This is a genomic window from Streptomyces sp. ML-6 (assembly GCF_030116705.1).
Classification (GTDB): domain Bacteria; phylum Actinomycetota; class Actinomycetes; order Streptomycetales; family Streptomycetaceae; genus Streptomyces.
The window spans coordinates 57,672-113,582 of sequence record NZ_JAOTIK010000003.1; the positions used below are offsets into that span (position 1 = coordinate 57,672).

Genomic DNA, 55,911 nt, shown 5'->3' on the forward strand with positions numbered 1-55,911 from the left:
ACGCGGTAACCGTCGCCCTGGATGCGGGTCCGGTCAACCGCCCAGTAGGCCAGACCTCCTGCCGACGGCTGCCTCTGCGAGCTTCCATGCTGGATGGCCAGCACGCCCCAGGACCGGCACGAGCACCCGACACAGCCGACGGGACGTCACCCAGCGCAACCAGACATGTGGTTGCGTTCCACCCCCGCTCTCAGCCCCTTGCCCACCGACGAGGCCTGCGGCCGGGTGGAAAACCCGGCCACCGATCTGGTCGCCTCCCGGACCGGAAGACCGTCTGAACGTGGAAAATTCCACCCCGTCCTCACCGCCACGGCGGCGGAGCCGTTCCGGCTTTCCGACCGGCCGCTCCCACGTGGAACGGCCGGTCCTCCGCTGATGACCGACCCCTCCATGCGGCACCGCCCGCCTCTCGACAAGCGGCGATAGGCAGCACGGAAGACGCGAGCGGGGTATGACCCAAACGCTGACCCACCCTGGAAAATCCCAGGTCGCAGCGTTCCACCCCCGACTCGGTGCCGGACCTCGCCCCGACGCTCCCCGACCGCGCACCCGCTGCCCCAGCGGCAGAAAGCGACACCGCCGGGCACGCACGCGAGGGCGGGACAGCGAAAAGGGGGTGGGGGTGGAACCCGTGGATTCCACCCCCACCCCCGTGCAGCGTTCCGGGCAGCTCGCCCGCATTCCACGCGGTGGAACGTCACATGCCAGTGGTCCGCTTGATCTGCCCGAGGTACTTCCGCACCGTGCCCTCCCGGTAACCGCAGAGCTCCGCCAGGGCCGGGGCCAGGGCCTTCGCCGAGCGCGCCTGCTCCTCCGGCGGCAACTGCCTGTAGTGGAATTCCACCCGCGCCGGGCCCGTCAGATGAAAGCCGTCCTCCCGCCCGGTCCCCTGCTCCCCCTCGCTCTCACGAGACTCCGGGGCCGGCTCCCCCGCGTCGGGCTCGTCCTCATCCCGGGCCTTCGGCACCCGCACCTGGACGACGCTGCGGCCGCCGCTCTCCCCGCCGGACGCGTGGACGGGGCGCCTCTCCGCCGCCCGCGCCTGGTCCTGCCGACCGGCTCGCGTACCGGGCTGCTCACCCGGCTCACCGGAACTGCCAGGCGGGAGCACCTCGTCGTGGTTCTCTTCCCCCTCGTGGTCGGGGGCTGTCTCGACGGTCTGGTCGGCTGCCGTCGGCTGGGGTGCCGGGGCAGGCCCGGCCACGGCCTGCCGCTCCCGGAACAGAGCGACGTAGGGCCGCAGGTCGTCCGCGGTGACGGGCTGGCCGGTGGCTCCGAGGATGCCGTCGCGCCGGTACACGTACTCGGCAAGGACAGCAGCATCGGGGTGCACACCTTGCTCCTCCGCGCAGGCGAGCCACGCGGTGTAGAAGTAGTGGTCCCACGTGTCCTCGGTCGGCGTCTCCTCCGGGGGAGTGCTGGGCCCGTCTCCGGGCCGGGGCGCGCCGCGCTGCTTCAGGACCTGCAGCAGGGGCTGGAGCTGTTCGTCGGACAAGGGGTCACCGGCTGCGGTGGCGATGCCGTACTGCTCCTGGAGCCAGAGCGCGAGCTGCCGACGCGTGGGCTCGAAGGCGAAGGTGGAGGCCCAGGCCCGGTAGGCGTCGATGAGACGCTCGTCGGCCCTCGCACTGCCCGGCCCCGGTCCGCGTACTTCTTCGTGCGTGTCGTCCGGCGTACGGGAATCCGCGAACACCGGAGTGTCGGGCGAGCCAGCGGTCCCCCGGTGCCCTCCCTTGGCACCGTCCAGGGTGACGGGTCGGTCGTCCTGTTCGTGCTGCGGGGCGGGGGCGGAGGGCAGTTCGGGCTGGGGCTCGCCCGACGTGACCTGGGCCGGTGCGGGTTCAGGGGCCGGGGCCGGGATCGGGGCCGGGGGCAGCAGGGCCGGTTCGATGCCCGCGGCGGCGAGGCCGGCCGGGGCGGTCTCGGCCAGCGGAACCCCGTACTTCGCCAGGCGCAGGGGCATCAGGGCCTCGACGGGCGACTTGCGGCGCCAGTTGCGGCCGAAGCGGGCCTGGAGGCGGGCCTGGTAGATCAGCCGGTCCTGTTCGAGCTTGATGACCTGGTCGTACGAGCGGAGTTCCCACAGTTTCATCCGGCGCCACAGCCGGAACGTGGGGACGGGGGAGAGCAGCCAGCGGGTGAGGCGCACGCCCTCCATGTGCTTGTCGGCCGTGATGTCGGCGATCCGGCCCACGGCGTGCCGGGCGGCCTCGACGGCGACCACGAACAGGACCGGGATGACCGCGTGCATGCCGACGCCGAGCGGGTCGGGCCAGGCCGCGGCACCGTTGAAGGCGATCGTCGCGGCGGTCAGCAGCCAGGCGGTCTGGCGCAGCAGCGGGAACGGGATGCGCAGCCAGGTCAGCAGCAGGTCCAGGGCGAGCAGGACGCAGATGCCCGCGTCGATGCCGATCGGGAAGACCAGCGAGAACTCCCCGAAGCCCTTCTTCTCGGCGAGTTCGCGCACCGCGGCGTACGAGCCCGCGAATCCGATCGCGGCGATGAGCACCGCCCCGGCCATCACTACTGCGACGAGTGCTCGGTGCGCACGGGTCAGCTTCGGTATCGCCCCCGACCCTTCGGCCACGTCAGCCACATCTCCCTACTCACCTGAACAACTGAACAGTCTTCACCCTCCCATGCACACCAGTCTCATCACCCTCTTGTGGCGCTTCGTGTGGCACACCGTGCACCAAATGTGATCGCAGCAGGTAGTTCGGGACGGCAGCAGCTGGAATGCGGCTGCCAGCAAGCCGAAGTCCTTCCTCTGTCAGAAGGTAGAGGTGATGCACGTTTTCACGGCTTCTGGGTCCCATCTCGACTACATGGCCTCTCATGCCGGGATCACCTCGCACCGGCTCCCGCTGAACCGCCCTGATCACCCACTCACCGACCCCCTTCACACGAACAACCGCCCCCGCCCCTGGCCGAAGGCCACCTAGCAGGCGGGGTACGCCGGTTGGCTGGCTGATCGTCCCGATAACTAGGAGAGGACCCCAGCATGGCAGCGAGCGAGACCGTGACCGAGTCGGAGCGCCTGAAGTCGTTGATCGTCAGCACCGCGTCGGCGCTGTGGGAGGACAAGGAGGCGCTGGGCAAGTTCCTCGATACATTCGCTCCTCTCGTGGACAGCATGTCGCAGTCCGAGGCCCGGCCTGCGAAGCCCACGTTCTACGGCATGAAGAGCGCCGAGTTCCAGAGCTGAGCGACGACCGGGCGTGCCATCCTCCGTACGACCGCACACACGGCGGCGACCCCCACCAAGCTGAGGTGGAGGCCGCCGCCATTTTCAGTGGAAACGCTCAGGATGTCTTCGGCAGGGAGCTGTTGAGCCGAGCGACAGCCTTGCCCACAGTCTCCTTGGCCGACGCCAGGATCTTGGCGGCCTCTCCCGCGTCCTCTTCGAGCGCCCTCTTGATACGGGCGGGAGCGAGGGCACGGTGGGCGGCCTCCAGGTGCGTCACGGCACCGCGCAGGTCCTCCAGGGCAGATGCCTGCTGGCTTGCCGTCTGCTGGGGCGTGTTGGCCACGAGCCCCCGGACGAGCGCGGTCAGCTCGTCCTGCGACAGCTCCTTGTCCTCCTTGCGGGGCACCCGCTGGACGATGCCTGTAATCGCCTTGACGGTGACCGTCTTACCGGTGGCGTCCTTGATCGTCTCGTGGACCGCGACGGAGGTCTCGGGACCATAGTCCTTGGTAATCGGGTTGAGGGCGCCAGCCGCCTTCTTGCCGATGCTGAGCGTGTCTGCACGTGCAGACACTTCGTTCGAATTCCCTTCGAACAGTTTGTCTGCACGTGCAGACAGCAGCTCTCCGATCGCGTACGCGGTCATCTCTTCGTAGGCGATCGGGCGGGACTTCTTGAAGACCTCCTCGGCGAAGGCGCCGAAGGTGGCGTGCGTCTTGCGGTAGAGGCGGCGGTTATGGATGTTGGCCATGGCTTTGCCCATGACCCACCAGGCGTCCTCGAACTGCTGGACCCCCCGCATGCAGAGCGCGAGGATCTGTTCCTCCTCGTCGCTGAGGTCCCCCATCGCATCCGGCGTCTCGATGGGCTCCGGGAGGTCAGCGAGCGTCATCATCTTCTCCGGCCGCCCCTGCGCGAAGGGTCGGCGGGCCGGACTGTGACTGTGCCCGTCACCGTCGGCTGCAGCGGGCGTGCCGCCCTGCTGGCCAGGAACGGCGACCGTCGTGCCCGCGGCGGCCCTGCGGGCCTGGCGATCCTTGAAGGGGTTGGACTTGCTCACGGCAGCAGACCCCGCTCTTCCATCTCGGTGACGAGTTCATCGAACACCGAGCCCTTGGCCTGGATGTCGCTGCCTTCGTGAGTGCGCATGTACTTCACCACGGACGGCACCACCGTGGTGAAGACGTTGTAGCCCTCGTCCTCCAGGTACTCCCGCACCTGCTTGATCTCGGTGACGCCGGTCGGGGCCTTGCACAGGAGCACCCAGGTCGCGGGCGGCTGGCTGTCCGGCCGCAGGGGCGCGGTGTCCTGGATGAACTCCTTGGTCGGGAGTTCCTCCATGCGCTCGACGTCGTTCATCGACGGCGGGAGGTTGATGACGGCCAGGTCGGCGAGGCGCAGTACAGAGGCGCCGACGCCCTTGTGGTCCTCGAGGTGGCCCACGTCCACGATGCCGATGCCGTCCTCGAACCCGGCCGGGATCATCTGCGGGACGTTCATGTGGAAGGCCGACGTGGCGGCCTGCTGGACAACGAAGGGATAGGTGCCTGCGGCCTGCCAGCGGCTGAACTGCCGCGAGTCGTCTGCGTCGAAGCCGATCACCTTACGTCCGCGCTCGTGCAGGGCGTGGCTCATCCACGCGGAATTCGTGGTCTTGCCCGTGCTGCGAGGGCTGACATTGGCGATGTAGAACATGGCGTGAGCGTACCGACCTGGAGGTCTGCCGGAACACCTGGCGGCCAGCATGTACTGGTTCGGGTGACCCCCGAAACGCAAAAAGCCCCGCTTCCCGGCACGTGGCCGGGAAGCGGGGCTTCATGGTGGAGCAAGGATCAGGACGTCAGGGCGGTCACGCGTTCACCCCCGCGATGGCGGCCTCCAGGAGCGCCGCGGCGTCGGCCTCGTACGGGTCGGTGAACCGCTGGTGGTCGCTCACGTTGAACGGCCCGAACCTCGCGGAGACGCGGTGTCCGGGGATGAGCGTCGTCTCGCGTCCGTCCAGCGCGACGGAGAGCCGGTCGTAGTCCTGTTGGGCGTGTCGGGTCTGGGTGTACGGGCCGGGGCGCAGCAGGGTGAAGCTGTCTCGGTTGTCGTCGCGTCGGCGGGCCTCGATGTAGAGGGCGTAGTGGGCGGGGTCCATGCCGATGTTGTCGGGCAGGGGCAGGCTGGCGGCGGCGTGGGTGAGCATCGTGTAGGCGGGCTGCCAGAGGCCGAGGATCTCGCTGGTTTTGCAGCGCAGCCAGCCGCGGTTGGTGTAGCCGAGCTGGCGGCCGTGGAGGTAGGCCGCGGCGTGCGGGGTGTCGGGGTGGACCAGGGCGACGGCGATCATGTCGGGGCCGTGGTCGTCGCCGGGCCGGGTGTGCGCGCGCTCCACGAACGGCCCGATCCGCACGGCGATGTCCTGGGCGCCGCCGGGCATCCAGGGCTGCGGGTGCTTGCGGGCGGCGAGCATCGCGCGGAACGCGTCGACGACGGCCTGGTCCTCGCCCCCGAGGACGGTCTCGGGCGGGGTGCCGCAGCGGCGGAAGAAGGGGAGTTTCATCGGGTCTGCTCCTGGAGGGTGGGGTGCGGGGTGGGTCTCGGGGCTGGCGGCCTCACCGGCCCACTGGCCGGACGCGGTGAGCACGGGAACCTGGTCGCGTGTGTCAGGAGTTCGCGGTTGCGTCGTTGTTCTGCGACGGTGAGCGGCCGGGCCTTCGCTTTGCCGTGGTGCCACAGCGGTGAGGTCGGCGGCTCCGGGTAGGCGAGGGCGTGGTCAATGTTGCGGTTGGTGCTGCTCATGGGGCCCTCCGGGGAGGGGGTCAGGCGGGGCCGGGCCCGGTTCGCGCGGCTGCTTCTTCTTGCCTCGGGTGCGGGTTACGGCCGGAAGCCGGGCAGTTGCTGGAACACGTGCTCCAGCAGGTCCGGCGTCGGCTTCCACGGCACGACCTGCCCGCATGCGGGGACGGGCAGGGGCAGTTCCTGGACGTCGTGGAGCACCAGGTGCCAGGCGCCCGGGTGTGCCCACTGTGAGCAGGGCGGCGCTCCTTCGGGGTCCTGGTGGCAGTCGGTGATCCGGGCGATGCCGACGACCGCGCCGGTGACCAGCTCGCGGTCGCGGATCGTGCGGCCGATCAGCGGGACTTGCAGGGCGGGCTGGTCGATGGTCTTGCTGGTGTGCAGCAGCGCCCAGCCGGTCCGCCACCGGACGGGCCGGTTCTCCACCGTCTTGGCGCCGGTGAGGATGCAGGCCGCGTACGGCTGCCGGATGCTGATGCCGCGGATCCAGTCGCCTTCGGGCAGGGGTGTGAGGCTCATGCGGCCTGCCTCCACACGGCTGTGCCCGGCCTGCCAGCCCGGCGGCCGTTGACGGACGGCGTCATGGCGTGCTGCCGCGTCGCGAGGACGGCGCGGCCGGAGTGTTTTCCGTCGTACAGGGCTGCGTCGGCGGCCCGTTGCAACGGGCCCAGGTCGCGGGAGCCGACCGCGTGCGGGGTTGCGGCGCCGACCGAGGCGGCGGCGTCGACGGTGCGGCCGTCGTCCAGGACGACCGGGGTGTGCAGCATGCGGACCAGCTGCGCGAGGCGCTGCTCCAGGCGCCCTGCGGGCAGCTGGGCGACGGCGGCGAACTCGTCGCCTCCGAGGCGGCCGACGGCGCCGTGCGGGCCTGCCCATGCGGTGAGCCGGGCGGCGGTCGCGGCCAGGACGGCGTCCCCGGCCGGGTGGCCGAAGTCGTCGTTCACGGCCTTGAAGTGGTCCTGGTCGACCATGACCACGGCCACGCCGTCACCGTGCCGGGCCAGGATGCGGCGGGCGCGGGCGGTGTAGGCGTCGCGGCGCAGCAGCCCGGTCAGCGGGTCTTTGCGGGTGGCGGCGAGCTGCCTGTGCAGCGCGACCGCGTGCACGGCCCAGCCGGTCAACGGCAGGGCGGCGGTGGTCAGTAGGAGTGCGCGCTGCCCGATTCGGGCCTGCACGCGCAGGACGGAGTCCATACTGAGGATCTCCCTCTCGTCTCGTACGGGGTGGGATGGACCTGGGTCAGGCGGTTGGTTTGGACGCCTTGTCGCCTGTCCCGGGGCGGAACTGCAGCTCGGATCAGTGGCGGGTGCCCTGGTGCAGGGCGTCGGGCGTGGTCGGGAGTTCGGAGACCGGGTGCCCTGCGGCGAAGCCCTCGGCGTGCAGCTGGCCGGGGGTGGGCAGCAGTTGGTGGTGCTCGCGCACGATGGTCAGCGGGACCACCCGGTCACGTCCCGCGTTCCGTGCTTCCACGGTCTCCAGCGGCAGGTCGAACAGGACCGCGATGACGGGGCGTTGCCAGTAGCGGGCGCGGGCGAGCAGCCCGGCCCTGACGTGGGCGAACACGTTGGTGCTGTCCACCAGGACCGGCAGGTTGCGGGAGAGCCGGGCGTCCAGGAGCAGGTTCTGGATCCGGGCGGCGACCGGGGTTGCGGACTGATCCGCCATGCTGTCGGTCGCGGCCAGGCGGTACTCGTCCAGGCACACCCTCCAGCTCGCCGGGTAGCGGCTGGCGAAGGTCGACTTGCCGCAGCCCGGAGGGCCGATCAGGGCGCAGAGGGTGCCGGTGGGGATGTGCAGCGGTTCCATCAGGTATTGGGCCCTTTCGGCTGGTTGGGCGGGATGGGGTGGCGGTCGGACATCGGTCCGGGGTTCGCGGATGGCCGGGCGGTGGCTCTTGGTGGTGCGGGTCTGGCTGTCCGGTCCTCTGCACGGCCCCGGCCCCGGGAAGGGGACGGGGCGGCACAGGGAGCCGCCAGGCGGGTCGGGGCGGTGGATGTGGCTGCGGCGCGGGCGCCTGGCGGGCAGGGCGACCTGCCGTGGTGCCCCCGGGTCAGTCGCCCACCATCTCGCGGTACTCCTGCGTCATGTCCCAGACGATCGGGGAGAGGAGCTGGTCGGCCCGGCGCAGGAAGACAGTGCGGGTGGTCTCGTCGGTGCTGTGGCGGGCCTCGTCGAGGTGGATCGCGGCGGTCTCCAGGTCCTCGTGCCCGTTGATGCCGGCCCTGTCGTAGTTCGAGGCGGCGGCGTCGAGCTGGCTGATGAAGGTGTCGAGGTCAGCGGCCGGGGCCTCTTCCGCGACATACGCGATGTCGTCGGCGTGGCGGCGGATGAGATCTTCGGCGGTGATCACAGTGGTGGCCATCGGGGTTCTCCTTATGGGGTGTGGTGGGTGTGCCGGGCAGCGGTGGCTGCCACGGCGATGAGGACCAGGGCGAGCGTGTGCGGTCAGCTGCTCATCCGGTGACGGCGAGGACAGCGGCGGCCAGGAGCAGGGCGAGCGCGATCAGAATCGTGTCGACTGCCCGCTCCAGCCGCTTGTACTTGGTGTAGGCGCTGGTGGAGAGGGCCTCGATGCGGGCGGGTCGGGTGTCGGCGCTCATGGAGGCCCGGATGGCGGGCGCGTCCATTTGGGCCCAGTACGGGAAGGTTCCGGGTACCGAGGTGCGGCCTCCGAGATTGGGCCGGACGACCAGGAGCAGCAGTACGGCGGCGGCGACCAGGGTGAGGGCGGCGGCACCGCCGGCGATCTGGGCGGGCCGGGGAAGGTCCTTTTCGGCGAGGCTGGCCAGGCCTGCAAGGGCCGCCCCGTCGAAGGCGAGGAGTAAAGAGCCCTTCTGGTCCGTGCGTGCGATCTCCGCCGCGACGTCGGCACAGCCGTTGTCCAGGTTCTTGTTCATCGTGGCGGACTCGGTGCTGGCGGTGGGGTCGGTGCTGGCGGTGGTGTTCATGGGTGGTGGTCTTCTCGGTTCAGGCGAGCGGGTGCTTGGCCGGGGGAGTGGTGTAGGTGCCGGGGGTGGGTTCGTAGCCTTTGTCGCAGGGGTCGTAGACGCCCTGGGTGCGCAGCGGGAGGCAGAATTCGTAGCGGCGCTTACATCGCGGGCAGGTGGTTCTCGCGGCCATTGCGCGGTCCAGTGCCCATTCCTGAGCGAGTGTCGGCACTCTCTTGGGCACTGCGAGGTCGAGGCGGAGCAGGAAGCCGCGGGTGGGGTGGCGGCAGGACCAGTCCGGGCGGGTGGCGCACAGTTTGCAGCGCAGGATCGCGACCGGGCCCTCGTTGTGCCCGGGGCTGAGGTTCCTTGCCCTTAGGTCACGCCGTGTGACCAGTCCGGCGGGCACGGCGCCGCGGTCGTATTCGGGCAGTGCCGTGGTGCTGCGCGGTACCCGGGCGGCTGTGCGGCGCCGCGTCGTGCGGGTTGGGGGCATCACTTGCTCCAGGTGCCGGGGGTCCGGGCGGGCCGGTTCGGGTAGCGGGGTCCGGGGCGCCGGGGTCGGGGCCGGCCGGTCCGGCGGGGCGGGCGGGGGATGGGCACGAGCGGTTCCTCCAGTCGTTGGTGGGCAGTGCTCCGCGCCCGTCGGCGTCGTGCTGGTGCCGGCGGGCGCGGAGTTGTGGTGGGGGTGGGTTCGGTGGCGGGGGCCGGGGTGTTCGCCCTCTGGGCGCGGGTGACGGTGCGTGAGGTTGTATGGGATGTCGGGGTTGTTGGGGGTGGGTCCTGGTGGGCGGCTGTATGGGGTCTGCCGGGCGGGATTCCGGGGGGTCTCCCTGATCCCAGACAACCCATACATGCAGGTCAGGAACCCATACGGGGGCGGCATCCCAGACGGGGTGTCTGGGATGCCGTTGTAGGGGGTGTACGGGGTGCGGTGGTCACCCTCGGTATCTTTCGATGGCGGTGGCGAGGGTGTCGGCGTAGTAGCCGAGGCCGGGTTTGTCGGTGCCGGGGACACGGAGCTGGCCGCCTGCCGGGCGTTCGACGTCGACCTCCCGCAGGATGCTGTTGAGGGCGATCCCGAGCTTCCGCGAGTCCTCGTAGCCGAGGGCCTGGGCGAGCGGTCCTGTGTGCATCCGGCCTCCCGCGGCGAGCACCGCCTTGTGTGCGCGCAGCAGGAGGATGGGCACGCCGTCGGCGCCGGTGGACCTGTCGTCCTCGGTGCCGGGGCCGTCGTGTTCTCTCTCCTCGGCTTCGTCCTCGGGGCCGAATTCGTCGTCCAGGCCCTCGTCGAGGTCTTCGTCCGCGTCGGCCGGAGCGGCCGGTTTCGGTGACGCAGCGTGTCCGGGAGGCGGGGTGCTCAGGTTGCGCATCGCGGCCTCGATCGGGTCGTTCCACTGCCCGCGGAGGCGGCCGGCGGTGGTGCGGATGCGGGTGATGTTCTCGATCAGGGCGAGGAGGTCGGGGCCGTCGAGCCAGAGGGAGCGGATGCGGCGGTAGCGGTCGGCGAGCAGGATGCCCATGCCTCGGATCGCCGGATCGAGCGTGGAGGCGTCCCAGCCGGCCTTGGCCGCGCCCTGGCTCAGCGCCATGTTGGATTCGGTGGTCTCGGTGACCCGCATCGCCCATTTCCAGGTGATGTTGCCGGTGACCAGGCGGGGCAGCACACCGTCGGCGCCCTTGGTGACGACCTGGGTGGCGATGACGAGGATGATGCCGAACGAGAGACCGCGGGCTGCGAGCGAGGAGAGTGCTTCCTTGATCGCCGCGCCGTGTTTGCGGTCGCCGGTGATGGCCGCGGCCTCGTCGATGACCACCAGCTCGAGGCCGCCGAGCTCGGGGATCAGGGCGGGGTCGTCGATCTGCTCCATCCCGTACTGCTTGAGGATCGCGGCACGGCGGTCCAGGTCGGCGACCAGGGCCTCGAGCAGGGCGCGGGTGCGTTTGGCGCCCTTGGTGCCGGGTTCGTCGATGAAGGTCGCGGCCAGGTTCCTCCAGCGGTCCTGGCCGGGGGCTTTACCGTCGACGAGCCGGAGGTTCACCCGCAGGTCCAGCAGGGCACCGGCGATGATGCCGCGCAGGGCCGCGCCCTTGCCGGTGCGGGAGGCCCCGCCAAGTGCCAGGCTGGTGTCCTTCATGACCAGATTGACCAGGGTGCCGAAGGCGTCGAAGGCGACGGGGATGCCGTGCTCCCAGACATCGACCGAGTCCATGCCGACCAGGGGGGAGGTCCGCGGCTCGGTGAACGGGTCCTCCTGGAAGGCGGCGACGGCGATGGTCTTGGCGTTTCCGCCGGCCGAGGCATGGACCGGGTCCATGAAGAACCTGGCCCGGTCCAGACCCATCTCCCCAGCGACCTGCCCAAGCTTGGGCAGGACGGTCTCCACGTTCACCCCATCGCCCTTGGGCAGAACGACGTGCGCGAGCCACCCGCCGGGCACGCGGGTGATCGAGTCGGGCCGGGCAAGGCGGACGGTGCCCTCGGTGATCGCTCCGGCGGCGAGCATCGCCTCGGTGAGCTGGTCGGTCTCCTCGCAGTCCAGCTCTGCCTCGTCGGGCCCGGCAGGGGAGGGGGTGTCGGCCGGTGTCCAGGAGGCGGTGAAGCCCGGAGCACCGGCCGGGTTGGTGAACCCCGGCCCGGCCGGGGAGGCCTGATGGGGGATGAAGGCCGCGCCGGGAGGGCTCGTGGCGGCAGATGAGGACGCGGTGACCGGGGCGGCGGGGGCGGCGTAGTCGAGCTGGGGGACCTCGGGCGGGGCCGCGCGCCAGGTGGTGAACCGTCCCTTCGCCCAGCCGACGGCCACCAGCCCGCTCAGGATGCCGCCCAGGAGTGTGGGGCCGCCGAACTGGAGCATGCCCCACCCGGCGGCCACACCGGCCGCGATGGCCTTCCAGCGGCGGCGGTTTCCCATCCGCTTGCGATGGGTGGCGAGCTCGGCGGCGGTGGGCTCGCGGTGTCCGGTGTAGGGCTGGAGCTCGACCTGCCGGACACACTCGCGCCACGCGGCGGCCTCGCTCCGAAGCTTCTCCGCGTCCTTGCCCAGACGCTGGTGGTCGCCCGGACCGGCACCGTCGGCACTGGCCTCGGCCACCTTCTCGTCGGCCGACTTCTCCAGCGCCTCGGCCTTCTCGGTCAGGCGCTGCGCCTCGCGGGCCTGGTCCTGCTGCCAGGTGGCGTACCGGTCGTTGAGGAGATCGGCGCGGACGTGGGCGTCGGTGACCAGGGTGCTGTCGCTGTTGAACCATCCGGCACGTTCCGCGCCCAGGATGCGCAGGCCCTCGCGGACGGCGGTGGCCTCGCGGAGGGCTGCCGCGCTGAGGAAGGTGGCGGTGCGGGCGGCCAGACTGGGGCGGTCGGCGGCATCGGCGGCAGCGGTGTCGGTGTCGGTGGTACTGGTGGTGGGCTCGTCGTCGACGAATTCGGCGTCGACGATGATCCGGTCGGGCAGGCGGGATGTCACGGTGCTCCTCCAAGGGGCACGGGGCGGGCAGGCAGATGGCCGGGGGCCGGGCGGTGACGGCCGTCCGCACACACGGGCCGCCCCTGGCCGCCGGGGCGAAAGGGGCGGTGCGGGTGGGTGCGGGCGACCGATGGCGCCGGGACACGGCGTTCGGGGGCGGGGTCAGCCGACGGACCCGAGGAGCTGCGATCCGAAGTTGTTGACGGTGGGGATCACGGTGGCGGCCACCGCGCCGCCGAGGACGGCGGACAGGCCGAGCAGGACACCGGCGACGATGCCGCGCTTGGCGAGCTTCTTCTCCTCGGACTTGATGGCCTTCCACAGGCCGAAGACGACGACGGTCAGGAGGAAAAGGAGGATGTTGCCGTCGGCGGTCAGCTCGACCGGGGTGGCGCGGACGCCCCGGGTGGCGTCCCCGCCGGTGATCCCCCACAGCGCAAGGCTGCCGGCGCCGTTGCCGAACAGGGTGATGGCCCCGGCGCCGAAGGCGATCAGGCCGCCGGTGCACATGGAGGCCAGGCCGCCGTAGGCGACGCCACCGGCGAAGGGGATCAGGGTCTTCCAATCCTTTTTCTTGGACTTGAAGTTGGCCTTGAGCCAGTGGGCGGCGAAGTGGGCGGGGATGGCGAGGCCGATGGCCAGGCCGCCGGCGGTCAGGGAGGACGTGGGCAGGTTGAGCACGGTGACCTCCGGTCACATACGCAGGGGAAGAGGGGTTACTGGAAGGGCAGGTGGGCGGTGATCTGGTCGCCGAGGTGATTCACGGCCGGGATGAGGGTGAGGGCGGCCAGGCCCGACACCGCCGCGGTCAGCCCGGCCGCCGAGCCCACCAGCGCACCGGCCGCGATCTGGCGGCGCAGCTGGTTGTCGCAGCAGCGCCAGGCGAGGACGAGGACGGCCAGGAGCACGGTCGTGGCGACGGCGCCGCCGGGGCTCATGCCCGAGGGCGCGGTCTCGGGCAGCAGCCGGCTGCTGCCCGTACCGGCGATCGCGTTGCCGAGGGGGTTGGTGAGGGTGGTGGCGGTGCGGCGGGCGGCCCAGCCGAGCAGACCGCCGGAGCACAGGGCGCTGAGCAGGCCGATCAGCAGGCCGCCGGTGATGGCGGCCGCCGAGGGCGCCTCGCGCCCGGTGCGCCACCACCGGGCGAGCGTGAGCACGAGGACTGCGGCCGCCAGGGCGAAGCCGCCGAGGGACAACTGGGTCGGCGTCACGTTCACGGCAGCACACCCCAGGTCAGCCATGTGAGCACGGGTCCGGATACGGCGATCAGGAAGGTTCCGAGGACTGTTACGGCCCACGGGGTGGCCAGGCGGTCGTAGGCGGCGCGGCAGTCCGGGCCGGGCTCTGGCGGCAGGAGCCAGCAGCTGACCGAGAGGATCAGCAGGTAGAAGGCGGCGGCGACTGCGAGTTCGACCGGCACTGGCACGGTGTGGGCCAGGTACGGCCACCTCACGGCGGCGGCGACGGCGAGGAGGCCGAGCCCCGGCGCGGGGCGCCGCAGACGCTCCGCCCGGTCGGTGAGCCCGCGACGGGTGAGCGTGCGGACAACGCTGGTCAGGTAAGGGACGGCGAGGCCGGCGAGCAACTCTCCCACGGGTACGTTCACCGCAGCACCGCCAGGAGAAAGGTCCGTACGGTCATGACCACACCCCGGTGAAGAGGTAGCCGAAGAGGTGCAGACCGGCCGGGGTGACGAAGCAGGAAGCGACGATGTTGCAGGTCAGGAAGCGGACCGGCCAGGAGCGGCCGCGCTTGCGCAGCTCCAGGATCCCGGCGGCGGCCAGGGCCGCCATCAGCACCCCGGGCTCGTCCCCGAAGACGTGCAGGACCTTGCCCGTCACCGGGAGGAGGAGCAGGCCCGCGACCAAGGCGGACCCGTTCTTCAGCGGGCTGAGCCGGGAGACGCTGAACCGGGGCGGCCGGTCCTGCTGTGCGGGCTGGGCGGGGTAGTAGTGGTGGTGATGCACGGTGGGGGCGGGCGCCGGTGCGGCCACCGCCACGCCCCCGTCGCCACGGGGCGGCGGGGGAGCGGCCGGAGGCCTGGCCGGGGGAGCGGCCGGAGGTCCGGCCGGGGGCGGGGTGGTGCGCCGGGGCGGCGGCAGGAACGGGTCCGGCACGGACGGCGGGGTGGAAGGCGGGGGAGGTGGCGGCGTGGTGCCGTTGTCGGTGCGCTCCGTGGAGAGCTTGACGTCGGTCGGCTCGATCGGCCGGCCATGGGTGGTGTCGGTCATCGCCGGACCTCCGTATCGGCGTCGGTGTGGCCGTGCTGGTCGTGGTGGAGCCAGGCCCGCACCGCCAGCTCGTCCGCGTCGGCGGTGGCCAGGGCGGTGGGCGCGGGGGCGGGGGTGGTGGCGGGACGGAACCCGTCGGGCAGCCGCCGCGGGACCGTGGCGGCCGGCGGGGCGGGCAGGGGACGGCCGGGCAGGCGGGTGACCGTGACCGGGACATCGGCGAGGCGCCGCAGGTGACGCAGGCGGCGGGGACGACGGACATGCAGACAGACAAGCAACACGGGCTCTCCAGAAGGGAGTTGAGGCCCCGAGGGGCCGCCGTACCGGGTGTCGTTGCGGCGGCCCCTCGGGGTGTGTGGAATGGAGGTGGGGCGGGGTGGTCAGCGGGTGCGCCACCAGCCGCCGCGGTCCTGGCGGGCGCGCTCGGAGGCCTCCCACGCCTGGCCCTGCCGGTCCGCCGCCCGCGCGTTGCGGTGGTGGGATTCGCGGCGTTTGCGGGCCGCCTTCTCGCTCGCGGACTCGCGGCCGCTGTACTCCTGTGCGAGCTTCTGGTCGTTGCCGATCAGGCCGAAAAAGGCCATGGTGAACACGCTCCTGACGGTTGGTTGGGGGTGATGGAGCCGCTCCTGGCCGGGCCGTGGAAAGCGGGCCGGGAGCGGCTTCGGGCGGGGCTCCTCCGGGGGCGCGCCGGGTCTGCTCGTCCGGGTCTGCGAAGCGCGTGGCTTTGCTCGCCGGGGTCGCTCGCCGGGTCTGCTCGACCGGGTCTGCTGCCGCCTGTCGACTGCGTGGTGCATGGTTCCGGCAGTCGCAGCGACGGCCAGTCCGGCGGTGCCGGGCTGGCCATCACTGGTGGTGCCGGGGGTTGGGGATCAGGGCCGGGGAGCGGCCTCTTCCTCGTCGTCCTCGTCCGTGCTCTCGTGCTCGGAGTCCGGCTCGGCAGGGGTGTCGGTCTCCTCGGACGACATGAGCTCGCCCCAGACCCTGCGGACCCGCTTCTCGCTGCCGACGTATCCAGCGTCACGGAAGTCGCCCACAGCCCGGCGGTAGGACCGGGGAGGGTCCTCGCGGTAGCGGAGGTGGCGCAGCACGACCGCGAGCTGCTCGTCAGTCAGGTGTTCGCCCGGTACGGGGACCGGGACGCCCGCGACGGCCGCGAGGTCCTCCAGCGTCACGGTGTACTGCTCACCCGTGACGGTCTCGTCCGTGACGGCCTTCTCGGCGTGGTCCGTGACGGTTTCCGTCACACCCTCCGTGTCGGTGGCCGTGACGGTGTGACGGGGCAGGGGCGTGACGGTTTCCCCGCCCTGTGACGGATCGTTGCCCGTTTCCGGGCTGACCTGCGTGACTGTGTCCGTGACGGCCCCTGCCGGGGCCGTGCCGCCGGTGTCCCGAACGGTCCCGTCCGTCACGGACGGCGTGACGGACGGTGCGGCGGGTGCCCCCGGTTCGAGGGCGGGTGTGACGGACGCGGCAAGGGCCGGTGTGACGGCCGGGGCGAACATCGCGGTGAGCGCGGTGTCCGCACCGGCCGTCATCCGGTCGCGCTGGACGGTCACCAGGCCGGTCCCAAGGCCGTCGTCACCGACACCGACCCGGCGGGCCAGCCGCCAGGACTTGCGATCCGCCTTCTTGCGGGCCTTCTCGTCGGGGTGGTTCGTGGCCAGTGCCCTCTGCACCGCAAGTTTCTGCAGCGTCCTGGCGTTGCGGCGCTGGGCCTCCATGTCGACGCGCGTGCGGTAGATCACCACCCTGCGGGCCAGGAGTCCGATGCCCTCCGCGGCCACGCACATCGCCATCGGGGTCACCGAATAGACGACGGCCTCCGTCGTGTCCTCGGCGACGACCGCGCCGGTGGCGGAGGCCACCGCGGGCAGCGCCCACAGACCGAGCCGCACCGCCGGGGGCGAGGACTGCCCCAGCAGGGTCAGCCCGACCAGGACGAGGGCCAGGACCAGGGTGGCGCCCTCACCGGCCGCGACGACCCCGAGCGCCGTCGCGGACTCAGAAAAATGCGCCCGCATGTTCGTATAGGTACCTGCGGCTCCGATCCCGCCGACGACGAGCATCGGGACGGCTGCGGCTCCCAGCACCACCCCCTGGCCTCTGGTCAGGGCCCGCTCCTGCGGGACCGGTTCCTTTTCGTGCTCCATGCTGAATCTCCTTCTGCCGAACGGTGTACGGGCGGGTCAGGACCGGGCGCGGTCGCCGGTGAGCGAGGCGACGGTCTGCAGGTGCTCGCGCTGCTGTGTGATCACGGCGGACATCTGCCGCACGAGCGGCCTTTCGCCGTAGCCCCGGTAGTCGTAGGAGTCGCCGATCACCCAGCCGGTGGTGTCGAGACCGGCCCGCGCGTACGCGTCCCGGCGGGAGAGGTCGCTGTACAGGAACTTTTCGTTGACCTCGACGAGGGCCGCGGCCTGCTCGTCCCAGGCCCGTGCGGCCTTCAGCGCCTGGTCCTGCGCGGTGACCAGCCTGGACACCGCGGCGTGCCAGTGGGTGTCGTCGGTGGTGGCCAGGGCGGCGAAGGCCTCGTCCAGCTGCGTGCGAGCCTGGTCGAAGGTGCCCCAGGCCTGGGTGGCGGCGGGGCGGAGGTTGGTGAGCGCGCGGACGTACCCGGCGTCGTACCAGAGGTTGCGGGCCTCCCGGTACTCCTCCTCCAGCAGGTCGCAGGCCGCGTCGCTCAGGCGGGAGTCGGTCCGTACCTCGCGGGGCAGGACGGGCTCCTTCTCCAGCCCGGTGAACGCGGCGAAGGTGAAGGAGACGCTGTTGTACTCGGTCTTGGCCACGCCCTGGAAGTGGGGGTGGTGGTAGGCGGCGGCTTGCTCGGCGAGCTTCGTTACGTCGTAAAGGCTGATCATGATCGGGTCCTCCTGGTCTTTGGTGGTCGTCCGGGCTGTCCGGGCTCCCCTCACCGTCCGGTCCGGCCGCTGGGGTTCGGCGGCCGGACCGGACGGGTCGGGCAACTGGCAGTCCGTCAGGGGCGGGGAAGCTCCGGGCGCCGGGAGGCGGTGGCGGTCTGCGCGGTGAGCCAGGCGACGGCGGCCGGGGTCATGTCGGCCGTGTCCGTGACCGTGTCGAGCGGTGCGGTGTCGATGTCGCGCATCGCGTCGGCCGGCGGCAGCAGCCGCATGTACGGGGCGCGGGCCTGCTTGATCAGCCCGCCGGTGCTGTCCAGGCGGGCCAGGGTGTAGCGGATCTCGCCGCTGCTGAAGGGGATGACCCCGTCGACCCGGCAGACCACCGTGTGCCCCGGCTTGCCGAGCCAGAACTTTTCGGGGTCGCGGTAGAGGACGTAGTCGTCGCACCGGTACGTGACCGGCGCGGCCACCTCGGCCACGGAAGAGGAAGAGCTGGCGTTCATTTGTCTCCTTCGGATGATCGGGTCGGGTCTGTGCCCGGAGCGAGGGTTCGTGAAAGGCCGACTGCTCGTCGGGCGGGCAGCCGGCCGGGGATAGGAGCGCGGGGCGGGCCACGACTTCGTAACCGGTCCCGCGTCACGGGCGGCGCGGCCCGGACCCGCGCGAGCGCAGCTCGCGGAGGTAGGCGTCCTGGAGGTCGGCGAACCGCTGGTACAGCGGGGCTCCGTCCGGGCAGTGCTGCCCGGACCGGCAGGGCTCGCAGTCCCGGTGGTGGGTGCGCCAGGCGCGGTGGGCGTGCATGTAGCGGGCGTACAGGTCGTCAGCCACGGGGACCTGCCTGGTGGTTGGGCATGCGGGGTGACGTCTCTCGGGCAGCGGCCGGGTGAATCTCGGCGACGGCATGGCCGGCGTCCCGCGCCCGGACGGCCGCCGGGATGGCGGCCGTCCGGGCGCGGGTAAGGTCAGCGGCTCTGGCCCGCCCCGTGTCACGGACAGCGCGGGCCAGAGCCGCGCGAGCGCAGCTGTCAGCTGTGCCGGGCGCTCACTTGCCGTTGAGTTTGAGCACCGACTCGGCGTGTCGCCGCAGGGCCTCTTCGGCCTGCCGGCGGTCCTCCTCGGCCTTGGCAGCGGCCTCGGAGGCCGCTGCCGCTGCCGCCTGCTGGTCCTCGAGGGCGCTCATGCGGCGTACCCCCTGGCCTGCTCACTCGTCTCGAAGACGATGCTGGGGGCCATGTAGAGGACCGGCTGGCGGTCGTACGGTCCGGGGAGCATCTCGGCGTAGGTCCGACGAACACGGCGGCCAGCCGCCCGGGCCTGGTCATCGCCCACGGCGACGAGGCGGCCAACGAGCTGATGAAACTCGGTCTCGTCAGGCTCCGGCCCCCGCCGGTTGTCGTCATCGGTCATTTCGTCGATGAGCCCGGCGTGAGGGTCGTCGGTGGGCCCGACGTGCGGGCAAGTTGCCATAATGGCCATGCGGATCAGCTCTCCTCGAGCTTGTTGGGATCCGTGCTGGCCCCCCGGCACATATGGCGTGTGCAGCGCCGTGTCGGGGGCTCGCCCTCTTTCTGAAGACGGCGCACGGTGGGGTCCTGCGGCCCCACGCCGACACCAGCCCCGAAGGGCTGGGGACGACGTGCAGCACAGGAGCCGGTCAGGCCGCGAGCGGAAGGTCGCCGAAGTCATTGCGGGCAAAATCGAATTCGTCGGTGATATCAGCGCCAGCCGCGTTGTAGACGGCGATGTTCCAGGCCTCGCCCCGGTCAGCGGCGCGCATGGCTATCGCCCCGATCCGTTCCACGGCGTCGCGCCGCAGTCCCTGCCTGGTGATGGGCCCGGCTTCCATCGTGTAGTCGAGCGTGAACCGCTCACAGGCTGCGACGGCGAGTACCAGGAGGTGCTGCCGGTCTGCTGCGGCCACGGCAGCAAGGCGGGCGGGCTGGCGGATCTCCCGGTCGATGGCCAACTCCTGGCCGGTGCGGCCGCCACGGACCAGGCCGTCGCACGAGCGGTCGCCGATACCGTCCCGCAGCGCGAGCTCCTCGCAGGCCGGACGGACCGGGCACTCGGCGCAGAACTGCCGGGCGGCCGCCTGCTGCACCGACCAAGTCACGGGCGACGACTGGGGGTTGCGGTCGAACAGTTCCCGGTATCGGTCCTGGCCACAGCGGGCGCCGGCGTCGACGGCGGCCTGGAGCGCGGGGCGGCAGGCAAGGCGAGCAGCGGTGGGGGAGAGCCGGGCGAGCGTCATGGGCGGGTCCTTCCATCGTGGTGAGCGGGTGCGGGCAGCCTGATAAGCCCCCAGGCCAGGGGCGCTGGGGGCTGCTGTCGTGGTTCTGACTGGTCGTACGAGGTCAGGCAGTGCGGGCCAGGTGCTCCCGGGCGGCAAGGTTGCGGCCTGCGTCGCACGAGACGCCGCTCCCGCACGGCGCGCAGGAGGCACGGTGCTCACGAAGAGCCGTGCGGATCTGGCCGTAGATCGGGGTGAGCGGAGCAGCGACGATCTGGGTGGTGCGGCGGATCCGCTGACGCAGCTCGATGACATGGGCGCAGCGGCCAGCACGGCAGTGGGGGCAGTCACTCTGCAGGTGATCGTCCAGTTGCTCGCGCAGCGGGCGGGTGGCGGCGGGCATCTGGACCGGCGCGGGCGTGGGCTGGGGACGGGGCTTGCGGATGGGGCGGGCGGTACGACGGCCAGCGGCTGTGGTCTCGGCCTCGAGCAGGCGCTCGGTCCACTCCTCCACGCTGATGTCGATGGCGATGCGTTGCGCGCTGCCGGGGCAGCGGCGTCCGCCGGATGGCTTGTCGCCGAGGTATCGGCGCCCGGTCCGCTCGGCGGGGACGCCGTTGCGGTGGGGCAGGATCATCGAGCGCTGGAGGCGGTGCCAGGTGTCGCAGTCCGGGCAGACCACGAGGCGGGGCTCGTTCTCGCGGAGGCTGAGGTGCTCGGGCCGCATCGTGCTGGCCTTCAGGGGTGTACGTCCGTTGTGACGCATTTGCTGTCTCCCTTGCTGTTGCGTTCTCCGACGGCCAGGTACAGGGGTTGGTCCTGCACTTGGCCCACGGGCAGCGCAACGGCTGCAGGTGGCACAACTGGCTGTGCTCCAGGGGACCGCGTCGTACTCGTCACCCTGGCCGGCGTGTAAGCACGGCAGCCAGACGTATGAAGTTGGAAGGGCCCGAGTTTGAAGACCCAGCGGTTCACGCCGCGCGGCTCCCTTGCGAGACCTCGCTAGCGATGCCTCAAGGAAACGGTATCTCGCTAGGGATGTCAAGACATCCCTAGCGATGTAGGATCCGCGTTGTGGCGCCGTCGTGATCGGCGCAACGAGAGGCCGTAGGATCGCTAGCGATGTAGGGAGAGGGGATGTCTCGCGGACCACGCAAGCAACCGAAGTACCGCCAGATCGCTGACGCCCTGCGGGCTGCGATCGACGCGGGCGAATACCGCCCGGGGGATCGCCTGCCTGGCGAGAATCCACTAGCAGCCAAGTACGGCGTAGCAGCCATGACCGCACGTCAGGCGCTCAACGCACTCAAAAATGAAAGGCTGGTCGAGTCCCGCAAAGGCGCCGGCTTCTTCGTCCGATCCTTCACGCCGATCCGCAGCCGACGCGTCACTCGCCTCTCCCGGGAACGTTGGCGTGCAGGTCAGTCAGTCTTCGAAGCCGACGACAATCGAGCGCTGACCACGGACAGCCAAGTACTGGGAGACGTCATCCCGCCAGCAGCAATTGCTCGCGTCCTGCAGCTCCCCGAGGGCGAAATGGCCTTCGCCCGCTCTCGACGGCACATCGTGGAGGGGCGGCCAGTGCTGCTCTCAACGTCGTACCTGCCTCGCGATCTAGTGGCTGGTACGGCAATCACTCAGGCAGACACGGGGGCAGGAGGCATCTATGCGCGGCTTACCGAACAAGGAGCCGAGCCGGTCCACTTCCGTGAGGAAGTAGCGATCCGCATGCCATCGGCTGACGATTCCGCTGGCCTCAACCTGCCTAGCGATACGCCGGTGATCAAGATTTGCCGCACCGCGTTCACAGCAGACGGCCACGCGGTGGAGGTCAACGAAATGACCCTGGATTCTGCGGCTTATGTTCTGGAGTACGACTTCGACGCGTAACAGCCGCCCATGTCCTCAGCCACCCCAGCAGCCAAGAGGAACAGCTCAATGATCACAAACACAGACCGCCCGCCATAAACGAGCGATGGCCGCCCTGCGCCAACAGGAGCGGCCATCTGAAATGCCTCGACTCGCCAGCCCACTACAGCCCGAGTCGTGTCCGGTGAGGTGACCTCGCCGGGGTGATGCCCGTGCACCCATGGGTCCGCGCAGTCACCTGTACCCAGGATAGGCGTCCCTTCCCACGGGGCGCCACCACCCCTGGGCACCACCAGGTCACATTCGCTGGACATGGCTCCCCTGACAGGGGAGAACCACCACCATGCGCCGCCCGCACCACCCCCGCCGGCCTCCGGCCACCTCGTCGGGATCTTTCTTCGACTTCTATGTCACATCTGCCGGTGAAACCGCACTTGTGGCAGATGTGACGCGCATCTACACCTCCAGCCGCCCCGGCCTGCGCCGTGATTCCGTACGCACGACGGGGACGGCCCGTCGGCATCGGACTTGCGGGACTAACCCCCGCGTCGGCCACGGTGCCGCCATGACACCCATTTCTTCGCAGGCCGGGGCATCCGCCCTGATCCGGACGGTCCCGATGAACACCGTAGCGGCGTCGGCCGCCGTCCCATGTGGCGGGACGCCATCCGAAGTTTTTGCTCACCGTGCGGGAGAGATCAGGGGTCTCGCCGCTCCCTCGCCTCTGTCCACAGGCGGTCTGCGCGAGGCTGCTGGGATGATCTCTTCTCTCGTTGTCCGGGTGGGTCGGTGAGTGCCGTGGCGGCGTCGGCCGCCGTGGTGCCCGCTCCGGGTTCGTCGTCCGGGTTCGTCGACGGCCGGCTCGTCGACGACCAGGCCGTCGACGAGCCGGTGTCGGTGCTGGTCGTGGGTGAGGGCCAGGAGGTGTGGCGTACGCGGTCGCGGCGGTGTGAGCCGCGGGCGTGGCTGCGTGCGGTGGTGTGGCTGGTCTCTGCGGGGCTGCATCCGGGGGCCGGGGCGACGACGGTCGTGGTGGCGCGGGATCTCGCGGACCGGATGGACTACGGGCGCGGGCTGGTGATGTACGGGATGGAGGGCACCGCGCGGCGGTGCGGCGTGTCGGTCGCGACGGTGAAGCGGCACGTGAAGGTGTTGCGGGAGCTCGGTGCTCTGGCCTGGTGGCGGCACGGGTCGAAGACCAACCTCCGCCTGCCCGGACGGCCGTACACGGCGACGGCGACGGTCTACGCGGCGGTGGTCCCGCCGGTGTACGACGAGGCGATGGGGCACCGGCTGGAGGGGTCGGGGTACCGGGCGCGGGTGTGCGGGGTGACCGGGGCCGGCCGGGAGCGGGCGGTCGCACAGTCCGCTGCCCGCAGCGAGGCGCGCCGGTCGCGGAAGTCCCGTACGGGGCGCCGTGCGGCCGCACGCCGGGGTGCCGGTGTTCCGGGGGCTGCTCCTGTGGATAACTCGGCTGTGGATAACCGCAGTTCAGCGGGCCGTGAGCCCCATTCTCTTGGTCGTTACCCCGACGTACCTGATGTTGATGTTGATGGTGGTAGTAAAGACACCTCGCGCGAGGGCGCGAGCCGCCGAAACGCATGCCCTACCCCTCGAAAGACCAGAAGCAACAGCGACGGGAGCCGTCGTACGGCCCGTCAGACCCGGCAGGACATCGAGACGGCCCGGCATGTCAGGGCCCTGGTCAACTGGGCCCAGGGCACCAGGCTGCGAAGGCTGGCGTTCGTGCTGCGGCCGCTGACCGACGCGGGGTGGGACGCCTACCAGATCGCGGCGGAGCTCCACTCCTGGATGCTGACCTGGCGCCCGGCCCGGCCCGCGGAATACATCCGCGCCCGCCTCGACCAGCAGGCCACCGCCGAGCACCAGGCCCAACAGGCCGACCTGGGCGAGGGCTGGGACGAGACCGCCGCCACCGGCCCGCTGCGCGCCTCGCGCCCCGGCCTGGTCCACAACGTGCTGGCCCTCCTCGACGCGGGCCTGACCGCCTTCGCCGAGCGCCAGGCCGAGCTCGGCTACGACGACCTCCTCCCCCAGATCACCACCAGCCACGGCACCTGGACGGACGCCGACACCGCCGCGGCCGACGTCGCCGCCTTCCTGGGAGGCACCGCATGACCACCACCACGACCCCGACCGCGACGACCGGCACCACCACGGCCTCCGGCGTCGACCTGGCCCGCGTCGCACTCCAGAACGCCCTCGCGGCGGCCAAGACCCGCCCGTCGCAGCCACGGCGCCGCACCGGTGCGGCGGCCTCCCGGCGCGGCAGCGACGGGCGCGACCCGATGGGCCTGGGCGACGCCATCAAGCGGATGATGACCGAGCGCGGCTGGAACACCGCCGCGGCCGGCGGAAGCGTCCTCGACCAGTGGCCCACCATCGCCCCCACCCTCGTGGGCAAGGTCGCCGCCGTACGGTTCGACGAGGAGACCCGCACCCTGCACCTGCGCCCCGTCTCACCCGCATACCGCACCCAACTCACCCTCCACCAGGCCCGGTTCATCAACCAGATCAACGCCGTCGTCGGCCCCGGCACCGTGCACCACCTGATGCTCCTCGCCCCCGGGGCCGTCGACGCCCCCGGCCCGGGCACGGCCGGGGCGGCCGTGCCGCACACCCCGACCCCGGCACCCGGCCCAGCCGCGCGGCCCGAGCAGCCCCGGCCCCGGCACCCCGGCTACCTCGCCGCCCTAGACGCCCACCGCGCCGCCGGCGGCGCTTCCGAGACCGCGCTCGCGCCCCTCATCCGGGAGGCCGCCGACCGCCAGACCCAAGCCCTTCTCCAGAACCGCGAACCCGAGGCGGCCTTCACCGAGATCGCCGCCCAGAACCCGTTTCGTATCCCCTGCTGGCGAGTAGCCTGAGCCCTACGCTGGCGTGGTGGTTGAGGGTGCTGGCGGGGCCGTGCAGAGGGTGTGCGAGGGCTGTGGTGAACGGCTGAGGCCGGCTGCCCGGCCGCACGCGGTGTTCTGCTCGGCGGCGTGTCGTTCCAGGCAGTGGCGGTTGCGGCGCCGGTTGCGTCGGCGCCTGGCGGCGGTCCGCGGTGAGGGCGACCGGAGGTCGTGTCCGATCTGCGGGTCGGGCTGGATTGCCGGGGTCGACCGGAGTGTGCGGGCGGTCTACTGCTCGAAGCGGTGCAAGGTGGCCGCCTGGCGGCTGCGGAAGGAAACGTTCGGGACTCGGTCACAGTGACCGTGCGGCGAACACTTCTGTGAACCCCATACGGTCACGTTCGGTCGTTTTCCGTCTTTTATTGCGATCTTCCTACTTCTGGTCTGACTCTCCGTAAAGGAAGCGGAACCGGTCCATCTCGGCCCGAAGTGCCGTGCCGGTTAACGCAGTTGGATGGTGAGTGCACCATGCCGGAGGAGAACAGCAACGTCGGAGAAGTGACCTTGTCCCGCTACGAGCAGATCGTGGCCGAGCTGCGGGACGTGGTCGAACAGCAGACGCGCGGGCAGTTCACGATCGGGGACCGCGCCCTGGAGATCGAGCCGATGCGGGAGACGGGCGGCGGGGTGCCGACCGATCCGGAGTGGTCGGTGACCGCGACGCTGACGCGGCTGGCCGAGGATATCGGCCTGAAGTTCAGCACGGTGAAGTCGGCGAGGTGGACGTCCTCGCGATGGCCGGCCGACCGTCGTCAGCCCGGTGTCTCCTTCACCGTTCACCGGACGCTGGCCTTCATCGAGGACGAGGAGGAGCGGTTCGCCGTCATCCTCACTCCGCCCGAGGGCAAAACCCGGTGGGTGCCGGACGACGCCCGCCGCTACGTGGGCAACCAGGTCGAGACGCCCATCACGCCCCAGGAGAAGATCACCGCCATCCACTCCCTGGCCCAGGACGACCAGGTCGCCGCAGCGGTGACCAGCGTGTTCCTGAAACGTCCGGAGGTGACGGCCTCGGTCACCCCGGTGGACAGGGCCCGGGTGGTGGAGGAGTTCACCCGCGACGAGCACGTCGCCACCACGGCGGCGACGAACCTGCTCCGGCGGCCGGACATCGCGTTCAAGGCGATGAGCGACGACCACGCCCGCTTCCAGGTCAACCATGCCCAGAACGAACGCTCCCGACAAGCCCGCGAGCACTTCGAGGACACCAGCCCGGTCGCCCCGGCGGTCCGCAACATCGACCGGACAGTGGAGTTCCTCGACCTGGTCACCGCCTGCCACGCGTTCGTCGCCGCGGCCGGTCGCACCGTCCCCGGCCTGCGCGACCGGACCTTGTCCGAGGACGAAGGCGTCATCGTCCACCAGAACGTCGCCAAGGTGAGAGCGACGCTGGACTGGATCGAGACCGCGGTCGACACCGGCAAGGTCGACATGGACGACGAGCTCGCGGCCATGCTGCGGGGCGAGTAGTCGTGCCCCGCGCCTCCCGGCGCAAGGGAGACGCCGCCAGACGGCACGCGGACACCGTCCGCTTCGTCCTCTTCGAGGCCCGCCCAGCCGGGCTGGAGTTCCACCAGCTGGTCAGGGCCAGCGCACTGTCCCCTCACCAGGTCCGCTCGGGCCTCGCGGCGCTGAAGGACGAGGCCGCATCCAAGGGCTGGCCCCCGCTGATCTGGACCCGCAGCGACGGCTACCAGCTCGGCGCAGAACGGGCCGCGCTGGAGGCATACGAACGGCAGGTGGTGGGCGAGAAGCTGACCCAGTTCCGCCGGTTCATCACCGGCACCGTCGCCCCGCACGCCGCCGCCCACCCGAACGACAAGTGGGTACGGCACATCGTCGCCCAGCTCAACTCCATCGAATCCACCCTCGACCTCGTCGCCTCAGCCTGACCCAACCCACCCGGCGGGGCCGGACGGCGAAGCCGTCCGGCCCTGCACCCATGCCTGGAGGCACCCGTTGTCATGCGCCGCCGCCGCTATCCCACCGACACCACCGACGCTGAATGGGCCCTGATCGAACCACTGCTACCCATCCCGGCGTGCGACACCGTCGTCGGAGGGCGCCCAGAGAAGCATCCGAGGCGCGAGATCGTGGACGCGATCCGCTATGTCGTGGACACCGGCTGCAAGTGGAGGGCCCTGCCGGCGGACTTCCCGCCTTGGCGGACGGTCTGGGGGTTCATGGCCCGCTGGGCGGCCGCCGGGATCGTCAACCTGATCCGTGACCACCTGACCTCACGCATCCGCCGTGAGCTGGGCAAAGGGCCGAGAGCTGTCGCCACGGTCATCGACTCCCAGTCAGTGAAGGCCGCTGAGACCGTCTCCCGGGCGACACGTGGCTATGACGCGGGCAAGAAAATCAACGGCCGCAAACGGCACGTCGTGGTCGACACCCGCGGCCTCCCGCTGATGGTGATGGTCACCCCCGCCTCCCTCAGCGACCGCGACGCGGCCAAGGAAATTCTCTTCCGACTTCGCCTCACCCACCCGGAGATCACGATCGTCTGGGCGGATTCTGCCTACGCGGGCAAGCTCGTGGCCTGGGCGAAAAGGCGTCTCAACCTCACGATCAAGCCGGTCAGCCGCCCGAAGGACACCTCCGGATTCATCGTTCTGCCCCGACGCTGGGTCGTTGAAAGGTCGCTGGCCTGGATGATGCACGCCCGTCGCCACGCAAGGGACTACGAACGCCTCGTCCAGCACTCCGAAACTCTCATCACCTGGGCAGCGATCACCTTGATGACCAGGCGTCTCACCCGGACGAAACAGCAACAGAACCGGCCATGCTGAACAGCCCTCTGAGTCTGCTCAGAGGGTCTGACGTTGGTGCGGCAGACTTCCCCGGCGGTGTCATCTAGACCAAACGCACGAACCGCATCTCGTGTCCATCCCCGACGGGAGTGACAGCTCTTCCGGTCGCAATCTCCGCAGCCGAGGCGCCTCCACCGCTGGACTGCAAGGCGGACAGGAATTGAAACCGACTCTTTCCGGCTGGTCCCGCACCAGGGCAAGCAGTCACACCCTCCTTAAGCGTGCCCGGTTCGCTCAGGATGGTGGCAAATGCCGGTCAAGGAAGGGTGATTGCATCATGGCGGACTGGGTGAAGGTCGCGGGAAGTCTCTCGGCCATCTCGGCGGGGTCCAGGACGACGGTGTGGGGTGTGAACGCGGCGAGCGCGATCTACCACTACACGAACTACGACGGAAGCCCCTGGATCAACATCCCGGGAGGCTTGAGTGACATCGGCGCGGCGGCGGACGGCACCGTCTGGGGCGTCAACAGCGGCAACCAGATCTACCGGTACACCGGAGACCAGAGCACGACGAACTGGGTGGGCATCAACGGCAGCCTGGTCCGCATCGACGCGGGCTCCCGGACCAACGTGTGGGGCGTCGACTCCGCCGGCAGCATCTACCGGTACACCAACCACGACGCCAACCCGTGGCTCAAGATCCCCGGCTCACTCAGCGACATCGGCGCTGCGGCGGACGGCACCGTCTGGGGGGTCAACAGCAGCAACCGGGTCTACCGGTACACCGGGGACCAAGACCCCTCCGACCCGTGGGCGGACGTCAACGGAAGTCTGAAGCGGATCGCGGTGGGCTCCCGGACCAACGTGTGGGGCGTCGACCCGGCCGGCAGTATCTACCGGTACACCAACAACGACGCCAGCGGAACCAACCCCTGGATCAAGATTCCCGGCACCGCCACCGACATCGCCGCCGGCGCCGACGGCACCGCCTGGCACATCAACAACGCAGGGGACATCTTCCGCTACACCGGCGACCAGCCCAGCTGATCCCCACCAAGCACTCCCCGCGGCCCTCTGACCGAAATCGGTCGGGGGGCCGCACACGTCGCACGAGCCACCGGACCGACACCGAGGGCTGTCCGGACCTACGGTTCCGCGGCCGAAAGATCGAGCTCTGACAGACGGCCCTCGACAACCCGAAGCCGCGAAAGCGCTGGCGCCTGACCGCAAGGATCAGAAACAGGCACCCAGGAAGAAATCCTCCAGACCCAGCAGCGCCGCACCGGGCACGACGGCACCCTGGAATCCAGCATCCGGGCCGCCCGTCACCGGGCCCGCACCGAGCGCGGCCAGGCCTCCATCGCACCGGCCCGGCCCCGGCACACAACCGCGGCGTGACCCGGCGCAGACCACGCATGCCGAATCAGGGGCGCGTCTCGTTCAGTCGAGGCGGTCGTACGCGCCCGGCTCCCAGTCGACGAACAACGTCAGCGCCTTCTCGGTCTCGGTGCGCTCCGGTTCGGTGGCGGTGGCCGGCCACCAATTCTCGACCCGGTGAGCGTCCACGAGAACACCCCCGCGGTACCCGTCGAAGTCGCCGGGATCTTCCGCGACACCGATGTGGATGGGCGCGTCGTCGGGAAGGTCCTTCAAGGCGTCGCGGAGTTGCGCGGCGTTCCAGATCTGCGGGGCGTGCTCGAAGATTTCAGTCATGGGCGCAGACTCCCGGAGCGGGATCTCCTGGCAGGGGAGGCTCAGCTGTACCCCCGGCCAGAGCACTGGTTCGGGGGCACAGGGGGCCGGGGTGAAAAGCCGATCACCGGTGGGTGGTGAATCAGACCCGGCCGGTAGACACCGTACGTCAGCCCGCGGCAGGCAGGTCCCACAGGCAGGAGAGCCGGCGGCGGGGCGGGGGCAGCCGGAACGGCGGCCGCGGTTCCGCAGACGGCGCCGCTGGGCAGGACCGCGTGAGGAGGGGAGGGCTCGAGGTGTCAGGGGCGGCGGGCGAGGACGTCGTCACTGCGGGTGTCTCGATCCAGGCGGCGGAACAGCAGCTCTGCGCGGATGAGCGCGGCGAGGCTGGCGGAGGAGCCGACGGCGGGGCGGTGCAGACATCGGCCAGCGCTCTGCGGCCTGCCTCCCCGGACTCAAAATCGAACACGCATATCATTCAGGCATGGCTGAAACCCCCTTCCCCGATGATCTCCGCGCTGCTCAGGTCCGTCTGCACGAGGCCACCGCGGAGCTCGCCGCGCTCGGGCGTACCCTGCCCTGGTCCGTGGAGCCGCACACCGGCTGGCCGGGGAAGGAGCACTCGCACACCGGTGAGGTCACGGGCGGCCGGCCGCCGTCGCCGGGCTGGACGGACGAGCAGAAAGCCGCCGTCGACGGGCTGCGCCAGGAATGCCTGGCACTGTCGGAGACCGTCAGCACCCACCCGTACTGGGGATCGTTCACCGGCGGGGACCTGGTGGACCGGCGGATGAAACTGAAGGCGACCACGCGGTCGGAAGTCGCTCTCCCGGTTGACGTGGCCTGACCCGACGCTGCCCGTTCTCAGGACGACCGACGACTGCTCCGTGGCGCCCGCTGACGGCGAGGCTGGCTCTGCCCCCGGGGCGGCGGTTGCCCTGTCAGCTCTCCGCCCGCGTTCCTGCACCGTGGCCGTAGGTGCGAGAGCCGGGATCCGGTGCCGCAGGGCGGTGGCCGAGCACGCCGCGGGCGCGCATGTCGGCGAGCGAGTCGAGGTCGGGGCGGTACAGGGCGCCCCCGTTCAGATCCGCGTCGGCCGCCTGGACCCGTGGAGGAACGGGGCCGGGGACAGTGCTGTCCGTCGCGGCGGGGGAGCGGTGTTCGGCGGGGCCGGGGCCCAGCCGGCGGCGGGTCGTCATGCTCCCCGATCGTACGGACCACCGCCGAGGAGACCGTCGCCACGTCCTGCAACCACCGCATATACCTGCCCCCAGGGACCGGCGGACCGGAATCCGGAAGACCGGCCACGGCCGCAACCCTCACTCCTACCGTGAGGGCATGACACGTGATCACCTCACCGCGCCTGCCGCGGCGCTGACCGCGCGGGCCGAGTACCACTCCGACTGGCACGTCTATGTCGACGACCCCGTCGACGGCCCGCTCGGCTACTGCACCGGCACCGGACCCGACGAGGATTTCGACCCTGCCGCAGCCACCCAAGCCCTGGAACGGGACGGGTGGCGGGTCACCGGCCCCTGGACGGCGACCCCACCGACAGATGAGGCGCCGTTCATCGCGACGGTTGAACGGGCCGGGGACCGGAGCGGGGTCTCCTGACAGCGGAGACACGGCTGCGCCCCCGACCAGAGCGCACTGGTTCGGGGGCGCAGAGGGCTGGGGTGAAAAGCCGATCACCAGCGGTGGGTCAGGCCCAGCCGGCGGACATCGTACCGTCGGCGCTCCACCCTCAGCCTGCCCGGCGCATTTCACCGGAGGGGCCCACCAGACCATGGCCGGCCCCGCATCACCGGCACGCGTGCGGGACATACTTGACCCAGACACTCAACTGGCAAGGGAGAATGGCGCGTTGTCGTGGAAAGACGCGGTCCAGCCCGTCCTGCGGATGCTGCTCCAGCCGGAGACCTGGACCGACCCGCACCTGGAGACGCTGCGCCTGGGCGCGGAGCACGAGGACATCGAGGCCGAGGACATCGTGGTGACCCTGGCCGTGGGCGGCGGCCTGGTGACCGGCACCCTGGTCTCCACCAACACCTGGGAACACCTGCACCTGCGCCAGCTCGGTGACCACGACGACACCCTGCGCCGGGTCGCACGCCACGCGATCGGGCACTTGGACGAGGCCGCGGAGAAAGGCCGGCGCCGCCGCGAGGTCGACCCCCGCTTCCTTCACCTGCAGGACGTGACCCACCGCTCCGGCCGGGCCACCCACACCCTGCCGACCTGGCGCGGCCCGATCTCGGCAGTCAGCGGCTGGACCCTCGGCGAACCCGAAAAGAACTGACCCACGACCGCCGCGCATACCTGCCCCCAGGAACCGGCGGACCGGAATCCGGAAGACCAGCCACGGCCCCGATGAGTTCTCGCCTGTCACGCGCAGGAATGAGGGGAGAGGCGGGACAGCCGTCTTATCAGGCGTTGGCCTGCGACTTCGGGGTTCGGAAGCGGGTTGTGAACAAGCCGCCCTGCGGTGGCGTGGTGCGGGAGGCAGCGGCGGCGAACTGCGCGAGGGTCTCCTTCGATGCCTGTTCCAGGGCCCGGCGCAGCGGCATGGAGGTTTTGGAGCAGAGGCTCGGCCGCTGCTGGAGGACGGCGGCTGTCGGCAATGGAATCGTGGTTGATGAGTGCGACCGCAGCGTCTTGACCTGCTGTTTCTTCAGTGCTTTCGGCTGTTTTGCTGGCTCTTTCTGTTGCTTTCGTGGGCTGCTCCTGGCATGCTTGATTCTCGCAAGGTCCCATGCGTCCGATTGAGGATGCCCAGGGGATCTTGCTCTCGTGGGCCCCCGGTTTTCGCCGGGGGTTTCTGCGTTCTAGAGCTTGGTGTCGTTGTCGGCCCAGACGATGCCGTCAGTTCCGTGACCGGGAAGCCAGTGGCCGGCCAGGCGCTTGTATGCCTTCGACATGAGGCCGACCGGAGTCATCTTCGGCCAGATCTCGGGCTGCTTCAGCGCCAGATGATGGAAGGCGGCGTATCCGACCAGGTCAGCGGCCTGAATGAACTGGCTGTACTTGCTGTCCTGCATGACGGGATCTTCCAGTACCCGGCGGGAGGCCAGCGGGAGCCCGCGGTGGGCGTCGCGGTAGGGCTTGGCGTTGCGGATGGCCTGTTCCCATGCGGCCCGGGCGTTCTCGGGGGTCAGCGCGTCGGTGTCGAGGGGCCCGGACAGGCCATCGAACATGATCATGACGCGGGTGTCCTGGTCGAGGGCCCATGCTTCCAGGTGGTTCACGAAGGACTGGTACACCTCTGCCACCTGTGTGGTGCGGCCGGCCACGGTGAGAACCCGAAGGCTTTCGCAGCGGGCGAGCTGCTTGAGCATGAGGTCGTGAGCAGCCATGCGCGCGGAACGGCTGAAGCGCCTGTTCTGTTCCTCGGTCGCACAGGGGCGGCCGCGCCCTTTCACCAGCTGGTTGGCGTGCAGCTCCGTGTTCTTGGGGACGCCCCACTCTTCTTCCAGCTTGCGCCGTCCTTCGAGCCAGTGGTGGAGCAGGTCGTTCCACCCTTCTTCTGGGACGAGAAGGCCAGTCAGGGTGCGGCCTTGGTCGGCCCCGGAGTCGTCGGCGTAGCAGAAGTACACGAGCGGAATATATGGCCAGCGGATCGGCTGGGGGAAACCGCCTTTGCCTGCCCGGGCAGGACGGCCGCCATCGCGCCTGGTCCGTGGCTGTTCCCTTCTGGCGTCAGCGGTTCAGCGGGGCCGGGGCCTGCTGTGGGGTGTCCGGGATGGGCCCGGTTCTGCGGCGGGGTGCCCGGAGAACCGCCCGGCGTGCTGTCATCGGCCGGCCTGTTGCCCGCGGCGGGAGATGACCAGGGCCCGCCACCGTTCCCGAGTGCGTGCCTGCCCGTCCAGCCACCGGGCTCCGGAGTCCTGGTCGAGGGGCACGTCGGCCATGAACTGGGCGATGTCGGCGTAGTACGTGTAGTGGTCGCGGGTGAGGTCGCGCAGCCGGGAGATCGCGGCGCCGGCCCGGGTGCGGTCGTTTCGGACGGCGTGGTGGAAGCACTCGGCGAGGTGGGCCATGGCCTGGGCGGAGACGATGCCGGCCGCGGCGGCTTCCGCCTGCAGGGCGCGGGCGCGGTCCTCCACGTCCGGGGTGGTTCCCGCGTCGCGTACGAGGGCGGCGATCTGGGTGGTCAGGGTGGTGGCGCGCAGGTCGAGTCCGTCCAGCAGCTGCTGGGCGGACTCGAGTTCGTCGTCGGCCCGGCGGGGGTCGGTGAAGGCGAGGACGAAGGCCCGCTGGGCCTGGGAGGTGGCCCGTTCACCGGCGACGCCGTGCTGTTCGGCGTCGTGGCGGGCTGCTCCGTAGGCGGTGGCAGCTTGGTTCATGTCGCCCTGGACCCACCACACGTCGCCCATGACGCGGTGGTGACGGCCGGGCCAGCCGAGGGTTCGGGCAGTGGCCAGGGCGGTGGGGAAGTCTCCGTCGAGGCGGGCCAGGTGGGCCAGGCCCCGCCGGCCGGCCGGTGCGAGCCGGCCGCCGCCGTCGGCCACCAGCTGCATCCCCCGGCGGGAGGCACCGGTGCGCCCGAGGTCGCGCTGGGCCTTGGCCAGGTAGTAGATGCCCATCTCGTGCAGGTCCGCGGGCAGCAGCCCGGCCGCGGTGACCGCGGTGAGACGCTCGGCGGTGCGCTCGCGGTGCTCGTGCTGCCGGCGGGCGAGCGTGCTGAGCAGCTCCACCAGGGCATCGGCGGACGTCTCCAGACTGCCGGCCTGCTCGGGCCGGGCCGTGGGGGCGAGCGGTTCCCACACCGAGTCGCTGACGTAGGCCCAGGCGGCGTCGGCGAGCCAGTCGAGGTCGAGGCGGAAGTCGCGGGCGACGGCCAGGCCCTGGCGCAGACAGCCGGTCAGCAGCATGCGGTCCGGGCCGGTCGCGTTGTTCCACTGCTCGCCCAGGGCGGCGAAGGCGCGCTGGGCGGCCTGGCGCCAGTCGCGTGGTGACCACCGGTCGTCGGAGTGGTCATCAGCGGTGCGGATGGTGGAGCGGATCAGCCCGTGCAGGTGGAAGGGCCACAGGCCGAACGGGTTCTCCCGGACGAAGGGGCGCTCGACCAGCCGCATCGCCGGTGCCTCGTGGGTCATGCCCGCGGCCCGGGTCGCCAGGTTCAGGTCGAAGGAGTCCAGGAGAGCGACGGAGCGCAGGACGTGGCGCTCGTCGGGGGTGAGGTCGGTCAGGGTGCGGGCGATCAGGGCGGGGAAGTCGTGGTCGAAGTCGGCCGGCTGCGGGGTGCGGCCGGTGCGGCGGATCTCCAGGAACCGGGAGACCGCGAGATCGAGGTGGAGGGGCAGGCCGTGGGAGCGTTCGGCGATCACCGCACGCACAGGTTCACCGATCAGGGGCCGGCCGTCGCGGGTCAGCCGCCGGGCGAGGTAGTCCTCGCAGTCCTCCGGGCTGAAGTCCCCGATCAGGACCTGCCGCCCCCGCCCCGTACCGGCGGCCGCAGGCCGGGGGAGGGGGATGTCATGGGCGGCCAGGCCGGGCCATGCCGAAGGGCCGGTCCAGTCGAGCTGCCCCTGCAGCCCCTCCTGGGCCCACTGCAGCCGGGAACGTCCGGCGATGATGAAGAACACGTTCGGCATGAGCCACACCACACGCTGCAGGAGCCGCTCCAGATCACGGTGAGTGCGGTCACCGATGTCCTCGAAGGTGTCCAGCAGCACCACCGGCACGACCCGCTTGCCCGCCGGGAGCCGGGAAAGCTCCCAGGCCAGCAGGTGCGGGTAGTAGGACAGGGCATCCACACCGGGTTCGGCCTGCAGGAGGTCGGCCAGACGCGCACACCCCGCCAGAGCACGTACGGACTGCCGCCGCTCGCGCAATGCCCGTACCAGCGAGCCGGTCACCTCCCCGACGACCGACCCGACGGTGCCGGGCAGGAGCAGCGCCTGGGCGACGTCTGCGAGCGCGGACTGCATCTGCTGCGGCAGCGCCTTCCCCGCCCGGGAGGCGAGGCCGCCGCGGCGCAGGTACTCCTCCAGGGGCTCGCCGGGATGCTGGTGTTCCCAGTAGCGGCGCAGGGCGAGGTCGAAGGCGGGCAGGGGGCGGCCGAGTTCGGCGAGGGCGAGCCGGATGGTGAGGACGACGCGTTCGAAGTCGGTGCCGGCCGCGCGGGCGAGGTCGATCCTGATGGGCAGGATCCGGGCCTGGGGCCAGGTGGGCTCGTCCCACTGGGAGGGGCGTTCCCCGGATCCGGCGAGAGCGGCTTCGAGTTTCCGGGAGAGCGTCGACTTCCCGATGCCGCCCACGCCGTGGAAGACCAGCACGTTACGCCGGGGCGCTTCGAGGTCCTCGACGTCGAAGCCGGGATCGGCGATGTGCTGAAGGTGCTCGGTGAGCGCCGCTGCCGCGATCTGCCACTGGCCCTGCCGGTTCGTGAACGCCTCCTCGACGCCCAGCTGCCGGTCGTTCGAACTGAACAGCGCCCGCAGATCCCGGCCCGCCATGCCAACCCCCTTGGTGATCACCTGGCACCAACCTATGCCCGCCACACGGGCCTTCAAGGACAGCATCCCCTGACCAGTGGTGCGGACACAGCACCGTCTTCCCGCCCCGGCAGACGACGCGTCATCCAGGGCCTCTCAGAGCGGCCCTGAATGCGGGCCGACTGGACCGGGTACTTCTCAGACCTGCACACGGGATACGTGGCCGGGTACGACATCGACGTCATCGGATTGATCCCATGGGCCTTGGCCAGGAGCGCGGGCAGAGGCTCATCATGCTGCCGCCCGGCACCGAGTTCATGGGTGCAGTGCACTTTGAAAAGGCCGCCACGACCCGCGAAGAGGTCGACGAAAAGGTCCTCACGCCCTGCGAAGGAATCGGCAGGGGCGCGATGCTTTGCATGTCATCTGGGGCGACATGCTGTTCGGCGGCCTGCCCTGCCAGCGAGTTTCGAGGTGGCGGGTCAGAGCCCTGAAAAGCTGCTCTGACCTGCTACTTCAGATGACAGAACACCAACCCGCCTGCTGCTGGTCGCACTTGTCGGATGAGAACACCGGACGGGGGGCGCTTCGTGTGTCGCCCCGCAGACGTAGAGTCGGGGATGCCAAAAGCCCTTCGGGAGGACGACGAAGGGAGATCCCACCGCGAGGTTGCTTTGGACGGCTGGCCCCGCCGGGATCTCCCTCTCGCCTGTCGTAGGGCTGCCTGTCTCGTGTGAGGAGAGTGGAACCCCTTGACGCACATTGACCGTACCCCAGAGCACCCTCATTCCACCGTCCGGCTTGCCTGGGCCGTCACAGCCACCGGGCTGGTCTCGATCGTGGCTGTGGTGATTCTGACCCTGGCGCACAACACCGAGGCCGCAACAGCCGTGGCGACCATCGGGGGGTCGGTGACCGTGGTCGGAGGAGCCCAGGCAGGCCTGCGCTCCCGCCGGTAGCCGTGGGGTGAACACGGTGAGCAGCAAAGCCCCGGACCGTTTCGGATGCTGTTGGTTTATTCGGGGCCTGGCGTGACGTCGGCCTTCAAGACCCGGTTGTGGTCTTGAAGGCCGACGTTGTCGTATGGGGTGGGTGCGGATGTCGATGCAGCCGAAGGGATCTGGAGAGATCCCGGCGGAGACGGTGCGGGTGGCGCGGGCCGCGTTCCCGAAGGGGAGCCTGGCGGTCCGGGTGCGGGACGAGCTGGGGTTGTTGTTCACGGACGAGGAGTTCGTGGATCTGTTCCCGGTGCGGGGCAGGCCTGCCTGGTCACCGGGTCGGCTCGCGCTGGTACTGGTGTTGCAGTTCGTCGAAGGGCTCACCGACCGGCAGGCCGCGGAAGCGGTCCGGGCCAGGATCGACTTCAAATACGCCCTCGGACTGGAGCTGGACGATCCGGGGTTCGACTTCTCGGTGCTGTCGGAGTTCCGGGACCGGCTGGTGGAGGCTGATGCCGGGCGGCGGGTGCTGGACGGCATCCTGGTCGCGGCCCGGGAGAAGGGCCTGCTGAAGACGGCGGGCCGGGCCCGCACCGACGCCACGCATGTGCTGTCGGCGGTGCGGGAGCTGTCCTGGCTGGAGATGGTGGCCGAGACCCTGCGCTCGGCGCTCAACGCGCTTGCCCAGGCTGCCCCGGACTGGCTGACGCGGGTCGCGGAGCCGGACTGGTTCAGGCACTACGCCACCAGGGCCGAGGACTCCCGGTTTCCCAAGGCTCGTGCCAAGCGTGATGAGGTGGGCTTGCGGGTCGGTCGTGACGGGATGCGTCTGCTTGAGGCGGTCTTCGCCGCAGACGCACCGGCCGGTCTCGGCGCCCTGACGGAGGTGGAGACCTTGCGGCAGATGTGGGTCCAGCACTTCCACCGGGTGGAGGGCGAGGTGAGGCGGCGGGACCCAAAAGACCGCCCGCCGGGCGCGTTGCGCCTGGTCACCCCCTATGACACCGAGGCCCGGGGCAGCGTCAAACGGGACACTCTGTGGGACGGATACAAGGTCCACCTGACCGAGACCTGCGAGCCGCAGACGCCGAACCTGATCACTAACGTGGCCACCACCCTCGCCACCGTCCACGACAGCGTGACCGTCCCCGAGATCCATGACGCGCTGGCCGAACGGGACTGCCTGCCCGATGAGCACTGGGTCGATGCCGGATATCCCACCGCCGGCCAGGTCGTGACCGCCAGACGGGAGCACGGCATCGTCCTGCACGGGCCGATGGCCGCCAACACCGCCGTGTCGGCCGACGGCCCTTTCGGACAGGACGCCTTCACCATCGACTGGGACCGCGAGCGGGTGACCTGCCCGAACGGCGTCGTCAGTACGCAGTGGGCCGAGCGGCGTTCCCAGCAGGGCCTGCCCGTCATCCGGGTCCGCTTCAGCCCGGCCGACTGCCGCCCCTGCCCTCACCTGCGCGACTGCGTCAACTCACCCACAGCCCAGCGCCGTGAGCTCAACCTCCGGCAGGGCCGCGACGAACACGAAACCGTCCGCACGGCCCGAGCCGAGCAGCGAACCGATGCCTGGAAGGAGCGGTACAAGATCCGTGCCGGTGTCGAGGGCACCATCTCCCAGGCCGTCGGGCGCTGCGGCCTGCGCCAATCCCGCTACCGAGGCCTCGCGAAGACCAGCCTCCAGCACCAGCTCACCGGCGCCGCGATCAACCTCGCCCGCATCGACGCCCACATCACCGGCCAGCCACGGGCCCGCACCCGCACCAGTCACTTCGCAGCACTTCGCCCCGCCGATCAAACGATCGACGGGGCGAAGTAGGCAGGCCCCGGATTAACCAACAGCATCCGTTTCGGTTCGGGGCTTTGCTGCGTCACCGGCCTGAGGCGTTCTGCTCGCCGGGCAGCCGGCGGGCGTAGACGGCCTCCTCGGGATGGGTGGTGGTACGGAGCTTGATCCACGCGGTGCCGTGGTCGATCCCGGTCATACGTGAAAGCCGCCTGGCCTGCCATGAAGTAATGGGAGAGAAGATCCAGCGGCGTCGGGTGAGCTGATCCATGCCGCGATTCATACCCGTCTCGCCAGCCGCCCACCGCCGGTCCCGACGGGTTGCTCTGCCCACCGGAGGAACACCCTGCCGGTTATGCCCTGCGGGCAGGCCTTCGTGCTGCGCACCCCGGGGACAATAGCGCCTTCCCCCTTTTCTTTTGAGATCTGCAAGGAGTGCAAGGTGACCGATCCCGAGACCCCCGACTTCTCCGGCCTGGAGGGCGGCGAGGAATCCCAGGCCGCGGACATCGTCCGGGACGTGGTGCTCTGGTACAGCACCCGGATCGCCGCGGAGCGCAGGGCCGCGGTGCCCGATGAGGAGCTGCTCAAGGAACTGAAGGCCGGCAGGCAGGCGGCGCTCGCCGACCAGGCCCAGCTGGCGACCGCCGACCCGCAGGAGGCGGCCCGGATCGCCGCGGTCTACGCGGCCCGGCTGAAGGAGCTCAACAAGCCGTAGCCCGATGCCCGGTGCGGTACGGGCAGGGACCGGGCGGGCGGGTGGGGGCGGCCGAGCCGGGGCGGTTGCATCCGCGCGGGCATCAGGGGACGGGCGAGCGCGGCGATGTCGTCCAGCTCGTCCTGGTGCTGCGGCAGCGCCTTGCGCAGCGCCTGGTGGAGCCGGAGGAAGGCGGCGGCCTCCTGTTCGGTGTACGGGCGCAGCTGTTCGGCCGTCAGGGCCCACGATGCCCGTCCGGCCGCGCCCGCCTCGTGGCGCAGCAGTGCCTGCCCGTCGCGGCGGATCACCGTCACGGCCGCGATCGCCGGATGCTGTTCGGCGGCGGCGGTGACGTCGGTCAGGGCCCGGAAGCATGTGCCGTGCCCGGCGCGGGTGGTGAACCGGGGATGGCCGCCGATCTGCAGGGCGCGCGCATACCGCAGTGCCGTCGACAGCAGGCTGTCCGCCTCGCGGACGGCCAGGACGACGAGTTCGACCGGATAGCCGTCGGCCGCGAACGGCAGGGCGCTGGAGAGGAACTCTTGCACGCTGCCCGGTGCGCCCTCGATGAGTACGTCGCCGCGCTGGTGGCGTACGTACTGTTCGGCCCGGGTGAACCAGGCCCGGTAGTCGGCCCGGATCGCGGCCCCGGCGTTGCGGGGGTCCTCTTTCAGCAGCCGCAGGTAGTCCGGGTGCGAGGCCTTGAAGTCATCACCGACCAGATGGGTCGTTCCCGGCCGCATGGCCCGGCGGACCGTCCTGGCCGTCAGGAGCTTTCCGGCCCCCGGCTGGCCCAGCACGTACACCGCCCGTGGATCGTCCCGGGCGATGATGCCGCTCAGGTACGACGGGGCGATCAGCTCGTCGAAGACCCACCGGTGCTCGCTGTCCGAGAGCCGGTGGTAGTCGACTCCGGGCGCGCGTCGGCGGGGCTGGGCGATACGGCGGACCGGTTCGGCGAGCGCCGCGGCACGGGCGACGTCACGGTGAACGGCCAGCCGCTCGTCCTCGGGCAGATCCCGGTGCACCCGCACCTCGGCATGGGCCAGCTCACGGTGGAAGACGCCCGTCTCCCTGGCGCTCCAGGGCCGGTGCTGTTCGAGCACCACGGCTTTGTCGGCGGCTGTCCTGCGATCCCAGGTGCCGTCGACGAGCTCGTTGTCGTACAGCACGGTGCCGTCGCGCCGCACGACGGTGATCCGGTCGGCCAGCCGCTCGGCCTCGATGGCCGCCAGCGTCTTCGGCAGTTGCGCCACGCACGTGTCGTGGTTGTCCCAGGCCACATACCGTGCACCCTCGCCGGTGGCCGCCCCGGTCAGCAGACGGTCCAGGATCCCGAGCTGGCTCCACGCCTCAGCGGTCGCGACCACGAGGATCTCGATGCGGTGACCGGAGCACCGGTAGGCGGCGGACGAGGCACGGAACTCCGAAGGGCTGGCGAGAGCGGATTCGACGACCGCGTCGAACCGGCGCGCGCGGACATGCTCTTCGACCTGGGCCTGCCAGTGGCTGGTGTCCGGCCGCACCTTGGCACCAGCGGTGCGGACATCGGCGGCCAGGAACCCGGCGTACTCACGGTGCACGGGCTTGTAGAGGTCGCGGCAGACCCGCACGGACCCGCCCCGCCGGTCAAGAACCGCCTGAACCACGTCCGCCAGCCCGGTCTTCCCGGCCCCGGGCTGACCACCGACGAAGACGACGACCGGCTGCTCCTGCACCGCAGCCGTGCCCGCCGCCGCCGGAATGATCTGGCAGCGCAACACCTCCCAGCGCTCCTCCTGGCTCAACTCCACCGAGCCGGACCTCTCCATCAACTCCTCCTGCCTGAAGGGGTGTTCACCGACCTCACACCCATCTGACGCCAGATTACCAGATCTTCGAAAGGGTTAAATATTCAGGTTAAAGAAACCATCGCGGAAGGGTTAAAATGTGCTACGGTCCAGGCTGGAAGGAGAGCCACATGGCAACTGAGGAAGAGCTGTTCGCGAACATCGACGCCCTGCTGGCGGAGGAGCCGCAGCTCCCGCCCCCAGCGGAGCGCGCCCGGCTCCGCGAGGCCGCTGGCATCACCCAGGCCCGCCTCGCGACCGCGCTGAAGACCACGACACAGACGGTGAAGAACTACGAGAACGGCAGGAGCGAGCCGAGGCCGCCGCGGCTGGAGGCGTACCAGCGGCTGCTGAAGGGGTGGGCGGCGAAGTACCCCGCCAACGGCGCCCCCGCCGCACCCGCCCCGGCCCCACCCGTCGCGCAGCGGCCCGAGGCGCCGGCCGCGTTCACCGGCCCGGCCGCCCCCGAGCAGACGGAGGCCGCCGCACCCGCACAGGCTCCTGTCCCGGCCGCGCCGGCCGTGGCGGGGCGTCCCGCCCGGTCGGCCGCGGCCGCGCGTCCGGCGGCGGCGTCGTCGCGGCGCCCGGCCGCGAAGAAGGCCGCCAAGCCCGCCAGGCCCGCCGTCGACTCGCGCTTCCCGCACGGCCCGCTCGCCGTGCTGGACGGTGACGGGTCCGCGTACGGCACGGGTGGGATCGTGCTGGACTGCCCCGCGACCACGGTGCCCGAGCTGGTCGAGTGGACGCTGCGCGAGTCCGGCCTCGGCGCGCCGAGGCTCCACCGCTACGGCAAGGACAGCGACCCGCTGATCGTCCTCACGGCGGCGGCCGCGGTGAAGCTCGGGCTACCCGAGCGCCTGGAGGGCCACGAGCAGCGCCGCTCCCTGCGCCTCCCGGAGGATCACCCGGTCGTCAAGCAGGTCACCAAGGCCCGCTGGCAGTTGACCCAGCGCGGGTTCGGCCCGTGGGCCAGGATCTACCGCAAGGCGCAGGGCCGCGAGCGGCAGTGCGTGCAGCTGGCGATCCTGTCCTGGGACGCCCTCGACGAGCGCTCCTGGCCCGGCGTGAGCGAGATGGAGCCGGCCGACATCGCCCGCGTCCTCGGGGTGTACGCGACCCGGGTCATCACCCCGCGCGGCTCCACCGCCGTCTCCGGCCTGGAGCTGATGACCGCGCTGCGCCCGCCGACGAGGGCGGTGCAGGATGCGGAGAGCGGGAACTGGGTGCCGGGCCACAACCCCGGCTCGCTGGGGACGGAACCGATGGACCCGGCGCCGCCGGAGGCCACCCCCGAGCACCCCGTCGTCGTCAACTCCTGCTGGAGCGGCGGGTTTTTGAACGAGGAGGCCTACCAGTGGGTGCGGCCGGTGGACATGCTCACCGACGAGGAGTGCACCCTGCCCTTCGCGGTCGGCCTGGACCTCAACACCGCGTTCCTCGCGGCCGCCGCGAGGCTCACGGTCGGCCTGTCCGCCCCCGACCACTTCGTCGGCCCGAAGTTCAACCCGAAGATCCCCGGGAGCTGGCTGGTCGACCTCAGCCACATCGAGCTGGACCCGCGCCTGCCCAGCCCGTTCACCCCGGACGGCTCCCGCCCGACCGGCCCGGCCTGGTACCAGACGCACACCGTCGCCTACGCCCAGGAGCTCGGCCACGACGTGCACCCGCTCGAGGCGTACCTGCGCCGCGAGACCGGCGCGTACCTGGATCCGTGGCACGACCGGCTCAAGACCGCCTACGTCGACACCCTCGCCGACCTCGGCGTCACCAAGGACCTCACCGACGCGGAGTTCCTGGCCGCGATGGAGCGGCACAAGCAGGTCGACCCGGCGCTGGCCGCCGTCCTGTCCGCGATCAAGGCCACGGTCAAGGGCGGTGTCGGCAAGCTCCGCGAGCGCCCGCAGGGCCGCCACTACAAGGAAGGGGAGCGGTGGCCGGCCCTGGAGCGGCCGACGTGGCGCCCCGACATCCGCGCCGCCGTCATCTCCAAGGCCCGGGTCAACATGCACCGCAAGCTGCTGAACATGTCCCGGATGACCGGGCTGTTCCCGCTCGCCGTGCTGTCCGACTGCGTCGTCTACCCCAGCCCGGGCGAGAGCCCGCTCGACTTCCTCCCATACGCGGCCTCGGGCAAGCCGCAACCGGGCGGGTTCCGGCTCGGGCCCACGCCGGGCCTGGCGAAGGTGGAGGGCGTGCAGTCGATGCTGTGGGCGGTCGACCTGATGGAACAGGGCCTCAACCCCGCCCGGCACATCAAGGGCGGCGGACATGACGCGTCGCTGGACGAAGGAGAGTAGCCGTGGCACGCAACATCCAGCCGGGCACCGCGGATGCCGACGACGCCCTGGTCGTCGACGCGATCGAACGCACCGCCCAGGAGGCGTTCACCGCCGCCCCGCCCAAGAGCCTCCAGGCCCAGGTCAACTTCCTGGTGAAACAGCTCAAGACGACCAAGGCCGTCGCCGCCGAACTCGGCATCAGCCAGCGCTCCGTCGAGCGCTACCGCAAGGGCCAGCGCAAAAACCCGCCGAAGAACATCGCGGCCCGGATCGAGACCGCGGTCCGGGCCCGCTGGCAGCCCAGGATCCGTCAGCGCGCGAAGAAACGGGCCGCGACCAGCACCGGCATCACCATCGAAACCCGCGCCACCTTCGGCTACCGGGCCCCCGTCGGGACCACCGACGAAGGCCGCCAGCGCCGCCTCACCATCCACCTCCCCGCCCACTACGCCAGGCGCCTCTTCGACGCACAGCAGGGCATCGGCGACCAGACACCGAACGAAGTGATCGCCGACGGAATCAAAGAAATCTATTTCCAGGACGGCGGACACCGCGCCCAGGACCTGGAAGTGGAATTCACAGGAATCGACTACATCGACGTTTCCTACTGAAAAAGAAAGCCCTGCCCCCGGCATTGCAGCTGCCGGGGGCAGGGTTTTTCAGTATCGCAGGGTCAGCGGGAACAGTGCGCGCAGGACGGGGTGCCGGCGAACGCGCGGTCCGCCGCGGCGACGTCGCGGCCGGTGAGATGCGCGGCCGCGTCCAGCGAGGCAGACAGCGGACGGCCGGCGCTGGGCTGGTAGGGCTTGTCGGTGACGAGGTACCGGTCAGTTGCTGCGGCGTATGCTCCCGGCTTCTTCCGGTAGAGATCATCTGCTCGGCTGGCGCGGCGCCACTGCGACTCGGCACTACCCCATTTCTGCTCCGCCTCCTCCGCACTCATGCGGGCTGCTTCGCCGATGACCTCCCAACCAGTTCCCCGGACCCGCTCGGCGATCACCGCAGCCGTCACGAACGTGCCTTCCACCGATCTCTCCGCGCGCACCGCCTGGCGCACGTAGTCACCGCTCTGCGCCAGGTCCTCGCTCACCATCTGCGCGAACTTTCCGTAGCGTGCCGCACGGCTTTCGGCGGCCCTCACCATCGTGATCCTGGCGATGTCGGAGTCGGTGAAGCTGTCGGCCGGCAACTGCCGCGGGTTCACCGGAACGGTGTCAGTCTCGCTGCTCATGGCGCGGATCGTAGAGGTACTCCGCTGCCTCACGGCCCTCTGCCGCCTGTGCGGCGCACAGCCTGCGTGCCTGGGCAGATGCGTCGGCCTGCGACTGTGAAGTGCGGTGGGATGACGCGCCCTCACGCCCGTCTCCGGCGCCGGGCCCGGGGCTCAGATCACACGATCCGGTGAACCGCCGAACTACGGATACCGCTGGCTACTTCCTGCGGGCGACATGGTGTCAGTCCCGGTTCCTACCGTCCGTTCCGTGACCACTTCATCGCCCCGCCCCCGGGAACGCTTCTGCCGAAGGACGGCCCCTGCATGAGTCTCAAGAGCGGAGTCGACAACCCCCGCAGCCCGCTGCGCCGGTTCCTGGACCGCGAACTGTCCGCCGGCGCCAAGCCGTTACGGGAATCCTTCCGGTCCCAGCACCGCACCGATCACGTCCTGCTTCCCCTGCCCGGCGTCGGCACCGAGGCTGGCACCGCCGGAACGGCAATCGACACCCGGCTGCGCCTCGCCTTCACCACGGCCGCGCCCGTGGACCTGGCCGCCGCGATCGGCATCGAACTGACCGGCGGCATCTGCCAGGCCGCGGGCCTGCGGATGCGCGCCGTCGGCAACGAGCTCGCCGCGCGGCTGACGTACACCGTCCACGCCCTGGACCTCGCCAACCGAAACACCCCCATCGACCGTGCCCACGACGAGGAGGAGGACCTAGCCCGTCTCCTCATTGCCGCGGCCTGGTACCAGGTGCTCGCCCGCACCCCAATTGGCTTCGCGGACACCCCGCTGTCCCTCGCCGCGCGTGAAGACCCCGGCTCCTTCACCCTCGACCGTCTCCTGCAGCTCCCGCACCGCGACTTGGTGGCCGACGTCGTAGCTCAGCTCCACCACGCCGCGGACAGCCCCCTGCGCGCCCTGCGCGCTCGCACCCGGCCCGAGGACTGCACACCTGGCCCCACATTCTCCAACGCGCAGATCACCGCCGACGCCGACCTCGTGGCCGACGGACTCCTCATCGACTTCAAGAGCGACAGGCACCCGCACCGCTTCCCCAAGGCAAGCGCCTGGCAGCTGCTCGGCTACCTGCTGCTCGACACCGCCGACCGCTACCGGATCGACACCCTCGGCTTCTACCTCTCCCGCTCCGCCGTCCTGGCCACCTGGCCGGTGGAGGAATACCTCGACCTGCTCGGCACCTGCCGCCGCGACCTCACCGCACTGCGCACCGTCTTCGCCGAACTCCTCGCCGGCTGCGACGCCGACACCGAGCCGTACACCCCCAAAGACGAAGACCACGTCCAGCGACTGCTCCGGAAACTGGCCCCGGTCATCAAGGACGGCCACTGCCCCACCTGCGCCCAGCCGCTGCCCTCATCCACCCGCCGCCCACGCAAGTTCTGCACCACCTGGTGCCGCAGCCGCGACCAGGCCATGCGCCGCAGAGGCCTCCTCCCCGACGGCCCCACCCCATCACTGCCGCACCTGAACAAGGAACGCCTCGAGCCCGGCGAAGGCTGGCAGGTTGTGAGCCTCACACCCCGTTTACGCAGGTAGACAAGGGGAGCTGTGAGACTGTGAGGCGAAGTTCGCGCCCGCACTTCTGACCTCTGACAGGGGATCTCGCTCGTTTATCAAATGGCCTTGACGGCCGGTGGGTTTCTAACCCTTGATCTCGACTGATGGGTCTCGTCGGGGCGGGGTCGTGGCTGTTGCCGCCAGAGGAAACCAGTCGATCGCGCCGGTGAGTCCAACGCTCTCGCCGGCCCCTCCTGACACACGAGCAGCCTCCAACGAGGCGGTCAAGATCATCTGTCAGAGGTCACCCAAGTCAGGAGGCGGGGTGGCTGAAATCGACCCGCAGCTCCTCGGGCATCACTTGGAAGACAGGAAGGCGATCACAAGGAAGATAAAGATGATCAAGCCGATTGGAAGTCCGTTCGATGACTCCCTGGAGACGGTCGGCTCTTCGGGTACGGCTGGTTCTTCGGGAAGAATTTCCCGGGCGACCTCGTACTCGACGATCCGGTCGCCTGCCTTGGGGCGCAGGCCGCCGTGGACTTCTTCGCGGTGCTCGGCGCGGCGTTTCTCCGCCCCTTCTTTTTCTGCCGAGCCCTCCGAGTCCCCAGTGCACTGATCACACTCGTACCTGTAGTTATAGATGATCTTCGCATTGCCGGGATGCTGCTCCCGTTCATCGCTCACGCGTGGAGGATAGCCAGATCAGTACGCACCGTGATAGCTCGCACGCTAAGAGTGACGCGTTGCACATTGTTCGGCGGCCCTCCTGACACACCGGCGGTCTCCAGCGAGACGGTCAACCGCACCCGGTAAACGGCCAAGATCATCTGCCGCGGGTCAACTTCCGTACGCCCTGGCCCGGTCCGTCGGCGCGCGGGACGATGATGGGTCGTGGGTACCCGCGACCAGGACCAGGAGCACGCTGTCGAACAGGCGCGGCCGCCACTCACCGCAGCCCTCGCACGGGAGATCACGGCCGGGCTGCGCGAGGCGATGGACGACGTCCGGCGCTCCGCGGCGGTGCTCGCCACCCGCGTCTGGGTGCCTCTGGGGCACAGCAGCTGGGAGTCTTACTGCCGGGTGGAGTTCGGCATCAGCCGCACGCAGGCGTACCGGCTCCTCGACATCGCCCACGCGCTCGCCGCGATCCACGACGCCGTCGCCGCCGGCCCCGAGACGTCTCGCACGCGAGACAGCGATCCGGCCGTCGCGTCCGCGCTCGACTACGGCCTGTCCCAGCGCGTCCTGATCGCCGTCTCCGCCCGCGCGGACACCGTCGCGGAGCCTTGATACACCCACCGCCTCGCCACGCTCGCCCACAGCGGCCTCCAGGACCTCGACGGGCCCACGGTGCGCGCCGTGGTCCGCCAGGTCGTCCGCGACGTCCGCACCACCCCGGCCCCCCGCCCGCCGAACCGCCGGCCGGACCCGACTGTCGCCGCGCTGCGCCGCACCGTCGACAACCTGGTCGCCAGCACCCAGGCGATCGGCGAGCTGATGCTCGAAGTCGCCCCGGCCTACCTCTCCGACACCGAGGCGGCGACCGGCGCCCTGGCGCTGCTGTGCGAGCAGATCGGCGAACCCCTCGAGAACGGCCTCGCCGCCCGCCGCTACGCGATCTCCGGCGACCGCCGCGCCCTGCACGGCACCGTCCTGTGAAGCCGCTGCCGCCCCGTTGCTGCTGTGAGGCACACAGCCCGTTTCCCCAGGCGGGCGGGGATCCTGTGAGGGTGTGAGGTGAGGGTCCGTGGCAGCCGGGGCTGCCAGTGTTGTTCAGCTGGCCCGCAGGACCTCGTTGCGCAGCGCGCGCAGCAGGGTTAGGGCGTCTTGGGTGTCGGCGTCGGTGAACGCGTGGATCGCCAGGAGGATGGATCGGGCGATTGGCTTCGCTGCGGCGGGGTCGTCGCCCGCGAGAGCGGCCTGGGTGTGCAGGGCGTCGGTCAGGGCGAAGACCATGCGGGCCATCGGATCGCTGTTGATCTCCGCGACCAGTCGGCCTGTTTCGTCGTAGTCCGTGGTGGCGTCGATGCCGACCGCGGCGACCAGGATGCGGTGGAGCGTGTGCTGCCCGTAGGCCGCCAGCAGCGCTGGCAGCGGGCGCTCGCCATCGCCGCCCGCCAGGATCTCCAGGACATCGTCGTCGTCCCCGACGACCGCCTCCAACGCGGCCAGGGACCGCAGGTGTTCGTCGTCGGTCAGCTCGATGTCCATGGCCCACAGAGTAGGCCAACACCCATGTACACCAGCGGAGTTCGCCACGAATCCACCCGAAAGCACCTGACATCCTGCAGCCACCGGCCAAAGTGTGGTACCCGGCGGCTGCTGCTCCTGGTCGTGCTGCACACAACTGCATGCAGAAGCAGTTACCCGGTGGAGTCCGGCGAATGGCGGTGGCTGTCGTTGAAGGGCTGCAGGGTGGTCCCGGGGTGCAGCGCAGCATTTGCATGGGCCAGGCGGCACACAAGTGCTGCACGGGTAGCAGGCCGGCCCCGGCCGGTGCAGCACGGCCAGCTGCTGCACGCTGCTCGGACCCGTTGCTACCCAGTCGACGTCCGCTGCTCCAGGGCCAGGCAGCAGGACCACGGGCCCGTTCCGGCGGCTGCGTAACAGCGCAGATCTGCCATGTCCGGCAGGAGATCCATGCACGGCTGCTGCATACAGCGCCCGTGCTCCGAGGAACCGCCGTTTGTTCTGCTCCTTCAGAACAAACCGGTTCACCTGGTGCTACCGGCCGCCCGCTGTTCACGGTGGGCGAGGGCCGCGGAACGGACGACGTTTGTTCTGCTCTCCCAGAACAAGCCGGTTTACGTAGTGCTACCGGCTTGATCGCGTGCGGGCATGAAGAAGGCGCCGCACCTGGGGCGCAGCGCCTGTGTGTCTTCGCGGGGCCAGGAGGCCGTTGGAGCGTCGCTCAAGGCCCTCGGTGGGGTTGTTCAGCCGGTGGCGGCGAGATTGGCCGTCTGGGCGGCGAACCTGGCCCGTCGCTGTTCGGTAAAGCGGCCGGGTTCGGCGGCTCGGATCTCCGGGACCTCCATGACGGGAGAGGAGACGGCGCCTCCAGTCAGCAGCGGGTGGAGCTGGTAGAGGCCGTCTTCCAGGCTCCAGACGAGTCCGCACTCGCGGAGCTCCTTGAAGCCGCGGTTCACGGTCGGCTTGCTGGCGCCCAGCTCACGTGCCATCTCGTTCTGGCTAATCGCGGCGGTGCCGGTCTCCGGGTCGCTGAGGTACAGAAGCTGGTCCAGGACGCGGCGGCCGGCGGTGGAGACGTCGACCAGGGCCAGGAGGCGCAGGACGTCACGAGCCATCGTGACGGGCGCCTCGGTGGGAGGGCTGGGGACGTAAGAGCTGCTCACGGAGCCTCACCACTTCCGATCAGGTCGACGCTGTATGTCGAGGATATGCCGCGCGAGGTCATGCGCTCGCCTTGCGTACAGGCCGCTTCTGCCGCAGCGTGACGACCTTCTCCCTGCGGCGGGCGGCCTCGGCGGCCTTCTTCTCCGCCTCTCGGGCCTGGCGCCACTCGGTGGGGTAGTCGGAGTGCGGGATGATGCAGGCCGGGCCCTCCGCGCTGTTCCACAGCGCCTGCCACTTCTCCTGCTCGCCGGAGGTGCCGGCCACCGTGAGCCACGGGTTCAGCTGGAGGATGCCGCGCTTGGCAGTGCGCATCCAGCCGATGTGCGCGAAGAACTGGCTGGCCTCGTTCACCGAGGCGGCGGACAGGTTGCACCGGGCCTGGAGGTCACGCTGGTTCGTCTTCACGAAGCCGCGGGCGGCGGCCCGGAGGTTGTCGTCGGCGCGGTTGGCGTTCTGCAGCGCCACGAGCTTGCACCAGACCTGGAACCAGGACCCGGGCATCTTGAGACTGCCGAGAACATCCATCAGCAGCCGGGCGTCCAGCACGTAGCCGCTGCACCCCGCGCTCGCGGCGAACTCGCGGCCCTTGATCTTCTCCACGCCCAGAATCAAGCCGCCCTTGCCGTCCGACCTCGCGACAACGCGCTCGCCGGGGCGGACGATCGGCAGCTGTTCCATCAGCACAGTCCTCCAGAGATGATCAACGTTTCGGGGAGCACGGTAGCACTAGGTAAACCGGTTTGTTCTGGAGGGGCAGAACAAACGGCGTCTCAAAGCCAGCTGACGTGGCGTCAGTTTTCGGGGGTTTTTGTTCTAGGTTTCCAGAACACCCGGGACGCGTTTGTTCTGGAAACCTAGAACAAACGGTTTCACATCACCGCAGGTCAGAGCCGGTTTCGACGCGGAACGCTCTTATGTGTCACTAGAGCCCGGCTGCTACACGAACCCCCGCCAACACGCCGCGGGGAACAAGCAGCTGGCAGCAGCGGGTGTGTTGCCGCCGACAACGACCGGATCGGGGAGACCGGCCCCGTGGCTGAGCTCGCTTCGCGTGCCGCGCCGCGCCCTGGTGCGGGTCGTGGACAGCAGCAGCGGTACTGAGTCTCGGGTGGTACCGGCCGTGACGCTCAAAAGCATGGAAGAGTGGTCGGCGCCGGTGGACGGTTCCGCCGCCCGGCCCTGGGGGGCCGTTCGGCTCCGGTACCTCCGCGCGTCGAATTTCGACACTCGCATATCGGAGCTTCCGTTCTGTGGCTGAGGTATCAATGGCGGCACAATGATGAATTCATCCGGTAGCTTTTGGCCAGGGTGAGGGGTGGTGCAGCAAGGACCCAAACCCTACACAGCTGTATTTCCTGATGCATTAAGCTGTCTACGTAGACGCTCACATGGGTGATGCGTCACCACTTTCGGCCCCATAGTGTCGGATTGATGTGTATTCTGACGGAGTACTGATGAACGTGAGGGCGGTCTGAACCCGGCCCCTCACGTTCATCAATACTCGGAAGTCGAGATACATCAATCCGACACTGGGCCGAAAATGATGACGCATCACCCCATAGTGTGTCTACGTAGACAACTATGTAGGGTTTGAGGTCACTATACCCCAAGCTACAGTTCAGTTCATCCATTGTGCCGCCATTGATGCCTCAGCCACAGAACTGGAAACCCATATACGTGTCAGAGGCCGACGCGCCGAGGTACCGAGGCCAGGGCCAGCGGCAGGCTGCGACCCTCTGTGCAGGCGTCACGGTGGCCACCCAGACTCACAGCTACCCGCCTGACTACAAAGCTGCTCAGCACGGGGCCGATCCAGTCGTTGTCAGCAACAACTACACCCCGCTGCCTCCCATGCCCGCGGCACATATGAGTGGCGGGGGGTTCGTGAGCCCAGCAGCCCGAATATAAGTGACATAGAAAGCATTCCTTGTCAGGTGATCTGAAACCGTTTGTTCTGGGTTTCCAAATTCGGCCCGTCCAGATTGTTCTAAGAAACCCTAAGACAAAAACCCCAGCTGACCTTACGTCCAGCTGAAAGCAGACGCGTGCATTCTGCCCTCCAGAACAAACCCAGTTTATGCCTACCACTATGATCATCTCTGGAGCTGTGCTGATGGAACTGGCCTGTCGGCGCGTGCGAGAGTGATCAGTTGCAAGAGGCGGCCCAGTTATCAGGCGTGGAAATATCAAAAATTGCGGATTCGCCGCAGGCTCTTGTAACCCGTGCTGTAGATGATGATTCTCGGCGATTCGAGATCCCTGTTCCAGATCTGACCGCAAGCCGTGGCGCCAGGCCACCAACCGCGCCGACAGCCTGGCCGCCGCCCGCGGCTTCGTGAAAATTGGCTGACCTCCAGGCCCTTGTATCACCTCAGTGAACAGACCCGGCCAGTTCTTCGCGCACATCAGCTAGTGCCCTGCTAAGCGCAGCCCTCTCCAGCTGAGAACCTGCGCGATGACCCCGACACTCATGCAGGAAGGTGGCCGGAGCCAAGCGTGGAACAGCAGGAAGTGTTATCGTGCCCACCGAGTGGCACCAGGCACAGGTACCGAGAACCGCCGCCGCCCCGAGAAAAGATCTCGTCCACCCCTTCGCATCAAGCGGCACAGGCGGCCTGACCTCGTGCGCTCATCTCGACATGTCGACCTGATCAGAGAGATGTGAGCTCCGTGGCTTATCTTCCACCAGGCGCCCGTCACGATGGCTCGTGACGTCCTGCCTCTGGCCTAGTCGGCGATCTCCACCGCCGACGCCGGCGTCCTGGACAGCTCTGCCCTCAGCGACTGAAGCGTACCGGATGGCCTGTGGGCCTCCTTGCTCGACCGTCGAGCTGGAAGCAGACGACTCTGCCCCGCTACTGACTGGAGAGCCGTCCTCTCCCGTCATGGTGTCCCCGGGATCCAGCCGCCGGAACACAGGCGACTACGACAGTGTGCCCTTGACGTTGTCGCTGCGCCGTGCCCGCCGAAACCTTGGCGACGCCTGGCCCACCGAGTTTACGCAGGCGCTGCACCCCAGTGCGGCGCCCCCACCCCGCGCTGTGTGGCGCTGCGTGGCCGGCTGGGGGGAGCAAGTGGGCGTCGTCCGTTCCATCGTGAACCAGCTAGCTTCCAGATGAGTATTTTGTTCTGAAGAATATATCACAGGGCGCTGTAACCGATGTATGCGGAACATGTACAGGCTGGCCGCCGGAACAGCCTGCCTGGCAGCGGACGATCGCTGGCTCGAGCAGCGTAGCGAGCTGGCCGTGCTGCCGGCCGAGACCTGTGCCGCCCGTGCAAATGCGTCGCTGCACCCCGACCTGCAACCCTTCAACGACACCGCCATTCGCCGAGCTCCACCGAACAACTGCTTCTGCATCTGGACAACGACACGACGAGCAGCTTACAGCCGCAGGTGCCGCTGGCCGGTAATCTCCTGTGCTTTCAGTGTCAAATGGCAGTATACCATGGGTGTGGCCTACTCTATGGGCCATGGACATCGAGGCTGACCGGCTGACAGTGCCTGCCCTGGCCGCAGTGGCGGCTGTCGTCGGGACGACCGATCCCAGGCGGCGATGGCGCTAGCCAGCGCTGCTGAAGGCAACACGCTCACCGCGTCTGTCGCCGCGGTCGCTTCATCGACACGCACCCTGGACTACGCTCTCGCCAAAACTGTCCCCACGTAATCTTCGCCCTGACAGACGCCCTGCGCGCCCAGCTCTCGCGGGCATCCTTCTGGCGATCCCGCGCGTGCGCCGACGCCGACACCCAGGAACGCCCTTCTTCGCTGCGCGCGCGTAGCGTCCTGCCAGGGTAACAGACAACGCTGCGGCCCGTACGGACCCTACCTCCGCGCAGGATCCCCGCCCGCCTGCGGCTGGCTGTGTGCCTCACAGCAGCAGCACTCACGGGACTGGTGGCGGCGAAATATCGGCGTAGCGGCGATGTCGATCCGTTGCTCGTCTGCTCGCGCGGCGGCGGCAGGCGCCGGTCTGCCTCGTGTCGAGAGGAGATCGGGCATCGGCTGGTCGCCTCAGTCTGTTCCAGTTATCGGAAAGCGAGTGCGCCGGCGTCGACCAACGAGGATGCGGCGCGTGTGGCCGCGGCGCCGATGGGCCGTCGAGTAGTGAATCAGGCTCCAACGATGTCGGCGGGCGATCGGGCAATGGCGTAATGGCTGGGTGTTCGTCAGTCAGCAGCGCGGCGATCTGCATGCGGGCCGAGGAGCCGGCGACGTATCGTGGATCGCGACGGCCGCGATGTCGGCGGTGATGCTCCCGCCCGACGGTAGACCGGCTGCTGTGCCCCGAGCGTACCCGAACAGTGGCGGCTGCACCGCCGCGAGCCGGACGTGTCATCGCCTCGCGTGTCTCCCGTGCCCGGGCCCGATGGCGAGCGCGCTATTCGACGGCCTGTCGCGGGCACCCGACCATCATCGTCCCGCTGCCTGGTTCCAAGAGGCATGCAGCCCGCGGCAGGTGGCCGTCACACCGGTGCGGTTGTCGCGCCGATATCGAGGGCCGCCGGCTCGCGGCAGCGTCATCGCGATCTGGCCATCTCCCCGAGCGACTGAACGAGACCAGCCTCCCGGCTCATGCGAGATCATCTGCCTGGCTACGGGTGCAGTGATCGGTATGAGATCGAGCTCGGCTGAAGGGCGGAGCTGCCGCGCCGAGCTGCGAGAGTCCGCGGCGTACCAGCAGGCGAGGCGACGGATCGTCTGCCGAATGCCGGCCCTATTTCGAAGAATATTGCCGAAGGCTACGGCCGCTCTCGATCGAGTGGAACTCGATCCGGCGATCATCGCCTCTTCGCTATGATCGCCTTCCTGTCGTCGTCTTGTCCCTGACTTGGGTGACCTCTGACAGATGGTGACCGCTCTCATGTAGTCAGGAGGAACCGGCGAGCGGCTTTTTTCCTCGACTGGACTCCTGGCGGCAACCCCCGACAGACCACATCAGTCGGATCAAGGGTTTAAATTACCGGTCGTCAAACCATTTGATGGCGAGATCCTGTCGGAGGTCAGTGCGGGCGCGGCTTCGCGCCACCTGCTCGCGGCTCGCTATCTGCCTGCGTAGTGTGTGAACTCTGTCGGCGGCGACGTTCCTTGTCGGGTGCCGTCGTGATGAGCCGTCGAGGAAGGACCTGCGGCGCTGTCGCGCCGGCACGCCGGAATGTGCGCTGGAAGAACGATGAGATGTGATCCCAGGCGATGGGCGATGGCGGTCGGCTGTCGGCGTCGCGGCCGGCAGGTTCGTGGAGCGATCCAGTAGTCGCGGCGGCCGTACCGAGTAGTCGAGATCATCCGCCGGCGAGTCGGCGAAGATCGGCGGTAACGATCGGCGATGTCGAGCGAGCCAGACAGCAGCTGCCGGGCTGAGGCGTGGTATGTCGCTCTTGAAGAGTCGATGAGATCGTCGACCGCGGGTCGGCGTCGGCGACGATCTGCGCGCGGTTGGAAGGGCCAGATGTCCTCAGGCCGAATGCCAGCGCGGGGCATCAGGCGGCGTGGTGAAACGAATGCTGAGTGTGAGGCAAGTGCTTGCGTGGGTGTCCGCGGTGAACCCGGGTTCGAGGCGCGTCAATGAGGTGGAATCTCCTCTGATAGGGCGACCGTCAGCCGCTGCCCGACGGCCTGGGCACGTCGGCGACGGCGAGCCGCCGGTCCGGTTGGCGCGACCGCCATGGTGGCGGGCGCGCCGACGGTCGCCAGCCTCGACCGCCTCGTCGCAGGCCGGAAGAGTTCCGTGGCGGCGCGGCATCTCGGCTCAGCGTCAGGAACTGGCGCGGCAGCGACCGTGTCGACTCATCTTGAGACTGTCGGCCGTCGTCGAAGAAAGGCGGTTCCAGTGTGCAGGCGGCAGGACGGGACTGCTCGCCGCCGAGGTAGCCAGCCGGCGATTCATTGTCTGGCGAGGCCGACAGACCTGAAGGCGTCGGCGCGTCATCTCGCCTTCGCGGTCGCGGGCCGGCGCTCTGCCGAGCACACGGCTGTGCGCCGCGAGGCGAGCGAGGGAGCCGTGAGGCGGCGTGAAGTACCTCTACGATCACTTTCCGTGCGCCGTTCGGTGGACCGGCGCCGTTCGGCTCGGCATCCGACGATGTGAGAGTACCAAAGCCGTGCGGCCTCTCTAGAAAGTTCGCGCGAACTCGGCTGAGCGGGCCAGCAGGCGGTATTCCGTGCGCCGACGTGCCTATCGGAGCATCGGTGAAGGCTCCGCGCGGCTGAGCGAGGTCGAAACTGGACAGGGCATCGAGCAGCCCGCATGAGGGGTATGCTGGCAAGAAATGATGGTCGCCAGTGCGATGGCCGTCTCGCGGAGCCAGGAGCCGACGAGCTGACCCGGTGCCTCGTGCCGACAAGCCTCACCAGCGTCTGCCTGAACGCCGGCCGCGCATCTCGCCGGCCGCGACCGTCGGCGCGACGGTGCTGCTGTTGCCCGTCTACATGTTCCTTGGTGCAATTCTTCAGTACTCTTTGGCGGCGCGATCACCGGACAGCTTCACCTCAGCGGGGCGATGCGATCGTCCGTTCGCGTGATTTCCACTTCCGGGTCACGGAAAATGTTTCTTTGTTCCGTCGGCATTCGCCCTGGTTAAACCACCGCTATCGGCCTGACCCGCGAAGGTGTATTCGTCGACGAGGCTAATGGCGTGGCGCCCGTGGTTTCGATGCCGGTTGCTGATAAAACATTTCTTCGCGCGCCCTGGCGAGAGGATCCTGGAGCTGCTTTCCAGCGGGGCCGCGGTCGGCCTCGGCGGGTTTTTGCGCTGGCCCTTGCGGCCTTCGGCGGAAGCTCGTCAGCAGGCTGTTTCGCCGAGTGGGCCTGGAATGCTGGGCAGGGGGTGTGGTACACTCTGGCGGCGTTGATCGCGTCGCGACCAGGGTCGTCATCGGCATCCGCGGCTGGATGTTGCGTGCGCAGTACTCTCGTCCGGCGACGCGACGAGG

General features: G+C 69.7%; 56 protein-coding genes. 18 read left to right on the forward strand and 38 right to left on the reverse strand.

Going from position 1 to position 55,911, the window contains the following annotated elements; genetic code table 11:
* Positions 1-697 precede the first annotated feature (697 nt).
* A complete protein-coding gene (locus tag OCT49_RS38355) occupies positions 698-2,521 on the reverse strand; it encodes a DUF2637 domain-containing protein (RefSeq protein WP_283856868.1) in 1,824 nt (607 codons plus the stop codon).
* Between the two features lie 480 nt (positions 2,522-3,001).
* On the opposite strand from OCT49_RS38355, the gene OCT49_RS38360 reads away from it, so the two are divergent.
* The gene (locus tag OCT49_RS38360) at positions 3,002-3,205 is read left to right on the forward strand and encodes a hypothetical protein (RefSeq protein WP_283856811.1); all 204 of its coding nucleotides are present in this window, start codon (positions 3,002-3,004) and stop codon (positions 3,203-3,205) included.
* Positions 3,206-3,302: 97 nt separating this feature from the next.
* On the opposite strand, the gene OCT49_RS38365 is transcribed toward OCT49_RS38360, so the two are convergent.
* From OCT49_RS38365 to OCT49_RS38485, 25 genes are all read right to left on the reverse strand, one after another.
* Complete coding sequence (locus OCT49_RS38365; RefSeq protein ID WP_283856812.1) at positions 3,303-4,247, reverse strand: hypothetical protein; 945 nt, start codon at positions 4,245-4,247, stop codon at positions 3,303-3,305.
* On the reverse strand, positions 4,244-4,882 hold the full coding sequence (locus OCT49_RS38370) for a ParA family partition ATPase (protein WP_283856813.1): 639 nt from the start codon (positions 4,880-4,882) through the stop codon (positions 4,244-4,246). The genes OCT49_RS38365 and OCT49_RS38370 overlap by 4 nt, the downstream gene beginning before the upstream one ends.
* Before the next feature lie 154 nt (positions 4,883-5,036).
* On the reverse strand, positions 5,037-5,729 hold the full coding sequence (locus tag OCT49_RS38375; RefSeq protein WP_283856814.1) for a hypothetical protein: 693 nt from the start codon (positions 5,727-5,729) through the stop codon (positions 5,037-5,039).
* Entirely contained in the window at positions 5,726-5,968 is a 243-nt protein-coding gene (locus OCT49_RS38380) for a hypothetical protein (protein WP_283856815.1), read from the reverse strand. Before OCT49_RS38380 ends, OCT49_RS38375 begins: the two co-directional genes overlap by 4 nt.
* A gap of 75 nt (positions 5,969-6,043) precedes the next feature.
* Complete coding sequence (locus OCT49_RS38385) at positions 6,044-6,484, reverse strand: ASCH domain-containing protein (protein ID WP_283856816.1); 441 nt, start codon at positions 6,482-6,484, stop codon at positions 6,044-6,046.
* A complete protein-coding gene (locus tag OCT49_RS38390) occupies positions 6,481-7,158 on the reverse strand; it encodes a GGDEF domain-containing protein (protein WP_283856817.1) in 678 nt (225 codons plus the stop codon). Before OCT49_RS38390 ends, OCT49_RS38385 begins: the two co-directional genes overlap by 4 nt.
* Positions 7,159-7,261: 103 nt before the next feature.
* On the reverse strand, positions 7,262-7,771 hold the full coding sequence (locus OCT49_RS38395; RefSeq protein WP_283856818.1) for an ATP-binding protein: 510 nt from the start codon (positions 7,769-7,771) through the stop codon (positions 7,262-7,264).
* Between the two features lie 244 nt (positions 7,772-8,015).
* The gene (locus OCT49_RS38400; RefSeq protein WP_283856819.1) at positions 8,016-8,327 is read right to left on the reverse strand and encodes a hypothetical protein; all 312 of its coding nucleotides are present in this window, start codon (positions 8,325-8,327) and stop codon (positions 8,016-8,018) included.
* Between the two features lie 91 nt (positions 8,328-8,418).
* Complete coding sequence (locus OCT49_RS38405; RefSeq protein ID WP_283856820.1) at positions 8,419-8,913, reverse strand: Pycsar system effector family protein; 495 nt, start codon at positions 8,911-8,913, stop codon at positions 8,419-8,421.
* A gap of 19 nt (positions 8,914-8,932) precedes the next feature.
* Positions 8,933-9,388, reverse strand: a complete 456-nt coding sequence (locus OCT49_RS38410; protein ID WP_283856821.1) for an RRQRL motif-containing zinc-binding protein — start codon at positions 9,386-9,388, stop codon at positions 8,933-8,935.
* Positions 9,389-9,830: 442 nt separating this feature from the next.
* Entirely contained in the window at positions 9,831-12,353 is a 2,523-nt protein-coding gene (locus OCT49_RS38415; RefSeq protein WP_283856822.1) for an FtsK/SpoIIIE domain-containing protein, read from the reverse strand.
* Positions 12,354-12,515: 162 nt separating this feature from the next.
* A complete protein-coding gene (locus OCT49_RS38420) occupies positions 12,516-13,034 on the reverse strand; it encodes a hypothetical protein (protein WP_283856823.1) in 519 nt (172 codons plus the stop codon).
* 35 nt (positions 13,035-13,069) lie between these two features.
* On the reverse strand, positions 13,070-13,570 hold the full coding sequence (locus tag OCT49_RS38425) for a hypothetical protein (RefSeq protein ID WP_283856824.1): 501 nt from the start codon (positions 13,568-13,570) through the stop codon (positions 13,070-13,072).
* Positions 13,567-13,959: a hypothetical protein gene (locus tag OCT49_RS38430; RefSeq protein ID WP_283856825.1), complete on the reverse strand. Its 393-nt coding sequence runs from the start codon at positions 13,957-13,959 to the stop codon at positions 13,567-13,569. Before OCT49_RS38430 ends, OCT49_RS38425 begins: the two co-directional genes overlap by 4 nt.
* A gap of 31 nt (positions 13,960-13,990) precedes the next feature.
* On the reverse strand, positions 13,991-14,584 hold the full coding sequence (locus OCT49_RS38435; protein ID WP_283856826.1) for a hypothetical protein: 594 nt from the start codon (positions 14,582-14,584) through the stop codon (positions 13,991-13,993).
* Positions 14,581-14,865, reverse strand: coding sequence for a hypothetical protein (locus tag OCT49_RS38440; RefSeq protein WP_283856827.1), 285 nt, complete (start codon positions 14,863-14,865; stop codon positions 14,581-14,583). The genes OCT49_RS38435 and OCT49_RS38440 overlap by 4 nt, the downstream gene beginning before the upstream one ends.
* Before the next feature lie 99 nt (positions 14,866-14,964).
* A complete protein-coding gene (locus OCT49_RS38445) occupies positions 14,965-15,165 on the reverse strand; it encodes a hypothetical protein (protein WP_283856828.1) in 201 nt (66 codons plus the stop codon).
* A gap of 288 nt (positions 15,166-15,453) precedes the next feature.
* Entirely contained in the window at positions 15,454-16,734 is a 1,281-nt protein-coding gene (locus tag OCT49_RS38450; protein ID WP_283856829.1) for a DUF2637 domain-containing protein, read from the reverse strand.
* Positions 16,735-16,770: 36 nt separating this feature from the next.
* Positions 16,771-17,442: a hypothetical protein gene (locus OCT49_RS38455; RefSeq protein ID WP_283856830.1), complete on the reverse strand. Its 672-nt coding sequence runs from the start codon at positions 17,440-17,442 to the stop codon at positions 16,771-16,773.
* Positions 17,443-17,558: 116 nt separating this feature from the next.
* A complete protein-coding gene (locus tag OCT49_RS38460) occupies positions 17,559-17,945 on the reverse strand; it encodes a hypothetical protein (protein WP_283856831.1) in 387 nt (128 codons plus the stop codon).
* 133 nt (positions 17,946-18,078) lie between these two features.
* On the reverse strand, positions 18,079-18,270 hold the full coding sequence (locus OCT49_RS38465; protein WP_283856832.1) for a hypothetical protein: 192 nt from the start codon (positions 18,268-18,270) through the stop codon (positions 18,079-18,081).
* A 214-nt stretch (positions 18,271-18,484) separates the two neighbouring features.
* Positions 18,485-18,622 carry a hypothetical protein gene (locus OCT49_RS38470; protein WP_283856833.1) on the reverse strand — a complete coding sequence of 46 codons (138 nt, stop codon included), beginning with the start codon at positions 18,620-18,622 and terminating at the stop codon, positions 18,485-18,487.
* Positions 18,619-18,918, reverse strand: a complete 300-nt coding sequence (locus tag OCT49_RS38475; protein ID WP_283856834.1) for a hypothetical protein — start codon at positions 18,916-18,918, stop codon at positions 18,619-18,621. Before OCT49_RS38475 ends, OCT49_RS38470 begins: the two co-directional genes overlap by 4 nt.
* A 178-nt stretch (positions 18,919-19,096) precedes the next feature.
* The gene (locus OCT49_RS38480; RefSeq protein WP_283856835.1) at positions 19,097-19,693 is read right to left on the reverse strand and encodes a WhiB family transcriptional regulator; all 597 of its coding nucleotides are present in this window, start codon (positions 19,691-19,693) and stop codon (positions 19,097-19,099) included.
* Between the two features lie 103 nt (positions 19,694-19,796).
* Positions 19,797-20,438 carry a hypothetical protein gene (locus OCT49_RS38485; RefSeq protein WP_283856836.1) on the reverse strand — a complete coding sequence of 214 codons (642 nt, stop codon included), beginning with the start codon at positions 20,436-20,438 and terminating at the stop codon, positions 19,797-19,799.
* A 371-nt stretch (positions 20,439-20,809) separates the two neighbouring features.
* Between OCT49_RS38485 and OCT49_RS38490 the strand changes: the two genes are divergently transcribed.
* From OCT49_RS38490 to OCT49_RS38520, 7 genes are all read left to right on the forward strand, one after another.
* Positions 20,810-21,562 carry a GntR family transcriptional regulator gene (locus OCT49_RS38490; protein WP_283856837.1) on the forward strand — a complete coding sequence of 251 codons (753 nt, stop codon included), beginning with the start codon at positions 20,810-20,812 and terminating at the stop codon, positions 21,560-21,562.
* Between the two features lie 768 nt (positions 21,563-22,330).
* Entirely contained in the window at positions 22,331-23,680 is a 1,350-nt protein-coding gene (locus tag OCT49_RS38495) for a hypothetical protein (protein ID WP_283856838.1), read from the forward strand.
* A complete protein-coding gene (locus OCT49_RS38500) occupies positions 23,677-24,429 on the forward strand; it encodes a DciA family protein (RefSeq protein WP_283856839.1) in 753 nt (250 codons plus the stop codon). Before OCT49_RS38495 ends, OCT49_RS38500 begins: the two co-directional genes overlap by 4 nt.
* 495 nt (positions 24,430-24,924) lie before the next feature.
* Positions 24,925-25,926 carry a DUF6192 family protein gene (locus OCT49_RS38505; protein WP_283856840.1) on the forward strand — a complete coding sequence of 334 codons (1,002 nt, stop codon included), beginning with the start codon at positions 24,925-24,927 and terminating at the stop codon, positions 25,924-25,926.
* Positions 25,927-25,928: 2 nt separating this feature from the next.
* Positions 25,929-26,348 (forward strand): RacP protein, encoded by a 420-nt coding sequence (locus OCT49_RS38510; protein WP_283856841.1) that lies wholly within the window; start codon positions 25,929-25,931, stop codon positions 26,346-26,348.
* A gap of 72 nt (positions 26,349-26,420) precedes the next feature.
* Positions 26,421-27,248, forward strand: coding sequence for an IS5 family transposase (locus OCT49_RS38515; protein WP_349632855.1), 828 nt, complete (start codon positions 26,421-26,423; stop codon positions 27,246-27,248).
* Between the two features lie 298 nt (positions 27,249-27,546).
* The gene (locus OCT49_RS38520) at positions 27,547-28,257 is read left to right on the forward strand and encodes a tectonin domain-containing protein (RefSeq protein ID WP_283856842.1); all 711 of its coding nucleotides are present in this window, start codon (positions 27,547-27,549) and stop codon (positions 28,255-28,257) included.
* A gap of 393 nt (positions 28,258-28,650) precedes the next feature.
* Here OCT49_RS38520 and OCT49_RS38525 read toward each other — a convergent pair whose 3' ends face one another.
* Entirely contained in the window at positions 28,651-28,923 is a 273-nt protein-coding gene (locus OCT49_RS38525; protein ID WP_283856843.1) for a DUF6225 family protein, read from the reverse strand.
* A 463-nt stretch (positions 28,924-29,386) separates the two neighbouring features.
* On the opposite strand from OCT49_RS38525, the gene OCT49_RS38530 reads away from it, so the two are divergent.
* Positions 29,387-29,749, forward strand: a complete 363-nt coding sequence (locus tag OCT49_RS38530) for a DUF8825 domain-containing protein (RefSeq protein ID WP_283856844.1) — start codon at positions 29,387-29,389, stop codon at positions 29,747-29,749.
* A 94-nt stretch (positions 29,750-29,843) separates the two neighbouring features.
* Here the strand turns inward: OCT49_RS38530 and OCT49_RS38535 are convergent, their stop codons facing one another.
* Positions 29,844-30,101, reverse strand: coding sequence for a hypothetical protein (locus OCT49_RS38535; protein WP_283856845.1), 258 nt, complete (start codon positions 30,099-30,101; stop codon positions 29,844-29,846).
* A 139-nt stretch (positions 30,102-30,240) separates the two neighbouring features.
* Here OCT49_RS38535 and OCT49_RS38540 point away from each other — a divergent pair, with 139 nt between their 5' ends.
* Together OCT49_RS38540 and OCT49_RS38545 are read left to right on the forward strand one after the other, a co-directional pair.
* Entirely contained in the window at positions 30,241-30,519 is a 279-nt protein-coding gene (locus OCT49_RS38540) for a hypothetical protein (protein ID WP_283856846.1), read from the forward strand.
* 250 nt (positions 30,520-30,769) lie between these two features.
* Positions 30,770-31,204 carry a GvpU-like protein gene (locus tag OCT49_RS38545; protein ID WP_283856847.1) on the forward strand — a complete coding sequence of 145 codons (435 nt, stop codon included), beginning with the start codon at positions 30,770-30,772 and terminating at the stop codon, positions 31,202-31,204.
* A 127-nt stretch (positions 31,205-31,331) separates the two neighbouring features.
* Here OCT49_RS38545 and OCT49_RS38550 read toward each other — a convergent pair whose 3' ends face one another.
* The 3 genes from OCT49_RS38550 to OCT49_RS38560 all read right to left on the reverse strand — a co-directional run bounded on the left by OCT49_RS38550 (position 31,332) and on the right by OCT49_RS38560 (position 35,363).
* On the reverse strand, positions 31,332-31,526 hold the full coding sequence (locus tag OCT49_RS38550) for a hypothetical protein (protein WP_283856848.1): 195 nt from the start codon (positions 31,524-31,526) through the stop codon (positions 31,332-31,334).
* 204 nt (positions 31,527-31,730) lie between these two features.
* A complete protein-coding gene (locus OCT49_RS38555; protein WP_283856849.1) occupies positions 31,731-32,498 on the reverse strand; it encodes a DUF3800 domain-containing protein in 768 nt (255 codons plus the stop codon).
* A 195-nt stretch (positions 32,499-32,693) separates the two neighbouring features.
* Positions 32,694-35,363: an ATP/GTP-binding protein gene (locus OCT49_RS38560; protein WP_283856850.1), complete on the reverse strand. Its 2,670-nt coding sequence runs from the start codon at positions 35,361-35,363 to the stop codon at positions 32,694-32,696.
* 1,077 nt (positions 35,364-36,440) lie between these two features.
* On the opposite strand from OCT49_RS38560, the gene OCT49_RS38565 reads away from it, so the two are divergent.
* The gene (locus tag OCT49_RS38565; protein ID WP_283856851.1) at positions 36,441-38,111 is read left to right on the forward strand and encodes an IS1182 family transposase; all 1,671 of its coding nucleotides are present in this window, start codon (positions 36,441-36,443) and stop codon (positions 38,109-38,111) included.
* A gap of 52 nt (positions 38,112-38,163) precedes the next feature.
* Here the strand turns inward: OCT49_RS38565 and OCT49_RS38570 are convergent, their stop codons facing one another.
* The gene (locus OCT49_RS38570; protein WP_283856852.1) at positions 38,164-38,349 is read right to left on the reverse strand and encodes a hypothetical protein; all 186 of its coding nucleotides are present in this window, start codon (positions 38,347-38,349) and stop codon (positions 38,164-38,166) included.
* Positions 38,350-38,520: 171 nt separating this feature from the next.
* Between OCT49_RS38570 and OCT49_RS38575 the strand changes: the two genes are divergently transcribed.
* A complete protein-coding gene (locus OCT49_RS38575) occupies positions 38,521-38,796 on the forward strand; it encodes a hypothetical protein (RefSeq protein WP_283856853.1) in 276 nt (91 codons plus the stop codon).
* Here the strand turns inward: OCT49_RS38575 and OCT49_RS38580 are convergent.
* Positions 38,760-40,586: a zeta toxin family protein gene (locus OCT49_RS38580; RefSeq protein WP_283856854.1), complete on the reverse strand. Its 1,827-nt coding sequence runs from the start codon at positions 40,584-40,586 to the stop codon at positions 38,760-38,762. The genes OCT49_RS38575 and OCT49_RS38580 overlap by 37 nt on opposite strands.
* 149 nt (positions 40,587-40,735) lie before the next feature.
* Here OCT49_RS38580 and tap point away from each other — a divergent pair, with 149 nt between their 5' ends.
* Positions 40,736-42,901 (forward strand): telomere-associated protein Tap, encoded by a 2,166-nt coding sequence (gene tap, locus OCT49_RS38585; RefSeq protein WP_283856855.1) that lies wholly within the window; start codon positions 40,736-40,738, stop codon positions 42,899-42,901.
* Positions 42,902-42,903: 2 nt separating this feature from the next.
* Positions 42,904-43,494 carry a telomere-protecting terminal protein Tpg gene (gene tpg, locus OCT49_RS38590; RefSeq protein ID WP_283856856.1) on the forward strand — a complete coding sequence of 197 codons (591 nt, stop codon included), beginning with the start codon at positions 42,904-42,906 and terminating at the stop codon, positions 43,492-43,494.
* A gap of 62 nt (positions 43,495-43,556) precedes the next feature.
* Here tpg and OCT49_RS38595 read toward each other — a convergent pair whose 3' ends face one another.
* A complete protein-coding gene (locus OCT49_RS38595; RefSeq protein WP_283856857.1) occupies positions 43,557-44,114 on the reverse strand; it encodes a hypothetical protein in 558 nt (185 codons plus the stop codon).
* 306 nt (positions 44,115-44,420) lie between these two features.
* Here OCT49_RS38595 and OCT49_RS38600 point away from each other — a divergent pair, with 306 nt between their 5' ends.
* Positions 44,421-45,659, forward strand: coding sequence for a hypothetical protein (locus OCT49_RS38600; protein ID WP_283856858.1), 1,239 nt, complete (start codon positions 44,421-44,423; stop codon positions 45,657-45,659).
* 318 nt (positions 45,660-45,977) lie between these two features.
* Here OCT49_RS38600 and OCT49_RS38605 read toward each other — a convergent pair whose 3' ends face one another.
* Positions 45,978-46,307, reverse strand: coding sequence for a hypothetical protein (locus tag OCT49_RS38605; protein ID WP_283856859.1), 330 nt, complete (start codon positions 46,305-46,307; stop codon positions 45,978-45,980).
* 207 nt (positions 46,308-46,514) lie between these two features.
* On the opposite strand from OCT49_RS38605, the gene OCT49_RS38610 reads away from it, so the two are divergent.
* Together OCT49_RS38610 and OCT49_RS38615 are read left to right on the forward strand one after the other, a co-directional pair.
* Entirely contained in the window at positions 46,515-46,913 is a 399-nt protein-coding gene (locus OCT49_RS38610; protein ID WP_283856860.1) for a hypothetical protein, read from the forward strand.
* Positions 46,914-46,982: 69 nt separating this feature from the next.
* Positions 46,983-47,282 (forward strand): hypothetical protein, encoded by a 300-nt coding sequence (locus OCT49_RS38615; protein ID WP_283856861.1) that lies wholly within the window; start codon positions 46,983-46,985, stop codon positions 47,280-47,282.
* Between the two features lie 114 nt (positions 47,283-47,396).
* Here OCT49_RS38615 and OCT49_RS38620 read toward each other — a convergent pair whose 3' ends face one another.
* From OCT49_RS38620 to OCT49_RS38630, 3 genes are all read right to left on the reverse strand, one after another.
* Positions 47,397-47,834 carry a hypothetical protein gene (locus OCT49_RS38620; protein WP_283856862.1) on the reverse strand — a complete coding sequence of 146 codons (438 nt, stop codon included), beginning with the start codon at positions 47,832-47,834 and terminating at the stop codon, positions 47,397-47,399.
* 722 nt (positions 47,835-48,556) lie between these two features.
* Positions 48,557-48,976, reverse strand: a complete 420-nt coding sequence (locus OCT49_RS38625; RefSeq protein WP_283856863.1) for a helix-turn-helix domain-containing protein — start codon at positions 48,974-48,976, stop codon at positions 48,557-48,559.
* Between the two features lie 58 nt (positions 48,977-49,034).
* The gene (locus OCT49_RS38630) at positions 49,035-49,655 is read right to left on the reverse strand and encodes a hypothetical protein (RefSeq protein WP_283856864.1); all 621 of its coding nucleotides are present in this window, start codon (positions 49,653-49,655) and stop codon (positions 49,035-49,037) included.
* Between the last annotated feature and the right edge of the window lie 6,256 nt (positions 49,656-55,911).

What these genes read in the sequence shown, in the direction of transcription:
- OCT49_RS38490 (WP_283856837.1), top strand. Translation starts at nt 20,810, where the DNA reads ATGTCTCGCGGACCACGCAAGCAACCGAAGTACCGCCAGATCGCTGAC.
- OCT49_RS38515 (WP_349632855.1), top strand. Translation starts at nt 26,421, where the DNA reads ATGCGCCGCCGCCGCTATCCCACCGACACCACCGACGCTGAATGGGCC.
- OCT49_RS38500 (WP_283856839.1), top strand. Translation starts at nt 23,677, where the DNA reads ATGACCACCACCACGACCCCGACCGCGACGACCGGCACCACCACGGCC.
- OCT49_RS38600 (WP_283856858.1), top strand. Translation starts at nt 44,421, where the DNA reads ATGAGTCTCAAGAGCGGAGTCGACAACCCCCGCAGCCCGCTGCGCCGG.
- OCT49_RS38360 (WP_283856811.1), top strand. Translation starts at nt 3,002, where the DNA reads ATGGCAGCGAGCGAGACCGTGACCGAGTCGGAGCGCCTGAAGTCGTTG.
- OCT49_RS38475 (WP_283856834.1), bottom strand. Translation starts at nt 18,918, where the DNA reads ATGGCCATTATGGCAACTTGCCCGCACGTCGGGCCCACCGACGACCCT.
- OCT49_RS38395 (WP_283856818.1), bottom strand. Translation starts at nt 7,771, where the DNA reads ATGGAACCGCTGCACATCCCCACCGGCACCCTCTGCGCCCTGATCGGC.
- OCT49_RS38485 (WP_283856836.1), bottom strand. Translation starts at nt 20,438, where the DNA reads ATGCGTCACAACGGACGTACACCCCTGAAGGCCAGCACGATGCGGCCC.
- OCT49_RS38470 (WP_283856833.1), bottom strand. Translation starts at nt 18,622, where the DNA reads ATGAGCGCCCTCGAGGACCAGCAGGCGGCAGCGGCAGCGGCCTCCGAG.
- OCT49_RS38505 (WP_283856840.1), top strand. Translation starts at nt 24,925, where the DNA reads ATGCCGGAGGAGAACAGCAACGTCGGAGAAGTGACCTTGTCCCGCTAC.
- OCT49_RS38355 (WP_283856868.1), bottom strand. Translation starts at nt 2,521, where the DNA reads ATGGCCGGGGCGGTGCTCATCGCCGCGATCGGATTCGCGGGCTCGTAC.
- OCT49_RS38380 (WP_283856815.1), bottom strand. Translation starts at nt 5,968, where the DNA reads ATGAGCAGCACCAACCGCAACATTGACCACGCCCTCGCCTACCCGGAG.
- OCT49_RS38455 (WP_283856830.1), bottom strand. Translation starts at nt 17,442, where the DNA reads ATGATCAGCCTTTACGACGTAACGAAGCTCGCCGAGCAAGCCGCCGCC.
- OCT49_RS38620 (WP_283856862.1), bottom strand. Translation starts at nt 47,834, where the DNA reads ATGGACATCGAGCTGACCGACGACGAACACCTGCGGTCCCTGGCCGCG.
- OCT49_RS38560 (WP_283856850.1), bottom strand. Translation starts at nt 35,363, where the DNA reads ATGGCGGGCCGGGATCTGCGGGCGCTGTTCAGTTCGAACGACCGGCAG.
- OCT49_RS38370 (WP_283856813.1), bottom strand. Translation starts at nt 4,882, where the DNA reads ATGTTCTACATCGCCAATGTCAGCCCTCGCAGCACGGGCAAGACCACG.
- OCT49_RS38570 (WP_283856852.1), bottom strand. Translation starts at nt 38,349, where the DNA reads ATGGATCAGCTCACCCGACGCCGCTGGATCTTCTCTCCCATTACTTCA.
- OCT49_RS38530 (WP_283856844.1), top strand. Translation starts at nt 29,387, where the DNA reads ATGGCTGAAACCCCCTTCCCCGATGATCTCCGCGCTGCTCAGGTCCGT.
- OCT49_RS38375 (WP_283856814.1), bottom strand. Translation starts at nt 5,729, where the DNA reads ATGAAACTCCCCTTCTTCCGCCGCTGCGGCACCCCGCCCGAGACCGTC.
- OCT49_RS38595 (WP_283856857.1), bottom strand. Translation starts at nt 44,114, where the DNA reads ATGAGCAGCGAGACTGACACCGTTCCGGTGAACCCGCGGCAGTTGCCG.
- OCT49_RS38460 (WP_283856831.1), bottom strand. Translation starts at nt 17,945, where the DNA reads ATGAACGCCAGCTCTTCCTCTTCCGTGGCCGAGGTGGCCGCGCCGGTC.
- OCT49_RS38390 (WP_283856817.1), bottom strand. Translation starts at nt 7,158, where the DNA reads ATGGACTCCGTCCTGCGCGTGCAGGCCCGAATCGGGCAGCGCGCACTC.
- OCT49_RS38540 (WP_283856846.1), top strand. Translation starts at nt 30,241, where the DNA reads ATGACACGTGATCACCTCACCGCGCCTGCCGCGGCGCTGACCGCGCGG.
- tap (WP_283856855.1), top strand. Translation starts at nt 40,736, where the DNA reads ATGGCAACTGAGGAAGAGCTGTTCGCGAACATCGACGCCCTGCTGGCG.
- OCT49_RS38480 (WP_283856835.1), bottom strand. Translation starts at nt 19,693, where the DNA reads ATGACGCTCGCCCGGCTCTCCCCCACCGCTGCTCGCCTTGCCTGCCGC.
- OCT49_RS38565 (WP_283856851.1), top strand. Translation starts at nt 36,441, where the DNA reads ATGTCGATGCAGCCGAAGGGATCTGGAGAGATCCCGGCGGAGACGGTG.
- OCT49_RS38535 (WP_283856845.1), bottom strand. Translation starts at nt 30,101, where the DNA reads ATGACGACCCGCCGCCGGCTGGGCCCCGGCCCCGCCGAACACCGCTCC.
- OCT49_RS38445 (WP_283856828.1), bottom strand. Translation starts at nt 15,165, where the DNA reads ATGGCCTTTTTCGGCCTGATCGGCAACGACCAGAAGCTCGCACAGGAG.
- OCT49_RS38580 (WP_283856854.1), bottom strand. Translation starts at nt 40,586, where the DNA reads ATGGAGAGGTCCGGCTCGGTGGAGTTGAGCCAGGAGGAGCGCTGGGAG.
- OCT49_RS38400 (WP_283856819.1), bottom strand. Translation starts at nt 8,327, where the DNA reads ATGGCCACCACTGTGATCACCGCCGAAGATCTCATCCGCCGCCACGCC.
- OCT49_RS38450 (WP_283856829.1), bottom strand. Translation starts at nt 16,734, where the DNA reads ATGGAGCACGAAAAGGAACCGGTCCCGCAGGAGCGGGCCCTGACCAGA.
- OCT49_RS38435 (WP_283856826.1), bottom strand. Translation starts at nt 14,584, where the DNA reads ATGACCGACACCACCCATGGCCGGCCGATCGAGCCGACCGACGTCAAG.
- OCT49_RS38520 (WP_283856842.1), top strand. Translation starts at nt 27,547, where the DNA reads ATGGCGGACTGGGTGAAGGTCGCGGGAAGTCTCTCGGCCATCTCGGCG.
- OCT49_RS38525 (WP_283856843.1), bottom strand. Translation starts at nt 28,923, where the DNA reads ATGACTGAAATCTTCGAGCACGCCCCGCAGATCTGGAACGCCGCGCAA.
- OCT49_RS38630 (WP_283856864.1), bottom strand. Translation starts at nt 49,655, where the DNA reads ATGGAACAGCTGCCGATCGTCCGCCCCGGCGAGCGCGTTGTCGCGAGG.
- OCT49_RS38385 (WP_283856816.1), bottom strand. Translation starts at nt 6,484, where the DNA reads ATGAGCCTCACACCCCTGCCCGAAGGCGACTGGATCCGCGGCATCAGC.
- OCT49_RS38410 (WP_283856821.1), bottom strand. Translation starts at nt 9,388, where the DNA reads ATGCCCCCAACCCGCACGACGCGGCGCCGCACAGCCGCCCGGGTACCG.
- OCT49_RS38405 (WP_283856820.1), bottom strand. Translation starts at nt 8,913, where the DNA reads ATGAACACCACCGCCAGCACCGACCCCACCGCCAGCACCGAGTCCGCC.